This window comes from Escherichia sp. E10V5 (genome assembly GCF_004212315.1).
Lineage (GTDB): Bacteria > Pseudomonadota > Gammaproteobacteria > Enterobacterales > Enterobacteriaceae > Escherichia.
In genome coordinates this window covers 1-57,671 of record NZ_RHJM01000003.1, presented here as the reverse complement: position 1 = coordinate 57,671, position 57,671 = coordinate 1, and the positions used below count along the sequence as shown (strand labels likewise).

Sequence of the window (57,671 nt, the reverse complement as noted above, 5' to 3'; positions counted from 1 at the left end):
CGCAGAAGTCCGCAACTGGGTGCGTAAAGAGATTGGCCCGCTGGCGACGCCAGACGTGCTGCACTGGACCGACTCCCTGCCTAAAACCCGCTCCGGCAAAATTATGCGCCGTATTCTGCGCAAAATTGCGGCGGGCGATACCAGCAACCTGGGCGATACCTCGACGCTTGCCGATCCTGGCGTGGTCGAGAAGCTGCTTGAAGAGAAGCAGGCTATCGCGATGCCATCGTAACCCACAATTGCCGGATGTGAGTCGGTAACGGTTTGTAGGCCTGATAAGACGCGACAGCGCCGCATCAGGCGCTGGTTGCCGGATGCGGCGTAAACGCCTTATCCGGCCTACATTCGGCAAGGGTTACCCGAGCGTTAACCTTCTCCCATAAGGGAGCGGGAATTAAAACAATCCCTACATTACCTCTGGAGAATCTGTGATGAATGGTACGATTTATCAGCGGATAGAAGACAATGCGCATTTCAGGGAGTTAGTCGAAAAACGGCAACGGTTTGCCACCATCCTGTCGATTATTATGCTGGCAGTTTATATCAGCTTTATTTTACTGATCGCCTTCGCGCCCGGCTGGCTGGGCACCCCGCTGAATCCGAACACCAGCGTCACACGCGGTATTCCCGTTGGCGTTGGGGTCATTGTTATCTCCTTTGTTCTCACTGGTATCTACATCTGGCGGGCGAACGGCGAATTCGACCGTCTAAATAATGAAGTCCTGCATGAGGTACAAGCATCATGAAAAGAGTTCTGACGGCGCTTGCCGCCACACTCCCTTTCGCAGCTAACGCCGCGGATGCTATTAGCGGGGCCGTTGAGCGCCAGCCAACAAACTGGCAGGCGATTATTATGTTCCTGATTTTCGTCGTGTTCACGCTCTGCATTACCTACTGGGCGTCAAAACGCGTACGTTCTCGTAATGACTACTACACCGCAGGCGGCAATATCACTGGCTTCCAGAACGGGCTGGCGATTGCCGGGGACTATATGTCTGCCGCCTCATTTTTGGGGATCTCCGCGCTGGTGTTTACTTCCGGCTATGACGGGCTGATCTACTCGCTGGGCTTCCTGGTGGGCTGGCCAATCATTCTGTTCCTGATTGCCGAACGTCTGCGTAACCTGGGCCGCTATACCTTTGCGGATGTGGCTTCTTACCGCCTGAAACAAGGGCCGATTCGTATTCTTTCGGCTTGTGGTTCTCTGGTGGTGGTAGCACTTTACCTTATCGCCCAGATGGTCGGCGCAGGTAAATTGATTGAACTGCTGTTTGGCCTTAACTATCACATTGCGGTGGTGCTGGTTGGCGTGCTGATGATGATGTACGTCCTGTTCGGCGGCATGCTGGCGACCACCTGGGTGCAGATTATCAAAGCCGTTCTGTTGCTGTTCGGTGCCAGCTTTATGGCCTTTATGGTGATGAAACACGTCGGCTTTAGCTTCAACAATCTGTTCAGCGAAGCGATGGCGGTACACCCAAAAGGTGTCGACATCATGAAACCGGGCGGACTGGTGAAAGATCCGATCTCCGCGCTCTCTCTGGGGCTTGGGCTGATGTTTGGTACGGCTGGCTTGCCGCATATTCTGATGCGCTTCTTTACGGTCAGCGATGCACGCGAAGCGCGTAAGAGCGTGTTCTACGCTACCGGATTTATGGGCTACTTCTACATCCTGACCTTTATTATCGGCTTTGGCGCGATCATGCTGGTCGGTGCAAATCCGGAATATAAAGACGCTGCGGGCCATCTGATTGGTGGTAACAACATGGCGGCAGTTCACCTGGCCAATGCGGTGGGCGGCAACCTGTTCCTCGGCTTTATTTCAGCGGTTGCTTTCGCCACTATCCTCGCGGTAGTTGCGGGTCTGACGCTGGCGGGCGCTTCCGCGGTTTCGCATGACCTGTACGCTAACGTCTTCAAAAAAGGCGCAACCGAACGTGAAGAGCTGCGAGTCTCGAAAATCACCGTGCTGATCCTCGGCGTGATTGCCATTATCCTCGGCGTGCTGTTTGAGAATCAGAACATCGCGTTCATGGTGGGCCTGGCGTTTGCCATCGCCGCGAGCTGCAACTTCCCAATCATTCTGCTTTCCATGTACTGGTCGAAGTTGACTACTCGTGGCGCAATGATGGGCGGTTGGTTAGGGCTGATTACTGCGGTAGTACTGATGATCCTCGGCCCAACGATTTGGGTACAGATCCTCGGTCACGAAAAAGCCATCTTCCCGTACGAATACCCGGCGCTGTTCTCCATCTCCGTGGCATTCCTCGGCATCTGGTTCTTCTCGGCAACCGATAATTCAGCGGAAGGGGCGCGCGAGCGTGAACTGTTCCGTGCGCAATTTATCCGTTCCCAGACCGGCTTTGGCGTTGAGCAGGGCCGCGCGCATTAATCTCCACTAGCCTCTGGTCACCTGACCAACGGTAAAAAGGTGCGATGTACTGCACCTTTTTACCGATTACACCGCCAAAGCGTTATTGGTTCTCTTCTATTAACAACGCTTCCAGCAAATCAAGATCGTGTAGCAACTTTTGCAGCGTTTCGTTGCTGATCTCCCGCGTGGCGCGCAGGTGATAAAGTTCCGCACGTTCTGAGCGCAACGCCGCCAGACGGAAGCGACGCTCCAGGTTCTCTTCCTGGACGGAGCTCTCAACGTCGTTTCGGCCATCGGCGCGACGACGCAGGTTACCGATGACGCGCGAGCTGACTTCGGTAAGCAGCTGGTTGTCGATATTCTCTTCAGTGTCCGCCGCCAGTCGCTCTTCCATTTTCTGGATCGCCACAATCGCCACTTCTGCCGTTGCCGCGCGCGCAATGCGTTCCTCTTTCAGCTGCTGAGAATGATCTGCGACTTCAATGTGTTGCAGCAGAACAGGCAGCATCACCACGCCAACAAACAGCGAGAAGAGAATGACGCCAGCCGCCAGGAACACCAGCTCATAACGCGCCGGGAAGACGTTGCCATCCGGCAATAGCAGCGGAATAGAGAGCACACCAGCCAGGGTGATAGCCCCGCGAACCCCGGCAAAAGACGCGATAAGAATTTCTCGTGTGGTCCACGAACCAAACTCCATCGGTTTCTTCTTCAGGAAGCGGTTACTGAACTTTTTCATCGTCCACAGCCAGCCGAAACGGACCAGCATGAGCGCTGCGTAAATCAAGATGATGTCGGTAAACAGCATCCAGATTTCGACGTTCGGGTCGATCTCTGCCGCCATCAGCGACGTCTCCAGAATGCCCGGCAGTTGCAGGCCCAACAGCAAGAACACCATGCCGTTAAAGACAAACTCCAGCATCGCCCAGGTGCTGTTCGCACGCAGACGCATCGCCAGCGGCGCACGGCGCATCACGCCTGAACGGGTAATGGTCATCCCGGCAGCAACTGCCGCAAGGATACCGGAAACGCCAATATGTTCGGCAATCAGATAAGAGGCGAACGGCAGCAGGAACAGCAGGACTATCTGTGTCGCAGGTTCATCGCCGCCCCAGCGGCTCAGGAAGCGCAGCGAGCGACCATATAGCCAGCTCACCACAAACCCAGCGAGAATACCGCCGATCGCGACTTTCATAAATTCGACCGTCGCACCGCCAACAGTGAAGATCATCGTTCCCATCGCGACTGCCACGGCAAACTTCAGCGACACCAGGCCGGAGGCGTCATTCATCAACGCTTCGCCCTGCAAAATGCCCATGATTTTTTTCGGTATTCGCCCTTCGCCAACAATCCCGGAGAGCGCCACGGCATCGGTCGGAGAGAGCACCGCCGCCAGCGCAAAGGCCGGAATTAGCGGAATGCCTGGCACCACCCAGTAAATGAGGAAGCCAATGCCGACTACGGTGACTACCACCAGCGCCAGCGCAAGACCGAAGATCTCCCGACCATGTTCGAGAAATTCACGGGTCGGCGTTTTCCAGCCATCAGCAAAGAGCAGCGGCGGAATAAACAAAACTAAAAAGAGTTCAGGATCAAACTCCACATGCAAACCAAACGTCGGCCACGCCAGTAGCGCACCAATGGCGATTTGCATAAGCGGAAGCGGAATCTGAAAGGGCATGACACGAGTGACCACCCCGGACAGCGAAACCACGAGGGTCATTATCAGTATGGTAAAGAAGATTTCCATGCGTTCCCTGTTTGCGATGTTTTATGGTTTGAGAAAGGCGTTATGCCTGAATTCTCAGTTTTTTCAGAATATCGCAAAAGCTCACACAATGTACGGAGAAAATAAAAACGGGCAGCCATTGCCACCCGTTTTCAGAATCTTATTAAAGATTAGATAGCCCAGCCACCCGCGTAGAAGGTCACCAGTGCCGCGGCGATAACAACCGTACCAATGTTCAGCTTACGCCATTCGCCAGAAACCAGACGGCCAATAACCAGGGTCGCGAAACCGATCATAATGCCGGTCACGATGTTACAGGTCAGTACAATGAATACCGCCGTCACCAGCCCCGCCATCGCATCGACAAAATCAGCAAAGTCGATTTTCGCCACGTTACTCAACATCAGCAGGCCAACATACATCAACGCAGGAGCCGTTGCGTAACCTGGAACAAGGTAAGAAAGCGGAGAGAGGAACAGAATCAGCAGGAACAGCACGCCAACGGTGATTGCCGTCAGACCGGTTTTACCACCCGCTGCCGTACCCGCCGCAGACTCAATGTATACCGCGGCCGGAGCCGCCCCCACCAGGCCTGAGAAAACGCTGCTCAGGGAGTCGGTGGTCAGCGCTTTACCGCCATCAATGATCTGCCCGTCTTTATCCAGCAGGTTCGCCTGACCGGCGACTGCACGGATGGTTCCGGTCGCATCAAAGACCGCCGTCATCACCAGCGCCAGTACGCTCGGCAGTACCACCGGATTCAGCGCGCCCATAATATCCAGGCTACCAATCAGCGAGTTACCATTTTCATCGCTCAGAGACGGCATAGCGAAAACGCCGGAGAAATGAACGTTAGGATCGAAGATCAGGCCCACAATCGAGATACCGATAATGGTCAGCAGAATGCCGCCCGGCACTTTCAGTTTTTCCAGACCGACGATCACCGCCAGACCTACCAGCGACATAATAACCGGGAAGGTGGCGAAATCACCCAGCGCAACCGGCAGACCGTCGAGCGGATTTTTAATGACCAGGCCAACACCATTCGCAGCAATCAGCAGCAGGAACAGGCCGATACCAATCCCCGTACCGTGCGCCACACCGTGCGGCAAGTTGCGCAAAATCCAGCTACGGATACCCGTTGCAGAAATGACTGTAAACAGCACCCCCATCAGGAACACGGCGCCCAGCGCGACCGGAACGCTAATATGCTGCCCCAGCACCAGGCTGAATGCAGTAAACGCGGTCAGGGAGATAGCGCAACCGATAGCCAGCGGCAAATTGGCCCACAGCCCCATCGCGATTGAACCAATTCCGGCAACCAGACAGGTCGCAACAAAAACGGCTGCTGGTGGGAAGCCTGCTTTACCCAGCATGCCCGGAACGACGATGACCGAGTAGACCATCGCCAGAAACGTTGTTAACCCGGCAACCACTTCCTGACGGACAGTGCTTCCACGTTGTGAAATTTTAAACCAGGCGTCGAGTGAACCGCCGGTACGCGCTGATGGCGTAGACATAGAAAACATCCCCTGAGAGTTTATTTTTCGTCAAGATGCGTGGCGGACAATCCCCTGCCAGCGAAACGTTATCTTCCTGCTTCAGGTTTGCGACAATGTGGGGCGTCGCAAAAAAGCAAACGTTTAGCTCCGCGCATACAAAACGGGTGGTAAAAAAAAGCAAACGATTATCCGGCGATCATAGCGGCTTTTTCAACCGAAGTTTGCTGCTTTTTTCCCTTTTCTTGTATTGACGATGAAAAACCAGGCAATTGATGCGCAAACGTTATCGTCGATGCGCAAAATTACGGCATTTGTAGGTAGCTTGTAGCGAAGGGTTGCAGTAAAAAATCGTGCAAGATGGCAAAAACATTGCGTCTAAAAAACGTCTTTTTGCACTGGCGAAGATACGGAGGCGGCATACAATTAAAGTATCAACACCAACCGGAACCTCCACCACGTGCTCGAATGAGGTGTGTTGACGTCGGGGGAAACCCTCCTGTGTACCAGCGGGATAGAGTGAAAGACAAAGACCGGAAACAAACTAAAGCGCCCTTGTGGCGCTTTAGTTTTGCTCGTCTTCCAGCAAACGCGCGCCAGTACCTTCTTCCCCTAAGCGGTCGCCCGGGTTACGCAACGGGCAGTCGCTACGCGAAAGGCAGCCGCAGCCAATACAACCGTCCAGTTCATCTCGCAGAGCCACTAAGGTATGAATGCGCCGATCTAATTCTTCTCGCCATTGCGAAGAAAGCTGCTTCCACTCTTTGGCGCTTAATGTATGCCCTTCAGGCAACACACCAAATGCTTCACTAATAGTCGCCAATGGAATGCCAATACGTTGAGCAATCTTGATAATCGCCACATATCGCAGCACATCACGCTTATATCGTCGCTGATTGCCGCTATTTCGAATACTGGTAATCAGCCCTTTGCTCTCATAGAAATGCAGTGCAGATACCGCTACCCCACTGCGTTTCGCCACTTCGCCTGGGGTGAGCAAGGCTTTAATGCGGGGTAATTTCTTTTCCATAAATCGCTTTACCTCAAGTTAACTTGAGGAATTATACTCCCCAACAGATGAATTAACGAACTGAACACTGAAAAGAGGCAGATTTATGTCCCATCAGAAAATTATTCAGGATCTTATCGCATGGATTGACGAGCATATTGACCAGCCACTGAACATTGATGTCGTCGCAAAAAAATCAGGTTATTCAAAGTGGTACTTACAGCGGATGTTCCGCACGGTAACGCATCAGACACTTGGTGATTACATTCGTCAACGCCGCCTGTTACTGGCTGCCGTTGAGTTGCGCACCACCGAGCGCCCTATTTTTGATATCGCAATGGATCTTGGGTATGTCTCGCAGCAGACCTTTTCCCGCGTTTTCCGTCGGCAGTTTGATCGCACTCCCAGCGATTATCGCCACCGTATCTAGAATTATTTCCCGCACATTAACTCATGTGCGGGTAATTTCCCTGTCCATTCCATAAACATTTGCGGCGGCATCGCCTTTGCAAAATACCAGCCCTGACAATAACGCACGCCGCGTTTGCGCAGCCAATTAACCTGTTCTGACGTTTCTACCCCTTCCGCTATCGTTTTTAGCCCCAGACTGTGCGCCAGTTCAATGATGTGTTCCGCAATCAAATGGCTGGTTTTGTGCGTGGTCAGCGTCTCAACAAACGATTTATCGATTTTCAAAATATCGATATTCAATGAATTAAGGTTGTGTAAGTTGGAGTAGCCAATACCGAAGTCATCAATCGCAACTTCATAACCGGCCTGACGGAAAGCATGAATAATCGGCGTCATTTTGGTGACATCAAGAAACGCATGTTCAGTAACTTCAAATTTAATTTGCTGCGGACGCACCGCGTATTGCTCTATTTTCTGATTGGTTCGCGCAATTAAACGCGATGTATGAAAGTCGGAGGCCGACAGGTTAATAGAAACATAGCGATCGGCATGTGTTGCCAGATACGCCCCCAGATCGCTGAATACATTATCAATAACATAATCAGTGACTAACTCAATCATCCCCTCTTTTTCCGCCAATGGGATAAACTCTGCCGGACTCATCACTTGCCCCTGACCACCTGGCCAACGTAGCAACGCTTCAGCGCCAATACATTTTTCTGTTTTGATATCGATAATTGGCTGGTAATAAAGACAAAGCTGTCTTTTTTCGAGGGCGCGTTGCAATTTGCGTTTGGGTGACTGGTACTCCTGGCTAATCCGCAACCAGAGTAACAGGAGTACCAGACTACAAAAAATACCTGCGGGCAAAGCAAAAATAAGATGATTATAAAAATGAGCGATAAGACGTTTATTTGAAGTGGCAACAATGGCCGCTATTGGGCGTTTTGTCGAATGTACCATTGCATACAAATGACCATTTCGTTGCACCGTTAAATCATTCAGATGAATTAACGGAGTAAACGTTTCAGCCGAGGCCTGGTTGCTTAACGAAAAAAAGGTTTTCGTCACCGTATCATACACGCCCCATTGTAGCGTCGGATCGTCAGATATCACCTCACTCCAGAATAAAGGATTGATGACCGCCACATAATTACCCCGCTGCATATAAGTCATTTTATAACCGGAGAAAAAAGGGGTATCGCGATAATAATAGATAGAAATGTCAGGGTCACGCTTATAATCCGCGGGGGCGATCATATATCCGTCAGCAGGGGCGATAAGTGAAGAACATAAAAAATGGTTATCCTGGGCATATATCAGTTCATTGATATAAAGATAGCCACGAATAATATTCAACATTCGCTTTTGATGATCCGGTGTACAAACTTGCCCCTGATAGCGTTTCGCTTCATCGCTCGCTGAATCTGCCTGTTGAATGACCAGCTCGGATTTATCCAGCGCCAGTTGGGCAAAGACACGAAGCTGATTGTTCACTTCTGATTTTGCCCAAATGAAGGCAATCCATAGTGACAGGATGATGGGGAGGAGTGCTACAAAGATAATGCCCGGCAACGCCAGCAATTTGTGTCGTGCACGATGACTCATTTCTATCAATTCCCTGTCTGGTTATAGCTGGTCATTGCAAGGTGAAAACCCTGGCCACCGACGACGTTAGATAAATCTTACGGTATAAATAGCACTTTTGCCTGATTTGAAATTGATACCTTTATAATCGTTGTTTTATTAAAAATAACACGCTGATATCAAAAAGAATTTACTAAAAAATACGGGTCAGTCAGGAAGATACGATATTTTGTATTTCCGCGACGCCACTGAAAAACCACAAAATAAGCATGCTAATAAAAATAGCGACTCTATCTGGCTAACAAACAACCAATTGTGATATAGTTCACAAAAATAGTGAAACGCACTAATTGTTTCATTTTGGTATTTTGCAAGCCCCATGATAGCCAGAGTGCATCACGCCTCCCGTGAACAACACCGTGCTGTCCAGGGCATCGGTTATTTTCAGAGGAAATGTTCGATGGCTACCCTCACCACTGGCGTGGTTCTTCTTCGCTGGCAGCTTCTTAGCGCCGTACTGATGTTTCTGGCAAGTACGCTCAACATCCGTTTTCGTCGGTCTGATTACGTAGGACTCGCGGTGATCAGTAGTGGCCTGGGCGTTGTTTCCGCCTGCTGGTTCGCGATGGGACTGCTCGGAATCACCATGATGGATATTGCCGCAATCTGGCACAATATTGAGTCGGTAATGGTCGAAGCCACAAATCAGGCACCGCCACAATGGCCGATGATTTTGGTGTGATATGCAGAAGCCTCCATTATGGAGGCTTCTTTTTTTATCCCTGGCAGATGCGCTAATCACCTACCTTAAAACAATATAATCTATTGTTTTAAAACAAAATCAGAATGGGATATCGTCATCGAAATCCATCGGCGGCTCGTTAGACGGCGCTGCCGGAGCGGACTGCTGCGGGCGAGACTGTGCGCCGCCGCTGAACTGATTGCCACCCTGCGGCTGCTGAGGCTGACCCCAACCGCCCTGCGGCTGACCGCCACCGACGTTACCGCCAGCCGGAGCGCCACCGCCCTGACGACCACCCAGCATCTGCATGGTGCCGCCAACGTTCACCACCACTTCCGTGGTGTAGCGATCCTGACCGGATTGATCGGTCCATTTGCGGGTACGCAGCTGACCTTCGATATAAACCTGGGAACCTTTGCGCAGATATTCGCTGGCCACTTCAGCCAGTTTGCCGAACAGCACAACGCGGTGCCATTCAGTCTGCTCTTTCATCTCGCCGGTCGCTTTATCACGCCAGGATTCGGAAGTAGCCAGCGTAATGTTGGCAACTGCGCCACCATTTGGCATATAGCGTACTTCCGGGTCCTGACCCAGATTACCAACGAGAATAACCTTGTTTACGCCTCTGCTGGCCATGTTCATGTCTCCTGAAAAAAAACGTTCTAATAAGTGTAAACGCGCGATTGTAGCATTACCAATAGCGGTTTTACTATGTTGTGACCTCGGTTCCGCTAAACAATTCTGGTCAAACATTGTTACATCGCGCTCTGGGTTTCACATTCCAACACTGTATATTCATTCAGGTCATTCTGTGTCATAATTAACCGTTTGTGATCGCCGGTAGCACCATGCCACCGGGCAAAAAAGCGTTTAATCCGGGAAAGGTGAATGGATAAGATCGAAGTTCGGGGCGCCCGCACCCATAATCTAAAAAACATCAACCTCGTTATCCCCCGCGACAAACTCATTGTCGTGACCGGGCTTTCGGGTTCTGGCAAATCCTCGCTCGCTTTCGACACCTTATATGCCGAAGGGCAGCGTCGTTACGTTGAATCCCTTTCCGCCTATGCGCGGCAGTTTCTGTCACTGATGGAAAAGCCGGACGTCGACCATATTGAGGGGCTTTCACCCGCCATCTCAATTGAACAGAAATCGACGTCTCATAACCCGCGCTCTACGGTGGGGACAATCACCGAAATCCACGACTATTTGCGTCTGCTGTACGCTCGCGTCGGTGAGCCGCGCTGCCCGGACCACGATGTTCCGCTGGCGGCGCAAACTGTCAGCCAGATGGTGGATAACGTGCTGTCGCAGCCGGAAGGTAAACGTCTGATGCTGCTGGCGCCGATTATTAAAGAGCGCAAAGGCGAACACACGAAAACGCTGGAGAATCTGGCAAGTCAAGGCTACATCCGTGCGCGCATAGATGGCGAAGTCTGCGATCTTTCCGATCCACCGAAACTGGAACTGCAAAAGAAACACACCATTGAAGTGGTTATTGATCGTTTCAAAGTGCGCGACGATCTCACCCAACGTCTGGCTGAGTCGTTTGAAACGGCGCTGGAGCTTTCTGGCGGTACAGCGGTCGTCGCTGATATGGACGATCCAAAAGCGGAAGAGCTGCTATTTTCCGCCAACTTCGCCTGTCCGATTTGCGGCTACAGTATGCGTGAACTGGAACCACGTCTGTTTTCGTTTAACAACCCGGCGGGGGCCTGCCCGACCTGTGACGGCCTCGGCGTACAGCAATATTTCGATCCTGACCGCGTGATCCAGAATCCGGAACTGTCGCTGGCTGGCGGTGCGATCCGTGGCTGGGATCGCCGCAACTTCTATTACTTCCAGATGCTGAAATCGCTGGCAGATCACTATAAGTTCGACGTCGAAGCGCCGTGGGGCAGCCTGAGCGCGAACGTGCATAAAGTGGTGCTTTACGGTTCTGGCAAAGAAAACATTGAATTCAAATACATGAACGATCGCGGCGATACCTCCATTCGTCGTCATCCGTTCGAAGGCGTGCTGCACAATATGGAGCGCCGTTATAAAGAGACGGAATCCAGCGCGGTACGCGAAGAGTTAGCCAAGTTTATCAGCAATCGCCCGTGTACCAGCTGCGACGGAACACGTCTGCGTCGGGAAGCACGCCACGTGTATGTCGAGAATACGCCGCTGCCAGCTATCTCCGACATGAGCATTGGTCATGCGATGGAGTTTTTCAACAATCTCAAACTCGCTGGTCAGCGGGCGAAGATTGCAGAAAAAATCCTCAAAGAGATTGGCGATCGTCTGAAATTCCTCGTTAACGTCGGTCTGAACTATCTGACACTTTCCCGCTCGGCAGAAACGCTTTCCGGCGGTGAAGCCCAGCGTATCCGTCTGGCGAGCCAGATTGGCGCGGGGCTGGTTGGCGTTATGTACGTGCTGGATGAGCCATCTATCGGCCTGCACCAGCGCGATAACGAGCGCCTGTTGGGTACGCTTATCCATCTGCGCGATCTCGGTAATACCGTGATTGTGGTGGAGCACGACGAAGACGCTATTCGCGCCGCTGACCACGTTATCGACATTGGCCCGGGCGCGGGTGTACACGGTGGTGAAGTGGTCGCGGAAGGTCCGCTGGAAGCGATTATGGCCGTGCCGGAGTCGTTGACCGGGCAGTACATGAGCGGCAAACGCAAGATTGAAGTGCCGAAAAAACGCGTTCCGGCGGATCCGGAAAAAGTGTTGAAGCTGACAGGCGCGCGTGGCAACAACCTGAAAGACGTGACGCTGACACTGCCAGTCGGTCTGTTTACCTGCATTACAGGTGTTTCAGGTTCCGGTAAATCGACGCTGATTAACGACACGCTGTTCCCGATTGCCCAACGCCAGTTGAACGGCGCGACCATCGCCGAACCGGCACCGTATCGAGATATTCAGGGACTTGAGCATTTCGATAAAGTCATCGATATCGACCAAAGCCCGATTGGTCGTACTCCGCGTTCTAACCCGGCGACCTATACTGGCGTGTTTACGCCTGTGCGCGAACTGTTTGCGGGCGTACCGGAATCTCGTGCGCGCGGCTATACGCCGGGGCGTTTCAGCTTTAACGTCCGTGGCGGACGCTGCGAAGCCTGTCAGGGCGATGGCGTAATCAAAGTGGAGATGCACTTCCTGCCGGATATTTACGTACCGTGCGACCAGTGCAAAGGTAAACGCTATAACCGTGAAACGCTGGAGATTAAGTACAAAGGCAAAACCATCCACGAAGTGTTGGATATGACCATCGAAGAGGCGCGAGAGTTCTTCGATGCCGTACCTGCGCTGGCGCGTAAGCTGCAAACGTTGATGGATGTTGGCCTGACGTATATCCGCCTCGGGCAGTCCGCAACCACGCTTTCCGGCGGTGAAGCCCAGCGTGTGAAGCTGGCGCGTGAGCTGTCAAAACGCGGCACCGGGCAGACGCTGTATATTCTCGACGAGCCGACTACCGGCCTGCACTTCGCCGATATTCAGCAACTGCTCGACGTGCTGCATAAACTGCGCGATCAGGGCAACACCATTGTGGTGATTGAGCACAATCTCGACGTAATCAAAACCGCAGACTGGATTGTCGACCTGGGGCCGGAAGGTGGTAGCGGCGGCGGCGAGATCCTCGTCTCCGGTACGCCAGAAACCGTCGCGGAGTGTGAAGCATCACACACGGCACGCTTCCTCAAGCCGATGCTGTAATCGTTAAGGCCGCTTTCTGAGCGGCCTCAGATTATTGACAAAGTGCGCTTTGTTCTTGCCGGATGCGGTGTGAACGCCTTATCCGACCTACAAAAACATGCAATTTCAATATATTGCATGGGTTACGTAGGCCTGATAAGCGTAGCGCATCTGGCAATTTTGCGTTTGTCATCATTCTCAGGCCGCTTGCTGAACGGTCTTTTCCTTTCAGAATTGCACCAGCAATTTACGTTTTTCTTCCGGCAGCAAATTCACCGCCTGCTGATACGACGCATCGACCAGATAATAGATTTGCGAATCCGGCAACGAGCCGTCGAGATATACGGTGCTCCAGTGCGCTTTGTTCAGATGCCGACTGGGACGAACATCGCTATGCTGCTGTCGCAAAAGCTCGGCCAGCGCAGGGCTGGTTTTCAGCGAAACCGCTGGGCGATTTTCCACTTCTTTCACCATCGCAAACAGCACATCTTCCACTTTGATTTGCGTTGCTTTCCAGTCACTATGCACACTCTGTTCTGCGCCTGGTTTTGCCATGCAATATTGTAGCAACTCCGAAATGGTCATTTTTTACTCCCCTTGTAGTGTCGCGATAATGCGACGCGAACCGCCGTGGATGCGATGTTCCCCAAGCCATATTCCCTGCCAGGTGCCGGTCTGAATACGCCCCTGATGCACTGGCAATACGAGCGATACCCCCAGCATCGAGGATTTGATATGAGAAGGCATATCGTCTGCCCCTTCATAGTCATGCTCATAGTTTCCGTTGTCGGGAACGGTGCGGAGGAAAAAACGCTCCATGTCATAGCGTACTGTGGGGTCGCAATTCTCATTAAGTGTCAGAGAGGCGGAAGTGTGTTGCAGCAACAGGTGCAGTAAACCGACATTAACACGCGGCATATCAGCTAGTTGAGTCAGGATTTCATCCGTTACCAAATGAAACCCACGAGATTTAGCGCTAAGCGTGAGCGTCTTTTGAAACCACATGTGCTGCTCCTTGATAAAACTCTCTTAATCAGTTTGCAGCAAGACAGCGAAAGGATAAAGGTGCGATTAAAAAAACAGCATTCGGGAGAGTCAGGCGCTCTCCCGACTTATCAGTATTCTGAATTGATGATCACCTCTTCATCGAATGCACCCGCTTGTGGCAAGGGTTTGTAGGTGGAGTTGGAGGCTCGCAGAATGCGGATGCCACGGATGCCAACATCACGTGCAGCGGTAATATCGTTATCGGAATCACCATAAAAAATTCGGATATTTTTATCCTGTAGCCACTGCGTTTTTGTATTTTGTCCTGCTTTATCGCCCGCAAAAATCACCGGGTTCATACTGGTTGCAGGAATGTGAAAGTCATCAGCCAGCGTTTTTGACACTGTTTCAGTTTTCGTAGGGCTACGACCTGTCACAAAGAAAATGGTGTCGCCACGGCGGACATGCATATCAATCAGCTGACGCGCGACCTCTTTTGGAATACTAAATTCATCCCAACCGTTGTTCATCTTTTCCCAGAATGCTGGGTTTTTTAGATAATCTTCGCTTTCTGGCGAGAACGTTTTTTTGCCGCGCCAGAATCCAGGGCTGGAAAACAGAACAGTGTCATCAATATCAAACCCAACAGCCATCTGTGGGCGTCCTGCCAGACTGTTTTCAATTTGGGCGACTGAAACCCAATGAATTGGCGCCTGTTCAGCGAGTTTGGCTACGTTAGTACCCGGATTAAGCGGTGAAGGTGATGAGGCCAGGGCAACAGCGGAACTGTTTAGAGCGAACAATAAGCAAACGGCACTCAATGCCTGTGTGATCTTGCGCATATTTTTCCCTAAATAGTCAGTAAGTTAAAACTTTTTATTGTGAGATTTGTTGAAAAAACCATCTGACCATAACGCCAGCAGCGGAGGAAAGGAAGGATTATCTGCGGTTTTGTTAGAGAAAGGGAGCAGGATCACATGAGAGAAGTTCGTGTTTTTTAATAGCTTAATGTCTATCCATGGAGTAGGTATATCCATTTAGTCCGTGGTTAATATCGCTTACCAGAAGTGAGCGGCTTTATATGAGGGGCAGAGTTTTTCTTTCTCTCTATTCTCAATGATAATAATTATATCAACAAGTTAAAATTGAGCAGGCGGCTGTTCAACCACCTGCTAACGACATTACATCACGGCTGCAAACGCCTTCGCCACGCGATGCACATTTTGCGCATTAAGTCCGGCAACACACATGCGGCCGCTGGCAATCAGGTAAACACCAAACTCTTCACGCAGTCGGTCAACCTGAGCAGCGCTTAAACCGGTATAACTGAACATGCCGCGCTGCTTAAGCAGATAATCAAAATTGCGTTCTGGCATCTCTTTACTCAATACCTTCACCAGTTCCTGACGCATCGCCAGAATACGGGTACGCATTTCTTCCACTTCTGCCAGCCAGCTAGCTTTTAACGCCGCATCATTCAGCACCGTAGCCACCACCTGCGCACCAAAATTCGGCGGGCTGGAGTAGTTGCGGCGAACAGTTGCTTTCAACTGCCCCAGTACGCGACCTGCGGCTTCGGCATCTTCACACACCACAGAAAGACCGCCGACACGCTCACCGTAGAGGGAGAAAATTTTCGAGAATGAATTGCTCACCAGAGCAGGTAATCCGGCGCTGGCGATCGCGCGAATGGCATAGGCATCTTCTTCCATACCGGCACCAAATCCTTGATAGGCAATATCGAGGAATGGGATAAGCTCGCGTGCTTTGAGAATTTCAATCACCGCATCCCACTGGTCGTTGGTGAGATCGGCGCCCGTTGGGTTATGACAACAAGGATGCAGCAGCACAATGCTGCGGGCAGGTAATGTTTTCAGCGTCGCCAACAGGTCATTAAAACGCACGCCGTTAGTCGCTTCGTCATACCAGGGGTAAGTATTCACTTCGAATCCAGCCCCAGCGAATATTGCTACGTGGTTTTCCCAGGTAGGATCGCTGACCCAGACGCCTGATTCCGGGAAGTAGCGTTTCAGGAAGTCAGCGCCTACTTTTAATGCCCCCGAACCACCGAGCGTCTGAATGGTCGCCACACGCTGTTGTTGTAACACCGGATGGCCAGAGCCAAACAGCAGCGGCGCAATGGCATGGCGGTAGCTGTTCAGCCCTTCCATCGGTAAATAAAGCGAAGCGCCATGAGGTTGTGCATTCAGACGCGCTTCCGCTTCCGCGACAGCTTTTAGTTGCGGAATAATCCCGTCTTCGTTGTAGTACAGACCGATACTCAAATTCACTTTGTCGCTGCGAGTGTCTTCTTTAAAACGCTCCATAAGCGAAAGAATCGGGTCGCCAGCATAGGCGTCAACTTTTTGAAACACGCGATGGTTCTCCAGGTTTACGGGCAGGTGGTTAAAACACAATAAACCGGAAGATGGCGAAGATCGAGAGGATGTTCAGCGACGAACGGCAATTAACCAGAGGGTAAGACTGATGACAAACGCAAAACCACCAGATGCATGACGTTTATCAGGCCTATGCGAGAATATCAATTTATTGAATTTACAAGATATTACGTGCCGGATAAGGCATTCACGCCGCATCCGGCACAGACAATCAACTATTACAGAACGATTAATCCACGTATTTCATCGCGACCCTTGACGTCAGGCGCGTGATAAGTTCGTAAGCACTCACTTTTGTTATTTCTGCGATACGCTCTACGGGCAAACCTTCACCCCATAAAATGACCTGGTCCCCGGCTTTATCCTGCGCCTGTGGACCTAAATCTACGCAGATCATATCCATCGCCACGCGACCAACAATCGGCACTTCACGACCATTAACCAGCACTGGCGTACCGGACGGCGCGGCGCGCGGGTAGCCATCGCCATAGCCCATCGCCACCACGCCAAGGCGGGTATCGCGCTCGCTAATCCAGGTGCCGCCATAGCCTACCGGTTCACCCGCTTTATGCTCACGCACGGCAATCAGGCTGGAGGTCAGAGACATCACTGGCTGGCAACCGAAATCAGCACCGGTGGAGCCATCTTCCAGCGGTGACACGCCGTAAAGAATGATGCCCGGGCGCACCCAATCAAAATGCGACTGCGGCCATAACAAAATTCCACCCGATGCGGCGATTGAACGCTTGCCGGGTTTGCCTTCGCAAAAGGTATTGAAGATATCGAGTTGTTTCTCAGTCGCGCCGCATTTTGGCTCATCAGCGCGAGCAAAGTGGCTGACAATATTCACCGGCTGACGGACGTTTTTACATTGCGTAAGACGTTGATAAAACGCCTCAGCTTGTTCCGGTAAAACGCCCAGTCGGTGCATACCGGTGTCGAGTTTCATCCAGACGGTAACTGGCTCCTCCAGACTGGCCTCTTCCAGAGCAGCAAGCTGTTCTTCGTTATGCACGGCGGTATGCAGATGTTCAGCGGAGATCGTCGGCAGATCGTCTGCTTCAAAAAAGCCTTCCAGTAACAATATAGGTTGCGTGATGCCCCCTGCTCTAAGCCGCAGGGCTTCTTCGAGACGGGCTACGCCAAAGGCGTCGGCATCAGGAAGCGTTCGCGCGGTTTCAAGAAGACCGTGACCATAAGCGTTCGCTTTCACCACCGCAACCAGTTTACTGGCGGGGGCCAGTTCACGCAGACGTTGCAAGTTGTGTCGCAGAGCGCGGCGGTTAATCACTACAGTTGCCGCTTGCATTTGTATTCCTTGATAAGTGTTTGCTTTAATTACCTAATACATAAAATAATTATTATTCGTCATCGTACTGCGGCCCCGCGTAGTTGTCGAAGCGCGACCATTGACCGTTAAAGGTCAGGCGTACCGTCCCGATTGGGCCGTTACGTTGTTTACCGATAATAATTTCCGCGATGCCTTTCAAATCACTGTTCTCGTGATAAACCTCATCACGATAGATAAACATGATCAAGTCCGCATCCTGCTCGATGGAGCCGGATTCACGCAAGTCGGAGTTGACCGGACGTTTGTCGGCACGTTGTTCCAGAGAACGGTTCAACTGGGACAGGGCCACCACCGGCACATTCAGTTCTTTTGCCAGCGCCTTCAGCGAGCGGGAGATTTCTGCAATTTCCAGCGTACGGTTGTCGGAAAGTGACGGCACACGCATCAGCTGCAGGTAGTCGATCATGATAAGCCCGATGCCGCCGTGCTCACGGGCAATACGACGCGCGCGCGAGCGCACTTCCGTTGGCGTCAGACCGGAGGAGTCATCAATATAGATGTTACGTTTCTCGAGCAAAATGCCCATCGTGCCGGAAATACGCGCCCAGTCTTCATCATCCAGTTGCCCGGTACGGATTTTGGTCTGGTCAACGCGCGACAGCGATGCCAGAGAACGCATCATAATCTGTTCCGATGGCATCTCCAGCGAGAAGATAAGTACCGGTTTATCCTGCAACATCGCCGCATTTTCGACGAGGTTCATCGCAAATGTCGTTTTACCCATCGACGGACGCGCCGCGACGATAATCAAGTCCGACGGCTGCAAACCGGCGGTTTTTTTGTTGAGATCGTCATAGCCGGTGTTTACCCCGGTGACGCCATCGTGCGGCTGCTGGAACAGTTGCTCAATACGCGCCACGGTAGCGTCGAGCACATCGGCGATGTTCTTCGGCCCTTCGTCTTTATTGGCGCGACTTTCGGCAATTTTAAAGACGCGGGATTCAGCCAGGTCCAGCAGGTCTTCGCTGGTGCGCCCTTGCGGATCAAAACCGGCTTCGGCAATCTCGTTAGCAACTGAGATCATCTCACGGACAACAGCACGTTCCCGCACGATGTCAGCATAAGCGCTGATGTTCGCCGCACTTGGCGTATTTTTTGACAGCTCTGCCAGATAAGCGAAACCACCGACGCTATCAAGTTGCCCCTGGCGCTCCAGCGATTCCGCCAGAGTTATCAGGTCTATCGGGCTACCACCTTCCTGCAAACGCGCCATTTCGGTAAAGATATGGCGGTGCGGACGGGTGTAGAAATCGTCTGCCACTACACGCTCGGCCACATCGTCCCAGCGTTCGTTATCCAGCATTAAACCGCCCAACACCGACTGCTCCGCTTCGATCGAGTGCGGAGGCACTTTCAGCCCGGCAACTTGTGGATCGCGTTCGCGAAGCTCAGCCTGCTGTTTGTTGAAGGGTTTATTTCCAGCCATAGTGAATGGAGTTACCTGCTGTTAAAAAGGGATAGAGAGTATAGCGAGAAACAGTTTCTCGCTACAGCATTTAACGCCCCCGTCTTCCGGTAGAAGCGCGAATTTGCAGGGTTGGGCGATAGACGTAATGGCTGAGCGGTGCGTCTGGCTGCGCAATACGCCGTAAAATTTGCTGCGCCGCCTGTTTCCCCAGAGCCAATGGCTCTACCGCAATTGTGGTTAACGGCGGGTTACTGTAAGCACAAGCCGCCACGCCATCATTACCAATCAACGAAATATCTTCCCCGGCAAATAATCCTCTTTCGCCCAGTGCCGACTCCGCGCCAAAAGCCATTAAATCGTTATAACAAATCACCGCTGTGGGTGGCGAAGGCATATCCAACAGTTGTTGCATCAACTGGTAACCGTTGGCCTGAGTCGGTTCAGCGCGAAGCGAAAAAGCATCAGTGCTCCACGGCTGTAAATCATGATGGTTCATCGCCTCCAGGTATCCCTGATAACGCATATGGTGCGTAAGTCCCCCAATAAACACGATGTCTCTGTGCCCTTGTTGAATGAGATATTCCGTAGCTTCCCGGACGCCTGCGTGGCTGTCCACGCCAACGTAATCGACGGGCAATTGTTGCCAGTCCAGAGGGCGCATTGTGATTAATAAGGGTGTGGAACTGTTGGCATAACGCTGTAAATCGGCTTCTGAGGTGCTGTTTACTGGACAGAGGACAATGCCCGCGACGTGGTGTTCCAGCAAGGTATCAAGTACCTGTTTTTGCCGATCGCTACGCTGGGAGGTATTGGACATTACGGTGATAAAACCGTGCTCCGCCAGCGTGATCTCAAGGCCCATTGTAAATTCAGCGAAAAAAGGGTTGGTCAAATCATCAATCACCACGCCGATAGTCAGCGATTTTTGCGAACGCAGATTGGCAGCAAAACGGTTATAGACATAGCCTAATTGCTCAATGGCTTGCTGGACTTTTTGTTGCGTCTCTTTTTTGATAAGCGGACTGTCGTTGAGTACCAGCGACACGGTCGATTTCGAAACGCCAGCCGCACGTGCAACATCGGTTAATGTTACCCGCTTTCTTCCTGTATCCGACTTCGCCATGACTACTCCAAACCCCCATAAGATCAAGGCATTTACTTTATCATAATCTCCTTTTACTCATGCGATCCGTTAACGCCATGGATCGCAGGAGATCGTCGTTTCGATCACAGATTCATACTTCCCTTGTTGTATTTTTTGCACGCCAATCGTACAAATTACGCATAAATTAGATCGTTCCAATTAATTTATAATCACTATTATGTTGTTTTACATTGATATTTTTAATTATTTTTATATCGAAATAAGGAAATTATTATGTGCTCTGTACGCACGATCACTGCATCGGAAGCTGCAGATTTGATTGCTGATGGCGCAGTTGTCACCGTCTCCTCCTCCAGTGGAATGGGGTGTCCTGATGCCGTGCTGGCAGCAATAGGTGAACGCTTTCAACATGCCGGACATCCGCAAAACATCACCAGCATCCACCCTATCGCCGCAGGTGATATGTATGGCGTAAAAGGCATCGATCATCTGGCGCAATCGGGTTTACTGGCAAAAGTGATCGCTGGCTCCTACCCCTCCGGGCCATCATCAATGACGCCTCCGTTAATCTGGCAAATGATCAATGACAACGCGATCCCCGCCTGGAATCTGCCTTCCGGGATCTTATTTGATATGCACCGGGAAGCGGCGGCTCATCGTCCTGGCGTGCTGACACAAACAGGCATGGATACCTATGTGGATCCCCTGTTGCAGGGCGGCGCAATGAATGAAAAAGCGGCGCAACAATCTCTGGTTGAACGTGTTCGATTTGCTAACGACGACTGGCTGTTTTTTCCCAGCATCGTGCCCCAGGTAGCGATCATTCGCGCTACCACTGCCGATGAACGCGGCAACCTGACTTATGAACATGAAGGGGCTTATCTTGGGCCACTGGAACAGGCCACCGCCGTTCGCAATAACGGTGGCATCGTAATTGCGCAGGTAAAACGGCAGGTTGCCGCCGGAAGTCTGAAACCAAAAGAGGTGCGTATTCCGGGTGTACTGGTGGATTACATCGTGATTGAGCCGGAACAAACACAAACCACGCAAACACAATACGAACCTGCCATTTCCGGCGAAATCAGTCGTCCGCTGTCCGCCTTTCGTTATATGGAACATGGCCCGGCGCGGGTTATTGCCCAGCGAGTCGCGCAAGAACTACAAAGTGGAGATGCGGTAAATATTGGCTTTGGTATTTCTGCCAATGTACCGCGTATTTTACTGGAACAAGGTCGCCACGGTGATGTCACCTGGCTGCTGGAACAGGGCGCAATTGGCGGAGTTCCACTACTGGAATTTCAATTCGGCTGCGCCTCTAATGCAGAAGCATTTTTGCCCTCTCCCCAGCAGTTCACCTATTTCCAGGGCGGGGGTTTTGATCTCACTCTGATGTCATTTTTACAAATCGGCGCAGATGGCTCAGTAAACGTCTCGCATCTGCCTGCCCGTCCACATGTCACTGCCGGATGCGGTGGGTTTATTGATATCACTTCACATGCGAAGCGAATTATTTTCTCTGGCTTTTTCAATGCTGGTGCCCAGCTGCAACTGGATGATGGTCAGCTGCGTATCATTAAAGAAGGCAAAGCCAAAAAGCTGGTGCAAGAAGTCGCCCACGTGACGTTCTCCGGCAAACGCGCAATAAGACTCGGGCAGCAAGTGCAGTACATCACTGAACGCTGCGTTCTGGAATTAACACCAGACGGGCTACTGGTCACAGAAATTGCCCCTGGTATTGATCCTGAACGCGACATTCTCGCCCAAAGCGATGCCCCACTCCGTCTGGCAGACGATCTCAAGCTAATGAATCCCCACTATTTTCAACAAGGACGTCACCATGAATAACGGCACTATTGACCTCCAGCGCAACGGTTTCATTGCCACTCTGGTGATTAATCGTCCGGCGAAACTCAACGCATTAACCCCGGAGATGCTTGAACAGCTGCTGACACATTGCCACACGCTGGAAACGGATTCGGAGATCCGCGTGGTTCTGCTGACCAGCGCCAGTGAAAAAGCGTTTTGTGTCGGTGCGGATATTCATCGCTGGACCTCTCTTTCTGCACTTGATATGTGGCGCAACTGGATCCGCCGCGGTCATCAGGCATTTGACGCTCTGGCACAACTGCCACAACCCGTAATCGCCCTGGTGCACGGACTGGCTTATGGCGGTGGTCTGGAACTGGCTGCTACCGCCGATATCCGTATTTGTAGCGCCGAGGCTCGGATGGCGCTACCAGAAACCGGACTGGCGACAGTGCCTGGCTGGTCAGGAACGCAGCGGCTGACGGCACTACTTGGGCGTTCACTGGTGAAAGAACTGGTATTTACCGGCGAACCACTAGATGCACAGCGTGCGCTGTCCTGCGGGCTGGTGAATCGTGTTGTCACCTGGGAAGCGTTACACGACGCCGGGCTGCAACTGGCACAACGTATCGCCCAACGTGCTCCGGTTGCTGTGCAGATCGCCAAGCAAGTTATCGATGCCGGAGAAGGTATTGCCGTTGCCTCGACGCTTGAAGCGCTTGCTGGCGCTTTTTCCGCCACTACTGAAGATGCTCGTGAAGGAAGTCAGGCATTCGCCGAGAAGCGTCTCCCGCACTTTCAGGCGCGCTGAAAGCCTCTTACAAGGAAAGAAAGATAATGAATATGACAACCTCTGTTCCCCAAACGCCTTCTTTATTCCGGCGAATAATGACAAAACTTGCGGCCTTTGCGCCTGGCATCTTTCTTATTGGCTACAGCATTGGGACAGGCAGTATCACCACTATGGCGAAAGCGGGTGCAAACTATGGCGTCTCGCTGATGTGGGCCGTGGCGCTTTCTTGCATTGTTACCTGGTTTTTAATCCGTATTTATGGTCGTTATGCTTCCGTCACAGGTGAACGCGCGTTGACTGCATTTCGTCGCCATATCCATCCTGGCGTTGCTATGTTGTTTCTGATCGGGTTAACCGTTGCCGTCAGTGGTTCCATTATGGGGGTAATGGGCATTCTGGCGGATGTAATGGCAACATGGTCCACGACCTGGTTTAGTGGCGGTATCTCAGCACTCGCCTGGGCTATCGCGATGGTCATTATGATTAACGTGATGCTCTGGACCAACAGCAACGCCGGGTTCGACAAAATCCTCTCCGCGCTGGTTGGCATTATGGGGCTGGCGTTTGTGATTAATTTTTTCATTATGATGCCGCCGGTCGCAGATCTGCTGGCCGGATTTATTCCGTCTGTTCCCGATCCTGTCGCTGGCGATAACAGTACGCCATTTCTGATAATTTCTGGCATGGTGGGTACCACCGTAGCGCCAGCAATGTTTCTTATGCGCACGACTCTGGTAAAAAGTAATGGTTGGGGTGTGGACAATCTGCCTCATCAAAATCGTGATGCCATTGTCAGTGCAGGAATGATGTTCATCATCAGTGCGGCGGTGATGGCTGCGGCTGCGGGTACGTTGTATCAAACTGGCACAGGTTTAAATAACGCCTCGCAAATGGTCATTATTCTCGAACCTATTGCTGGCTCGGCTGCCGTGGGACTATTTGTTATTGGTATTGTTGCTGCCGGGCTTTCCAGTCAGTTCCCGAATTTACTGTTAACGCCCTGGCTGCTGGCTGACTGGCGTGATACCAGCAACGAAGTTAGCCCAGGTTACCGTATCCTGATGACGGTTATGTCTCTGCTTTGTCTGGTTGTGCCGCTGTTCCACGCACGCCCGGTATTGGTGATGATTGCCAGCCAGGCCTTTAACGCCATTATTCTGCCGCTGACTGTTTTATGTATGTTCTGGCTGGCGAACAAGCCTTCGTTAATGGGCGAATATCGTTGCTCACGCTGGGAAAACGTCATGTTTATTGCCATAAGCGCATTTACGCTAATCATGGGCTATATGGCAATGAGCGGCTTAATCGAAAGTCTGATGAAATAGGTGGGACGCAATGATTGACGAAACGCTAACGGCGCTCACTGATATCAAAATGCCCCATTACGCACCGCTGGCTCAAGCCAGCGGTAGTATCGACCTTAACGGCGCCATTTTACCTGAGTACTGCTGCAACACGCTGGTGCTAGGCAGTGGTGCTGCCGGATGGCGAGCTGCCGTCGAGCTGAAACGGCAAAATATCGATGTCATGGTCGCTTCCAGCAAAGTTTTCTGGGGCACTTCCGCCTGTTCTGGTTCTGATAAACAAACTCTCCACACCGCCAATACCCGTGCAAATGGTGACCATTTTCTGGCATTAAGTGACACTTTGGCGGCGGGCGGTTCGATGGATCATGACACTGCCTATGTTGAAGCCGTCGGCTCAGTGAACACCTGTGAAGTACTGAAATATCTGGGTCTGGATCTGCCAGAAGATCTCTTTGGCGCAACGTTGCGTTATCAAACCGATCACGATGAGTTCGGTCGCGCCACCAGTTGCGGCCCACGAACTTCTCGCCTGATGGTTAAAGTTCTGGCTCTGGAGGCAATGCGCCTTAATATTCCTCTGCGCGATCACACAACGGCGATTCGTATCCTGACCCGCGGTGAAGGAGAAAACAGACGAGTCGTAGGGGTGATCGCTATCGATAAAGCCTGTCGGGATAATCCCTGGCGAATGGTAGTAATTCGCTGCCAACATCTGGTTTTAGCCACGGGCGGGCCAGGTGAACTTTATCGTGACAGTGTCTATCCGGTGAACTGTTTTAGTGCGTTGGGCATGGCGTTGGAAGCAGGTATAAGCCTGGTGAATCTTACGGAGAGTCAGTTTGGTATCGGTACACCGCGCAGCCAATTTCCGTGGAATCTTTCCGGTACTTACATGCAAGCGATGCCGCGCATCTACTCGCAGGACCACTCCGGACGTCAGTATAATTTTCTGGCAGCTTATTACCCCACGACTCGTATGCTGGCCTCCGCGATATTTCGCAAAGGTTACCAGTGGCCGTTTCACGCGGAACGAATGCTGGAATATGGCTCCAGCCTGCTGGATGTCGCGGTGTATGAGGAGACACAAAAAGGGCGCGATGTTTTCCTCGATTTTCTGCGGGAACCCGAACCCGCAGCGGACGGAACGCCATTCAACCTGCGGGAACTGGATGATGATGTCATCGACTATCTGCAACAAAATCACGCCCTGCTGGCGCAACCGCTGGCGCGATTAACACAGATGAATCCTCTGGCTATTCGTTTGTATCAGATGCATGGTCATGATCTCACAGCCTCACCGCTAAAATTTACGCTAAACAATCAACATCTTAATGGCGGAATTGATGTTGATATTTGGGGGCGTACATCGCTAACTGGTTGTTATGCTGCCGGAGAAAATGCCGGAACACATGGTGTGACGCGTCCTGGTGGGTCGGCGCTCAATGCCGGGCAAGTTTTCGCCCGCCGCTGTGCATTGCATATTGCTCATCAGAAAAGTCAGGACCTCCCTCTCGAGAGGCAACAAATTCTCAGCACGATTAATGAGGCGCAACAGTTCCTGAATCAGGGGCTGCTGCGCGACGACGTGCGAGAAACGATACAAAATACCATGAGCCACCATGCTGCAATTTTGTGTCATACGCAGGGGATCAACGCTGCCGCGCAAACCATAGCAACACTTTGTGAAGATATTCGCCGGGAAGGCATTCAAAGCGATGAAAACAGCCTCGCCCAATCTTTCCAGTGGCGGCAAAGTGCGCAACTGGCGCTGGCTGTACTGCGCTCTTTACAATGCTATATCGAAAATGGTGGCGGGAGCCGTGGCGCCAGGGCTGTCTATGATGGCGAAGCCGGTATCGCACCGCAAACGCCAGGTGGGCCACTCCTGACCTGGCGTTTTCGACCAGAAAATCAGGATGCCCGGCAATACATGATTTGTGTTTGTCTGGAAGCTAATGATTGCCATGCCTGGATTCGCTTGTGCCGTGAGCGGGGCGTATTAACGCTAACCAACTTTGAGCGCCAGTGGCAAAACTGGATTGCGGCGACGCTGTTTCAATACTGACCAGAGATATTCCGGGTTGTGACCACAGCCCGGAAAAAATCCCCGCGCGGCCCGGCGACTACTGTTAGGCTTAAAACAGATATGTCGCTCAGTAAAGGAGTTTAAATGGCAACACGCATCGAATTTCACAAGCACGGTGGCCCGGAAGTTCTGCAAGCCGTGGAGTTCACGCCTGTCGATCCGGCAGAGAATGAAATCCAGGTCGAAAATAAAGCCATTGGCATTAATTTTATCGACACGTATATCCGCAGCGGCCTTTATCCGCCGCCATCGCTGCCCAGTGGATTAGGCACAGAAGCGGCTGGCATCGTGAGCAAAGTCGGTAGCGGCGTGAAGCATATTAAAGCAGGCGATCGCGTGGTTTATGCACAGTCAACGTTAGGGGCTTACAGCTCTGTGCATAACGTCAATGCCGATAAAGCCGCAATTCTTCCCGCGGCGATCTCTTTTGAGCAAGCCGCCGCATCATTCCTGAAAGGCTTAACGGTTTATTATCTGCTACGCAAAACGTATGAAATCAAACCTGACGAACAGTTCCTGTTCCATGCGGCTGCTGGCGGCGTTGGCTTAATTGCCTGTCAGTGGGCAAAAGCCTTAGGGGCAAAACTTATTGGCACCGTGGGAACGGCGCAAAAAGCGCAAAGCGCCTTAAAAGCCGGGGCATGGCAGGTCATTAACTATCGCGAAGAGAATCTGGTCGAGCGGTTAAAAGAGATTACCGACGGCAAGAAAGTGCGCGTAGTGTACGATTCCGTGGGCAGAGATACCTGGGAACGCTCGCTGGATTGCCTGCAACGTCGCGGTTTAATGGTCAGTTTTGGCAACTCATCAGGCGCGGTGACGGGTGTGAACTTAGGCATTCTCAATCAGAAAGGCTCGCTGTATGTGACACGCCCTTCCCTGCAAGGCTATATCACCACGCGGGAAGAGTTAACTGAAGCCAGTAATGAACTGTTTTCTTTGATTGCCAGCGGCGTAATTAAAGTGGATGTCGCAGAACATCAGAAGTACCCGCTGAAGGATGCGCGGCGTGCGCATGAGATTCTGGAAAGCCGGGCGACGCAGGGTTCCAGCTTACTGATTCCATAAAGAAATTGGGCTTCCACCTGGGAAGCCCTTTCTTTTATAGTTCGGCTGTATGTAGGGTACAGCTCGATGAATTTGTTTGACGCGCAATAGTGACAGATTTGATTATCAATTCCTATTTTGTTCTAAGGATAAAACCCGAGGTTGTGATCATCCGCACAATCCCTTAGTAACGCCAGCGGTCATAACGCTGATATTTCGGCACTTTTGGTGCTTTAATCGCCTTGATCACCCACACTACCGCAATCGCCAACAGCAGCCACGGCAGCAACTTAATCATCAATGCCAGCATCCCACCGAGGAACATAATGGCCGTCGCCACAACCAGCGCAGCGATAATGCCCAGCAATGAAACGCCGGTGACCATCAACATGACAAAAAAGCCAATCACAAAAAGTAGTTCCAGCATGATGTTCTCCCAAAAATGAAATCTCTTGCTGGCTTTACAAGAATCATGCCAGAAATAACATATTGATTTATCAACAAAATGCCCCGCATCGAAGCGCAGGGCGTGGTGAATTTGACTACTTTGTGGTGAAAAATTAACGCTTATCCGCTACCAGTTTGAGCGCATGTTCCAGCACGTTAATGTCAGCGCCCGCTTTATGGGCATTTTCACTTAAATACCGCCGCCACTGCCGCGCACCAGGAATCCCCTGGAACAGCCCCAGCATATGCCGGGTGATATGACCGAGATACGTCCCCTGGCTGAGTTCACGCTCAATGTACGGATACATAGCTCGTACCACCGCCACCGGATCGGCATCGGTATCCGAGGAACCAAATATCTCTCGATCCACCGCCGCCAGAATGCCTGGGTTTTGATACGCTTCACGCCCGACCATCACGCCATCCATATGTTGCAGGTGTGCTTTAGCCTCTTCCAGTGACTTGATGCCGCCGTTAATCGACATAGTCAGATGCGGGAAATCACGCTTCAGTTGATAGACACGCGGGTAATCGAGCGGCGGGATCTCACGGTTTTCTTTCGGACTTAAACCAGAAAGCCAGGCTTTGCGCGCATGGATAATAAACATCTCGCATTCGCCTTTGCCGGAAACAGTGTCGATAAAATCACAGAGAAATTCATAGCTGTCCTGGTCGTCAATGCCAATACGCGTTTTCACCGTCACTGGAATCGACACTACGTCGCGCATCGCTTTTACGCAGTCAGCCACCAGTTGCGCATTCCCCATCAGGCACGCGCCAAACATGCCGTTCTGTACCCGGTCTGACGGGCAGCCGACATTCAGGTTGATCTCATCATATCCGCGCGCTTCTGCCAGCTTTGCACACTGCGTCAGCGCCGCCGGATCGCTACCTCCCAACTGCAACGCCACCGGATGCTCTTCTTCACTGTATGCCAGGTAATCACCTTTACCGTGAATAATCGCCCCTGTGGTCACCATTTCGGTATAGAGCAGCGTATTACGGGAGAGCAGACGCAGGAAATAACGGCAGTGTCTGTCCGTCCAGTCGAGCATAGGAGCAATAGAGAAACGGTATGCGGGATAAGCGGTTTGTGATTCTGCTGACATGGCGATTTTTTAAGCATCTGGTGAATTGGGGGCGCTACTATAGCATAACGAATATGCGATCAGGCAATGTGGCAGCTTCGATGCCCGGTTGTCAGTGTTTAAGTGAGAATTATGGTAAAGTAAGGACATTCTTAACCCCACTTTCGAGGTGCACAATGGAAAAGACCACAACGCAGGAGTTATTGGCGCAGGCTGAAAAACTCTGCGCGCAGCGTAATGTGCGCCTGACTCCGCAACGTCTCGAAGTGCTGCGCCTGATGAGCCTGCAAGAAGGGGCTATCAGCGCCTACGATCTACTTGATTTGCTGCGCGAAGCCGAGCCACAAGCCAAGCCGCCGACGGTTTATCGCGCGCTCGATTTTCTGCTTGAACAAGGTTTTGTGCATAAGGTGGAATCCACTAACAGTTATGTGCTCTGTCATCTGTTCGATCAGCCCACCCATACGTCAGCCATGTTTATTTGCGATCGCTGCGGCGCAGTGAAAGAAGAGTGTGCAGAAGGCGTGGAAGACATCATGCATACGCTGGCGGCAAAAATGGGGTTTGCCCTGCGGCATAATGTGATTGAAGCACATGGTCTCTGTGCGGCATGTGTGGAAGTTGAAGCGTGTCGTCATCCTGAACAGTGCCAGCATGATCACTCTGTGCAGGTTAAAAAGAAACCGCGTTAAGAGGGCGTACATCCTTGTACACGTCGGGCAGGAGGGATTAATTACCAGCGGTAATCATGGCGTTTTTCCCAGCTATCAACCTCTTTTTCTGCCTGATCTTTCTGGTAACCGTAACGTTCCTGGATTTTACCCACTAACTGGTCACGCTTACCTTCAATGACCGTCATGTCATCATCGGTCAGTTTGCCCCATTGCTCTTTCACTTTACCTTTGAACTATTTCCAGTTACCGCCGACTTCGTCTTTATTCATATTCAAATCCTCATCGTTAGGTGGTGAATGAGAGTACGCTCACTTTTCTTCTGAACGTGGGATTAAGTGTAGTCAGGAATTTGGCTTAGGATTATTTATTCAGAATTTTTAACCGTCACGTTGCTGAAAACCAGGTTCCATTACGCCAGTGACGACGCCAGATAACCACCAGTGAAAGCCCGCGCAACGCCAGAAAGACGGTTAATGCCAGCCACAAACCATGATTACCCAGCCACGGCAGCGTAAAGAGCGTCAGCGCAAAACCTGCGGCGGCCACCGCCATACTGTTACGCATTTCGGCTGCGCGCGTTGCGCCTATAAACATGCCGTCCAGCAGATAACACCAGACGCCAACCAACGGCAAAATCACCTGCCAGATAAGATAGCGGTCGGCCAGCTGCTGAATCTGGGTTAACGACGTCAGCATCGCAATGATGTGCTCCCCTGCCAGCAAATAAACCACCGAAAACAACAATGCCACGATCCCCGACTGGCGGCACGCTGCGCGCCAGACATCCAGTAACTGGCTACCGTCGCGCGCACCATACGCCTGACCGGAGTGGGCTTCAACCGCGTAGGCAAAACCATCCAGCGCATAGGCTGTAAAGGTGAGTAACGTCATCAGGACTGCGTTGACGGCGATAATATCGCTCCCCAGTCGCGCGCCAAGCACGGTGATCGCGCCGAAACAGAGTTGCAACAACAGCGAGCGCAGCATGATATCGCGGTTAAGCGCCAGCAAGCGACGGAAGTTTCCTCGCCAGGCAGTTTTCAGCATTTCGCCGGAGATGCCACGTAGTTTGAGGATTTTACGCACCATTAGCAGACCAATCAGCAATGTTGCATATTCCGCAATAACCGTCGCCAGCGCCGCGCCCTGCACGTTCATATGCAGCCCCATCACCAGCCAGACATCCAGCACAATGTTGAGGATATTGCCAACCACTAACAAAATCACTGGCGCGCGGGCATATTGCACGCCGAGCAACCAGCCGAGCAGCACCAGATTCGCCAGCGACGCCGGTGCGCTTAACCAGCGGATTGCAAGAAAGCGCCGCGCCTGTTCCAGAACCGCTTCGCTACCACCAACAATATGCAGCGCCAGCTCGATAATCGGCGTACGCAGTAAGGCAATCAACGCTCCGGCCCCCAGTGCCAGCAGCAACGGCTGCACCAGTGCACGCGCCAATGCCTGAGGATTTTTGGCACCATAAGCCTGTGCAGTAAGCCCGGTAGTGCTCATACGCAAAAACAGCAACAGCATAAAGAGAAAACTGGTCGCCGTTGCGCCAACCGCCACGCCGCCCAGATAAACCGGACTATCAAGATGACCAATGACCGCCGTATCAACCAGTCCCAGCAAGGGAACGGTGATATTGGAGAAAATCATGGGTAAAGCCAGATGCCAGAGTGCCTTATCAGATGAAGTGAGGAATGCCATGCAGACAAGCCTGATGAAGAGAGATTAAAAACAAACCGCGATGCCAGGCGGCATCGCGGTATCAGAGATAGATTACAGCCAGTCGCCGTTGCGAATAACACCAACCGCCAGCCCTTCAATGCTGAAGCTCTGCTGACGAAGGTCAACGACAATGGGTTTAAACTCGCTATTTTCTGGCAGAAGTTCGACTTTATTACCCTGTTTTTTCAGACGCTTAACGGTAACTTCGTCATCTATACGCGCGACAACGACCTGACCATTACGCACATCCTGGGTTTTATGCACTGCCAGCAAGTCGCCGTCCATAATGCCGATATCTTTCATCGACATCCCACTGACGCGCAGCAGGAAATCGGCATTCGGTTTGAACAGGGAAGGATCGACCTGATAATGACCTTCAATATGCTGCTGCGCCAGAAGCGGTTCACCGGCAGCCACACGACCCACCAGCGGCAACCCTTCTTCCTCTTCCTGCAACAGACGAATCCCGCGCGATGCGCCGGAAACAATTTCAATAACGCCTTTGCGTGCCAGCGCCTTCAGATGTTCTTCTGCCGCATTTGGGGAACGGAACCCCAAACGCTGCGCGATTTCCGCACGCGTCGGCGGCATACCTGTCTGGCTGATGTGATCACGGATGAGATCAAACACCTCTTGTTGCCTGGCCGTTAACGCTTTCATTCCGCCCCCTGGGTGTATATACAGTTATGCTGTGAGTATATACAGCAAAAGGTGATTTTGGAACCATAAACTACACAATAAACCAGAGATTTATCGAATTCTGGAAGGGTTATCCAAAATGCGACCATAACAGAATGCACCAGGTAATCACGGCGACGATAATAGCGATCAGCACCGCGGCAGAGCCCATATCTTTCGCCCGCCCGGAAAGCTCATGGTATTCAGAGCCAATACGGTCAACCACCGCTTCGATGGCACTATTGAGAATTTCCACAATCATCACCAGCATGACAGAACTAATAAGCAATACTCGGGTTATTGCATCCACATCCAGCCAGCAGGCGATGACCACCGCCAACAATACCGCCACGCCTTCCTGACGGAATGCCGCTTCGTTGATCCATGCGGCACGTAAACCTTTCCAGGAATAGCCAGCAGCTTTGATAATTCGGGTGAATCCAGTGGTATTATTGGCCATCGAAAGAACCTTTTTACATTATGAGCGTCAATATCAGTGTACCGTTGAATCCGAAGATTACGGTTAGCGTAACGTCGCGCGAAACATGAGCGGATACCACAGAATTTCCCATGACTTTCTGCTATCCTTCCCGCGCATTTGCATTATTAACCAGAGGCTTTACATCGTTTATGTCCGGCTGGCCACGAATTTACTACAAATTACTGAATTTACCATTAAGCATCCTGGTAAAAAGCAAGTCTATTCCGGCAGATCCTGCCCCGGAACTGGGACTGGATACCTCTCGTCCAATTATGTACGTTTTACCGTACAACTCAAAAGCGGATTTGCTGACGTTGCGCGCCCAGTGCCTGGCGCACGACCTGCCTGACCCATTAGAGCCGCTGGAAATAGACGGCACGTTACTACCGCGCTATGTGTTTATTCATGGCGGGCCGCGTGTTTTCACCTATTACACACCGAAAGAAGAGTCTATTAAGCTGTTCCACGACTATCTCGATCTGCACCGCAGCAACCCAAATCTGGATGTGCAGATGGTGCCGGTATCGGTGATGTTTGGTCGTGCGCCGGGGCGCGAAAAAGGTGAAGTTAACCCGCCACTGCGCATGCTCAACGGCGTACAGAAATTTTTCGCCGTGCTATGGCTCGGTCGCGACAGTTTTGTGCGCTTCTCTCCGTCAGTTTCGCTGCGCCGTATGGCGGATGAACACGGCACGGATAAAACCATCGCCCAAAAACTGGCACGCGTGGCGCGTATGCACTTTGCCCGCCAGCGTCTGGCTGCCGTAGGGCCGCGCCTGCCAGCTCGTCAGGATCTGTTTAACAAACTGCTCGCCTCCCGCGCCATTGCCAAAGCGGTAGAAGACGAAGCGCGCAGCAAAAAAATCTCCCATGAAAAAGCGCAGCAGAATGCTATTGCACTGATGGAAGAGATTGCTGCGAACTTCTCTTACGAGATGATCCGCCTGACTGACCGTATTCTGGGCTTCACCTGGAACCGACTTTATCAGGGCATCAACGTCCATAACGCCGAGCGCGTTCGCCAGTTGGCCCACGACGGTCATGAGCTGGTGTATGTTCCTTGCCACCGCAGCCACATGGACTACCTGCTGCTTTCTTACGTGCTGTATCACCAGGGGCTGGTGCCGCCGCATATCGCCGCCGGGATCAACCTGAATTTCTGGCCTGCCGGGCCGATTTTCCGCCGTCTGGGTGCATTCTTTATTCGCCGCACGTTTAAAGGCAATAAACTCTATTCCACGGTTTTCCGTGAGTATCTCGGCGAACTGTTCAGCCGTGGTTATTCCGTCGAGTACTTTGTGGAAGGCGGTCGTTCGCGTACAGGCCGTTTGCTGGACCCGAAAACCGGTACGCTGTCGATGACCATTCAGGCGATGCTGCGTGGCGGCACACGTCCGATTACGCTGATTCCGATCTACATCGGTTATGAGCACGTCATGGAAGTGGGTACTTACGCCAAAGAACTGCGCGGGGCAACGAAAGAGAAAGAGAGCCTGCTGCAGATGCTGCGCGGTTTAAGCAAGCTGCGTAATCTCGGTCAGGGCTATGTCAACTTCGGTGAACCAATGCCGTTGATGACCTACCTTAACCAGCACGTGCCAGACTGGCGTGAATCTATCGATCCCATCGAAGCGGTGCGTCCGGCCTGGTTAACGCCGACGGTCAATAACATTGCAGCCGATCTGATGGTACGCATTAACAACGCGGGCGCCGCAAACGCCATGAACCTGTGCTGTACTGCGCTGCTGGCGTCACGTCAGCGCTCACTCACCCGCGAGCAGTTAACCGAGCAACTCAACTGCTATCTGGATTTGATGCGCAACGTGCCTTACTCCACGGACTCTACCGTTCCTTCAGCCAGTGCCAGCGAGCTTATCGATCACGCGCTGCAGATGAACAAGTTTGAAGTTGAGAAGGATACGATCGGCGACATCATCATTCTGCCGCGCGAGCAAGCAGTGCTGATGACCTACTATCGCAACAACATCGCGCATATGTTGGTGCTGCCTTCGCTGATGGCGGCAATTGTCACCCAGCATCGCCACATCTCTCGCGACGTTTTGATGGAGCACGTCAATGTGCTGTATCCGATGCTGAAAGCGGAGCTGTTCCTGCGCTGGGAGCGCGACGAGTTGCCGGGCGTTATTGATGCGCTGGCGAATGAAATGCAACGTCAGGGGCTGATTACGCTGCAAGATGATGAATTGCATATCAACCCAGCGCATTCCCGCACGCTTCAGTTGCTGGCCGCAGGCGCGCGCGAAACGCTGCAACGTTATGCCATCACTTTCTGGCTGCTGAGCGCCAACCCGTCGATCAACCGCGGTACGCTGGAGAAAGAGAGCCGCACCGTGGCGCAACGTCTCTCCGTGCTGCACGGCATCAACGCGCCAGAGTTCTTCGACAAAGCAGTATTCAGTTCTCTGGTACTGACGCTGCGTGATGAAGGGTATATCAGCGACAGCGGCGACGCCGAACCGGCAGAGACGATGAAGGTCTATCAGTTGCTGGCGGAGTTGATTACGTCAGATGTACGTTTGACGATTGAGAGTGCGACGCAAAGCGAAGGGTAATCGGTGAGAGTTGCCGGATGCGGCGCAAACGCCTTATCCGGCCGACCATAATCTGCAAATTCAATAAATTGCGATTTATTGTGTAGGTCTGATAAGCACAGCGCATCAGGCAGCCCAGAAGAAAGCCGGATGATCATCCGGCTTTTTTACATCATCAGAAATGCCAGTAACTCATTGCCAGCCCTAAAAACAGCACCAGGCCAACATAGTTATTATTCATAAATGCTTTAAAGCAGGCTTCACGCTCGCGGTTGGCAATCAGTTTTTGTTGATAAACAAACAGCGCGCCAGCCACCAGAATTGACCAGTAATATCCCCAGCCTAAGCCATTTAACTCACCGATGATTGCCATCAGCGCCAGTACGCCAATCTGCAAAATACCGATAATCAACTTATCGTATTGGCCGAACAGAATTGCGGTGGATTTAATGCCAATCTTCACGTCATCGTCACGGTCGACCATCGCATATTGCGTGTCGTAAGCCACCGCCCACAGAATATTGGCAAGGAACATCAGCCAGCAGCTTAACGGCACCGATTCACTCACAGCGGCAAAAGCCATTGGAATCGACCAACCAAACGCCGCACCCAGCACCACTTGCGGTAAATGGGTATACCGCTTCATAAACGGGTAAACCCACGCCAGCGCCAGTCCGGCAATCGACAACAGAATGGTCATCGTGTTCAGTGTCAATACCAGTAAGAACGAAAGCAGCACCAGCACCACAAATAGCGTTCGCGCCTCTTTCTCCGTAACCGCACCGCTGGGAAGTGGTCGGTTTGCCGTGCGCTTAACATGGCCGTCAAACTTACGGTCAGCATAGTCATTCACCACGCAACCGGCGGCGCGCATCAGCCAGACGCCTGCGACAAACACCGCCAGGATCCAGAGTTGGGGAACACCTGGGGTCGCCACCCACAGCGCCCACAACGTTGGCCAGAGCAGCAGTAACGCGCCAATTGGCTTATCCGTACGCATTAAGCGGTGAAACGCCAGCAGCTTATTTTGCGTCAGACTCCACTCCATATTTTTTTCCTCTTAGTACAACGGTGACGCCGGTAAAAACAGCTCAGTCAGCAGCAGTGGCTTACCGCTTAATCGCAGGCGGGAACGTCGCCCCCACAATCCGGCATCACGGCCTATCTCAATAAAGTCCCGGGTTAATGTCGATGATGTGAACAGATAGCGGCCTAACGGCGTTTTACCTAATTTTTGTAACGCCAGCTCGGGGCCACTTAACGTTGACACAGGAACGACGGTACGTCCGGCGAGCCAGGGTTCACCATCAGCACATAACAATATTTCTCGTAACCAGTAACGGGGCTCTTTCGGCAGCAGCGGTAATTCTTCGGGGATTTCATTCTGCTCGACAAACCCTTCGCGGATCATCGTTACGCTCACCGTTTTTCCCTGCTGTTCAAAACGTTTAGTCATGGAATCTTCCAGCAACAACCAGTCGAGCAGTTGCGGTTCCAGCGCAGGAATCTCTGCAAAATAGCGCAGCGCACGCAGTTGCGTTAACGCGGGGTGTGACATGCCGAACTCTCCGTTACATAACGTAAAGGCATTGTATCGCAGAAAAGCGATAACGGGAGATGTAAAGCATATTAAGTGATCTAATACGCAACAAAAACGCAACAATCACTGGGAGGGAGAAAAAAAGGTGCGCCCGAAGACGCACCAGTTGTTGCAAAATCAGCACTGTGGGGCGTACTTACCCCTTGCCTTTTACACTGCTGATAAAGGTGGAACGGGCAGATGTCGATCCCAGGCGTTCAGCTTCATCAAGCAGTTTTAACGCCTTATCAACATCACCTTTCGCGACAGCGTTTTTGATCGCGGTATTAAAATAACTTTCCGTGTCGTTGAGCATCGGTTCGCTTTTCTTCACCGGTGCCGGAGCGGGTGCAGCCACGGCGGGTGCCGTCGTGTTACCTACCGTAACCGGAGCTGGAGCGGAAGAACCAAATAACGGCCCCACCAACACGCTGGAGCTGGAGTTGGTTTTCACTTTCAGTTTCAGCAGACCATCAGTGGTATGACGGGCAACCGGATCTGGAATATCTGGCACCGAGTTACCGACACCTTTGGCATAGGCTTTTGCCGGGTCGAGCAGTTGCGTCGTCTGCTGGAGATCTTTTTCCGTGGTAAAGACCAGAACATACAGTTTTTGCTGCCCCAGTGCTGGTGTCAGGCGCATCACTCCTTCCAGACGATCGGCGCTCATGACGCCAGGTTCCTGGTAAGTGAAATAACTGCTGGGGAAGAAGGCAGATGGCGTCATGTTTTGATCAAGAATCAGCACGTTCGGCGCAAATACACTGGTTTGTTTGTTCACTTCGCTGGTCAGCGTAAGGGTCAGTTCGCCAATGTTTGCCGGAACGCTGTATGCCGCAACCGGGCCACTGATACCAGGAACGTTCAACCGTTGGCCGCCAGTCGCTAACTGGGTAGTCTGAGTTTTGGATTGATCGACGGGTGTCCAGGTTAATTGTTGCAGCGCAGCAGATGGAATGGCAGGCGCGTCACTGGTGTTTTGCGGTACGTAGTTGACGTCGGCGAGGCTAATTCCAGGCGCGCTCGCCAGCAACCCTGCTGATAAACAGAGGGCGATGAGACTTTTATTCATTTTCATTGTTTTCACCTCAAAATCTGGAGTTCAGCGGTAGCCAGGCAATAGCGCGCTAAACCGATAATCAGTGGGGCTTGCGCCCCTTATAGATAATGGCAACGTGTTTTTATGCCGGATGCGGCGTAAACGCCTTATCCGGCCTACATTCGGCAGCTGTTGTAGGCCTGATAAGACGCGACAGCGTCGCATCAGGCGTTGGTTGCCGGATGCGGCGCAAGCACCTTATCCGGCATGCACATTGCTATTACCACCAGATTTCCATCTGGGCGCCGAAGGTCCACTCGTCGCTATCACCGCGACCGAAGCTACCACCTTCGAAGCTCGCCGGAACGGCTTTACCGTAGTTCGGGTTGGAAGAGGAACTACCGTTGTAGTCATAGCCCCATTTCTCATCCCACTTGGCGTAGGTTGCGAAGACACGAATAGCCGGGCGTGACCAGATGCTGTCGCCAGCCTGCCATTGTTGTGCGAGGGTAATTTTGTACTGATTGTTCTTGTCGCCAGTGCGCTGGGATTCGACGTTGTCGTAGCCGATCTCCATCAAAGTGCTCATGATTGGCGTCCACTTGTACATCGGGCGAATACCGACGGTCCACCACTTGGTGCCGTTATCGTTATCCCAGTTGATGTCCTGATACATACCCACGTACATCATGTCCCAGTTGTCGCCCATCGAGATCGCACCGTGATCAAGAATACGCAGCATGTGACCGTTGTTGTTGATGTTGTAGGCAAAGTGTTCGTTATCAAACGCGACGCCAGAGCCCTGCGACAGACCTTTACCCTGCGAGGTCATCGAGTCAGTTGCGTACTGAACAACAAACTTGTTGAAGCCCTTCAGGATGCTCTGAGTATGTTCAGCAGTGAATAACCAACCGTCTTTCGATGCGCCATCAACCAGACGATAGTTATCACGCAGGTTAGCGCGACCGTAGTCGACACCCAGTTCTAACGTACCGCCAGGGTTGATTTCCATCTGCGCTAAACGCACGTCGAAGACATCGTTCGCAGTTTCGTTGGTGTAGTCATAGATATTGTTGCTGGCGAACGAGGAAGAACCACCTGCTTCAGAAGAGCGGGTTGCAGCCAAAGAGAGCTTACCGAAGCCAACATCGATGTTTTCCAGACCGGCACCAGGACCAGAAATATCCCAGTAGTAGAAGTCGATCATATGAACGTCATGACGTTGATAGAAACGCTTACCCGCCCAGATGGTGGAACCAGGCAGCCATTCAATCAGGTTTTTACCCTGCACGTTCGCTTCACGGAAGGCCGGATCAGTGGCTTCCCAGTCATTCTGTTGCGCGACGGAATAGGCCACGTTAGTGTCGAAATAGAAGCTCTTATCGCCCTCTTTCCACACTTCCTGACCCAATTTTAATTCAGCATAAGTTTCACATTCGTTGCCAAGACGGTATTTACTTTGAGCACCAGTGGTCTGGAAACACTGTTGTTCACCGCCACTCCCTGTCCAGCCGATACCGGAACGAGCGTAACCGTGGAAATCCACAGCCATTGCCTGAGCAGACATTACGCCCGCTGCGACGGCAACCGCCAGAGGAAGTTTGCGCAGAGTAATCATCATTCTATCTCCTGAGTCATTGCTTTTCTTTTTTCACATCACCTGTCACAGGTTTTGTGTCTTTTGTAGGGTGCTTAAACGCCCGGCTCCTGATGCAGTCGACGACATGCAGTGCCATCCTCACGGAACAGATGGCAACGCTCTGGCGGCAGGCCGATAGCGAATGTGGCACCTTCTTCTACCAACACCACGTCAGACTGGCGGTACACCAGGTTTTGACGAATGGAAGGGATCTGGATATGAATTTGGGTTTCGTTGCCGAGTTGCTCGACGACCTGAACTTCACCTTCAAGGATGACGTCGGCGATATCACTTGGCAGTAGATGTTCCGGGCGAATGCCCAGTGACATGTTGGCTCCGACCTGAACGTTGTGGCTTTCAACAGGAAGCCAGACTTGCTGGAGGTTTGGCATCGGCAGCTCAACCTGGACTTGATCGATTGCAACGGCGGTCACTTTTACCGGCAGGAAGTTCATTTTCGGCGAACCAATAAAACCTGCGACAAAGCGGTCTGCCGGATAGTGATACAGTTCGAGGGGTTTCCCGACCTGCGCCACGCGCCCGGCATCCAGCACCACGATTTTATCGGCCAGCGTCATCGCTTCGACCTGATCGTGGGTGACGTAAATCATCGTGCGGCCCAGACGTTTATGCAGGCGGGAGATTTCGATACGCATCTGCACACGCAGCGCAGCGTCAAGGTTGGATAGCGGTTCATCAAGTAAAAACACGCTTGGCTCTGCCACCAGAGTACGACCAATCGCCACTCGCTGACGCTGCCCGCCAGAGAGTGCCTTCGGTTTGCGATCAAGCAAGTGCGCCAGTTGCAGTACTTCCGCCACCTGGTTAACGCGCTGGTTAATCACCTCTTTCTTCGCGCCCGCCAGTTTCAGGCCAAAGGACATGTTTTCTGCCACTGACAGATGGGGATAGAGCGCATAGGACTGGAACACCATGCCGACGCCGCGTTCTGCTGGCGGGGTATCGTTCATTCGTTTCTCACCGATGAACAGGTCGCCGCTGGTGATCGTCTCAAGACCGGCAATCATACGCAGTAACGTTGATTTACCGCAGCCAGATGGCCCGACAAACACCACGAACTCACCTTCGTGGATCTCGAGGTTGATATCTTTCGATACCACCACATCCCCCCAGGCCTTCGTTACATTTTGCAGCTGTACGCTCGCCATGCCCTTCTCCCTTCGTTACAACCTGTCATCGACAGCAACATTCATGATGCGGTGACTATGCTTGATCGACAGATAGCTTAAATCCTCCACCCCCAGGCTTTTTTATGGGGGAGGAGGCGGGAGGATGAGAAGGTGGTGTCTGCGTACTAATCCGAAGGAAAGTAAGGAAATTCGTGATGTTGCTTGCAAAAAACATGGCGATTTTGTGTGCGCCCTCCCGCAATACTGCCGTTTCTGCGACATGGATCACACAAAACGAAGGTGGGGCGTAGGGGCAAGGAGGATGGAAAGAGGTTGCCGTATAAAGAAACTAGAGTCCGTTTAGGCGTTTTCACAAGCACTTCACCAACAAGGACCAGAGATTATGAAAATAAAAACAGGTGCACGCATCCTCGCATTATCTGTTTTAACGACGATGATGTTTTCCGCCTCGGCTCTCGCCAAAATCGAAGAAGGTAAGCTGGTAATCTGGATCAACGGCGATAAAGGCTACAACGGCCTTGCTGAAGTCGGTAAGAAATTCGAGAAAGATACCGGAATTAAAGTCACCGTTGAGCATCCGGATAAGCTGGAAGAGAAATTCCCCCAGGTTGCGGCAACTGGCGATGGTCCGGACATCATCTTCTGGGCGCACGACCGCTTTGGCGGCTATGCCCAGTCTGGTCTGTTAGCTGAAATCTCTCCGGACAAAGCGCTCCAGGACAAGATTTATCCATTCACCTGGGATGCCGTGCGTTTTAACGGCAAACTCATTGCTTACCCGGTTGCAGTTGAAGCGTTATCGCTGATTTATAACAAAGATCTGCTGCCGAACCCGCCAAAAACCTGGGAAGAGATCCCGGCGCTGGATAAAGAACTGAAAGCGAAAGGTAAGAGCGCGCTGATGTTCAACCTGCAAGAACCGTACTTTACCTGGCCGCTGATTGCTGCCGACGGTGGTTATGCGTTCAAGTATGAAAACGACAAATACAACGTGAAAGACGTTGGCGTGGATAACGCTGGCGCGAAAGCGGGTCTGACCTTCCTGGTTGATCTGATTAAAAACAAACACATGAATGCGGATACTGACTACTCCATTGCAGAGGCAGCCTTTAACAAAGGTGAAACTGCGATGACCATTAATGGTCCGTGGGCATGGTCTAACATCGACACCAGCAAAGTGAACTACGGTGTGACGATGCTGCCAACCTTCAAGGGACAACCTTCCAAACCGTTCGTTGGCGTGCTGAGCGCAGGCATTAACGCGGCCAGTCCGAACAAAGAGCTGGCGAAAGAGTTCCTCGAAAACTACCTGCTGACCGACGAAGGTCTGGAAGCGGTGAATAAAGACAAACCGCTGGGTGCCGTGGCGCTGAAGTCTTACCAGGATCAGCTGGCGAAAGATCAACGCATCGCCGCCACCATGGATAACGCCAAGAACGGTGAAATCATGCCGAACATCCCGCAGATGTCCGCCTTCTGGTATGCCGTGCGTACCGCAGTAATCAACGCAGCCAGTGGTCGTCAGACCGTTGATGCCGCGCTAAAAGATGCACAGGGTCGTATCACTAAGTAATGCCTGAAATGCCGGATGCGGCGTAAACGCCTTATCCGGCCTACGAAAACTAAACGTATGTAGGCCTGATAAGACGCACCAGCGTCGCATCAGGCAGTTGTTGCCGGATGCGGCGTAAACGCCTTATCTGTCCTGGAATGAGGAAGAACCCCATGGATGTCATTAAAAAGAAACATTGGTGGCAAAGCGACGCGCTGAAATGGTCAGTGTTAGGTCTGCTCGGCCTGCTGGTGGGTTACCTTGTTGTTTTAATGTACGCACAAGGGGAATACCTGTTCGCCATTACCACGCTAATTTTGAGCTCAGCGGGGCTCTATATTTTCGCCAATCGTAAAGCCTACGCCTGGCGCTATGTCTACCCGGGAATGGCCGGGATGGGGCTATTCGTTCTTTTCCCTCTGGTCTGCACCATCGCCATCGCCTTCACCAACTACAGCAGCACCAACCAGCTTACCTTTGAACGCGCTCAGGAAGTTCTGTTGGACCGCGCCTGGCAGGCAGGGAAAACCTATAACTTTGGTCTTTATCCCGCGGGTGATGAGTGGCAACTGGCGCTCACCGACGGCGAAACCGGCAAAAATTATCTCTCCGACGCCTTTAAATTTAGCGGCGAGCAAAAACTGCAACTGAAAGAAAGCGCCACGCAGCCTGAAGGCGAGCGTGCGAATCTGCGCGTGATTACCCAGAATCGTCAAGCCCTGAGCAACATTACCGCCATTCTGCCGGATGGCAACAAAGTGATGATGAGCTCCCTGCGCCAGTTCTCCGGCACTCAGCCGCTGTACACATTAGGCGATGACGGTACGCTGACCAATAACCAGAGTGGCGTAAAATATCGTCCAAACGACCAGATTGGTTTTTACCAGTCCATCACTGCTGACGGCAACTGGGGTGACGAAAAACTCAGCCCGGGTTATACCGTGACTACTGGCTGGAAAAACTTTACCCGCGTCTTCACCGACGAAGGGATCCAAAAACCGTTCCTTGCAATTTTCGTCTGGACCGTAGTGTTCTCACTTATCACCGTCTTTTTAACGGTGGCGGTCGGCATGGTGCTGGCGTGTCTGGTGCAGTGGGAAGCGTTGCGCGGCAAAGCTGTCTATCGCGTCCTGCTGATTCTGCCCTACGCGGTGCCATCGTTTATTTCAATTTTGATTTTCAAAGGATTGTTCAACCAGAGCTTTGGTGAAATCAACATGATGTTGAGCGCGCTGTTTGGTGTGAAGCCCGCCTGGTTCAGCGATCCAACCACCGCCAGAACGATGCTGATTATCGTCAACACCTGGCTGGGTTATCCGTACATGATGATCCTCTGCATGGGCTTGCTGAAAGCGATTCCGGACGATCTGTATGAGGCCTCAGCGATGGATGGCGCAGGTCCGTTCCAGAACTTCTTCAAAATTACGCTACCGCTGCTGATCAAGCCGCTCACACCACTAATGATCGCCAGCTTTGCCTTTAACTTTAACAACTTCGTGCTGATTCAACTGTTAACCAACGGCGGCCCGGATCGTCTTGGCACGACCACGCCAGCCGGTTATACCGACCTGCTCGTTAACTACACCTACCGTATCGCCTTTGAAGGCGGCGGGGGTCAGGACTTCGGTCTGGCGGCGGCGATTGCCACGCTGATCTTCCTGCTGGTCGGTGCGCTGGCGATTGTGAACCTGAAAGCCACGCGAATGAAGTTTGATTAAGGGAGATAACAAAATGGCAATGGTCCAACCGAAATCGCAAAAAGCACGTTTGTTTATTACTCACCTGCTACTACTACTTTTTATCGCGGCAATTATGTTCCCGCTGCTGATGGTCGTCGCCATCTCGCTGCGCCAGGGGAACTTCGCGACCGGTAGCCTGATCCCGGAGCAAATCTCGTGGGATCACTGGAAACTGGCGTTAGGTTTTAGCGTTGAACAGGCTGATGGCCGCATTACGCCACCGCCATTCCCGGTACTGCTGTGGCTGTGGAACTCGGTGAAGGTCGCCGGTATTTCCGCGATTGGTATTGTGGCGCTCTCCACCACCTGCGCTTATGCCTTCGCCCGTATGCGCTTCCCTGGCAAAGCGACGCTGCTGAAAGGGATGCTGATTTTCCAGATGTTCCCGGCAGTACTCTCACTGGTGGCGTTGTATGCGTTGTTTGATCGTCTGGGTGAATACATTCCGTTCATCGGCCTGAATACTCACGGCGGCGTGATCTTCGCGTACCTGGGGGGGATTGCGCTGCACGTCTGGACGATTAAAGGCTATTTCGAAACCATCGATAGCTCGCTGGAAGAAGCAGCAGCGCTGGATGGTGCGACACCGTGGCAGGCCTTCCGCCTCGTCCTGTTGCCATTATCTGTACCGATTCTGGCGGTGGTGTTCATCCTGTCGTTTATCGCTGCCATTACCGAAGTTCCGGTCGCGTCGTTGTTACTGCGTGACGTGAACAGTTACACCCTGGCCGTGGGTATGCAGCAATACCTCAACCCGCAAAACTACCTGTGGGGCGACTTTGCTGCCGCTGCCGTGATGTCTGCATTACCCATCACCATCGTCTTCTTGCTGGCTCAGCGCTGGCTGGTTAACGGCCTGACGGCAGGTGGTGTGAAAGGTTAAAGATGTTGTTCTGCCAATGTTATGCCGCTAGACCCTCAACTTACGTTATCCTAACTTGTGACTGTTATTCGGCGCTCTTCGGAGCGCCTCTTTTTTACTCCCGCTTCAGCCGTTTCGAATTACATAACCACAGGGTGATCACCAGCAACAAGATCGCTGCCGAGTAGATCAACACATCCAGTGGCGATTTATGATCGACGATGATCAAGCGCACAATGGCGGTGATCCCGATATAGACAAAGTAACGCAGCGGGAAGTGAAAACCGGACTGAAAGTACTTCACAATCAGCGCGATAAATTCGAAATAGAGAAAATAAACCACCAGCCCTTCCACCAGCTCATATTTGCTGGTTTGTTCTGGCGCGAACAGCACATCAGCCAGATGCACCGTTTCTTTGCCGAGGAAGACAACCAAAATCAGGCCGAGACACAACAGACCCAGATTGAGAACGGTCTGCAAAATGGTGGAGATAAACTCCACGCGCGGACGAGAGAGTGACGTCATAGCTGTACCTCCTTCACAGTGGCGAGCTTCCTGTATAACGTAAAAATGTGACGGAGATCTATATTTTTTGTGTATGTTTTGTTCAACCTGGATTTGGGGGCGCGCATCCGGCAAGGCAAACCGCACCAAAGCCGGTAATGCAAAAATCACCCATTCAGGTGATTCTCAGCCACCAATAATGCGCGAAAAATCGACAATGTTCCTCTGGAACAAATGAAACGTAACCTGATAAAGGTGGTAAAAATGAAGCCTTATTTTGCTGCTTTGATGTTATCAGTCTCTGTTCTTCCTGCTTATGCCGGTCCGCTCGGTACTGCTGATAAAGCCGACCTACCGCAAAGCAATGTCTCCAGCCCCATGATGGCCCAGTCGCTCAGGCAACCAGACCTGCAACCCATATCGACGGACAGGAAGACAGAATGTTTTCGCCTTTACACACCAGATCGCAAACCGGGGGTGAACTGCGTTCCTGATGGCTCAACAGGCCATTAAGAATGAGGGTGCCAGTGATTGCGAAAACTGGCACCTTTCCCATGACTTAGCGGAAATTCACGCTACGGTCGCTGGTCATATCATACAACTGGAACTTACGCCCAAGTTGCTGACCCCCGTCACGCGTCAGCGGCGTCCAGCCAATTGCCGCACGGCTACGTGTCGGGCCAGACGAGAAGAGATCCAGCGGTACAGAGACATACACACCTTTGGTGAAGTCCCCTTCGCCGTACTCCTCTTTCGAAACATTAGTGATCGTGGCATAGCCACCCACCACCACGCCGCTATCAAAGCGTTTGGCGATCTCCAGCGTGCCGCCTTTATCCCCTGCCAGATACTGCCCGACACTCGCTTTCACCAACACGTCCTGGGCGAAAGATGGCGTCCAGTACGCGGTCAGATGTCCGGTTTTCACACTGTAATCGGTGAATTTCATCATATCTTTTGCGCTACGCCAGTCGCGCTGTTTAACGTAGTTGGCATCCAGACCAAACGCCCAGTTGCTGTCCAGGGGGCGATACAACACCTCTGCCCCCGCACCGCCAAACATGGTTTCGAGATAGCCGCCGTAGACCTGACCGTAGAAGCCGTTGCCCAGATGCTGGAAGTAGTTGGCTTGCAGGTTATTCACATAGACATCGTTCTGCACATACTCGCGCACATGGGTACGAACACGCGGTAAGTGTGAGTCCTGCGGTGGATTGGTGTAGTTAAACTTGTCGTAATTGTTGGCAAGGTTAGCAAACAGGCTACCGGTGGTGAGCAGATGGTCCGTCAGCCACAAATCCGCCGTTCCCATCACGCCCAGCTGATACATGTAAAAGTTTTCCGGGCCACCGACCGACTGGTTCAGCACCGGATCGATATGGAAATCAAAGCGCGATTTGTCGATATACCAGCCCTGCTCGGTGGACTTCGGAACCACTGGCTCGACGCGTTTTTGCGCCAGCTTCGTTTCGTGGCCCAGCGGCTCTCCGGCGAGATGATTTTTCAAGCTGGCGACATCGGTTTCCGTCGTCACCTGCGGCATGTTAAGGCGATTTTCCGTAACGCGGATCGTCTTGATCCCCTCCGGCAGATCGTTCATCACGATCCGATTAGCACGAATGATCCCTTCGCGCGAATCACGATACTTCACCTGCTCGCCAGTAACATACAGTGTATCGCCTTTCGCCTGGATCTGCGGATCGGCCAGTCCGGCGTTGTATTTCAACAGCGTTAACTGATTCGCCACCACCGAATGCTGCAAAATGGCATCCTGTGGCTGCGGTTGATATTGCGGGCGGGCGTTATCGTTGTAAGACGGGCGCAGATCGTTAAAGTTGGTGCGCAGCGTGACGCCAAACATAAAAGTGTTGCCACGTTCATAGCTAAGGTTAACGTCGGCCCAATCGGTAACGCGATAAATCGCACCGACGTTAAACTTACTTTTTTGCTCCAGCTTCCCGGCAAAATCCTGCTGATAATTATTGCCTTCATACTCCAGTTTCAGGCGCAGCGGTTGCCAGGGCGTCTGGTATTCCACACCGCCAAACAGTGAGGCCGGGCCGTGGAACATCTGGCTGCCGTCGATAGATCCCGCCTGTTTGTAGCTGTTATCGCGATAGCAATATTTATCACTGGCTGAACAGAGCGGATTTTTCACGTTACCGCTGGTGCCCAGATATCCCCAGCCCAGACCGAGCGTAAAATCGAACGGCCCCCAGGCTTTGCTGGCGACAAGATATTCTGCATCGAACAGCCCCGTACCGCCGATATCCCGCGCGCCAACCGCCACTTGCGGCATCCAGTAACTCTCTTCCCACAAACGCAGTTTGAGATCGAAGGCTTTATCTTTATACGTTTGATCACCAGAGAACGCTTCGACGCTGCTGTACTGCCGGGTGCGCACATCGGTATAACGCAGCGTTGTTTCCAGCCACGGGAAGAGTTGCACTGACGCTGAGTAATAACGGTACTGATCGTTATCGCGATAGTTCAGGCTCAACTCCCCTTCCCGCGCCATGCGGGCGGTGGGCGTTTGTAACAGTCCTACGCCACCGAAATCCGATTGCGACGGGCCAATGGGCGCAGGATACGTTTCGCCGTAGCAAGCCGTGCTCATGCCCAGCGCCAGTAAGCTAAGCAGATGTCTTTTTTTCATTATTGGGGTATCCGCTGCGTCAGAGTCTGAAGAATGTCGGCGTTAAGGGCATCAGATGTCTCACTCCAGACGGAGTCCGCGAGGCCAACATAAATAATGCTGCCGGGCATCGGCTCTACGTGACGCTTGTTCCAGTAAGCCACCGGCGCTTTTTGCGTGCGTCCGTCCGGGTAAACCACCCACGTGTAGCTGCGATCCGCACCGCTGAGCAGGCTCTGGTCAGAGAGATAGCTCGCCACGTCGCGACCTGGAGTGAATGACTGCTTGCCAGGACGACTGATAAGCCCGAACAACGTGACCGTGGACGGCGGCGTTCCGACCCACAGCGTGTAGTTGCCCTGCAACGGCGGGTTACCGCGTTCGGCAACGCGGACGATGTCGGGATCAAGATTGATTTTTTGCCTGCCCGTCACCTTCAACGACTGAATTTGCTGGCGTAAGGCGTTAATGGCGGCGGCATCGTCGGCGCTGGAATCTGCAGTCAGTTCTGCCAGCCGTGTCAGCAACGCCTGCTGCTGACGCAATGCTGCCGCCGTTGCCAGCTCTTCGCTAATCACCGCACCGGGCCACCAGCTGTTTGCCAGTCGAGGTTGGCCTACCAGATCGATTAAATGCTCTGCACCCGTCAGCGTTTTGGCCTCACTGCTGCCATTGCTGAATACCTTGACGGTTCCCGCCGCGAAGACCGATGACGCTCCCACACTCAAAAGCAACGCGACAATAGTTTTTTTAATCATTGTTTTGCCGCCTTGATGAGAGTGGTTTTCACCGGGAAATAATCCGCGCCGAGATACTGTTCCGACTGGCGAATTTGCCCTTCGCTGTCGATCCAGTAGCGGTTATGCCAGCGCGCCCGGTCGGTGGAGACCTCTTCGTCCAGCACGCGAACCGGGGTTTCATCGCTGCCGACTTTCACGGTATCGGTGCCATCCCATTTGAAGACTGAGCGTGCGGTGGCGTAGCGTACCTGCTGGTACTCGGTCCAGCCCATCGTGCGCGTCCAGGTTGCGCCATCAACGATTTGTGCGGGTTTGATCAGCGGGTCAGTGGCAAGGTTATTCACTTCAATCAGGTTGTCGCCGCCAAGCAAAGTTTTCACCAGACGCCCATGTTGTGTAACGAGAGTGGCCTGATCCTGAGTAACCCATTTTTGTTGTCCGTCTTCAGCGAAGGCCAAAACGACAAATAATTGTGGACCGCCATTTAGCCGCATGTACTGGCTGGCGTAGGGCATATTTTGAATATCATCGTCCGTCAGCTGTACGCCTGGCGTACCGAACAGACTGTCCCACAGTGAATTGCCCAGCTCTTTAGTCGTGGCTGAACAGGCCTGTAATAACAGGCAGATAAGAATGAGTGCAGGTCGCTTCACGACTCTTCTCCAGAGGGGCAGAATAACCACACCGGAGTGTGGTTATGGTTAATCCCCGTCATACTGAATTATTTTGGGGATACATACGTTATTACTGGGTACTGGTGGTCGTGGTTGTGGTGGTCCCGGTATTAGAACCATCACCCCCACCGGTTGCCGCGAGCGCGACACCCACCGCCGAGCTTACGGTGCTGACGCTGGTCGCGGAGGAACTACCCGCTGAAACCGACGTTGCTGCCGACCCTGCCGCTTCGCCCACCTGTACAGGTGCAGCCCACGCAGAAGTCGCCGCAAGCGCAGATATGGCAAAAATGCCATACAGAACTTTTTTCATAACAATTTCCCTTCATTGAATGAATGGAGATTTACCCAAAAACATTTCGGGCGGGATCGAGTATACACAACTAAAGCATGCGAATTACGGCGCGGGGAATTAGTGAAGGTGTTTTAGGACAATTGGAATGAATATCAAATATAAGCTTTAACTTATATATAAATAAGATTAAAAATCATTAAGTTAAAATAAAACAAAAAGTGATTGATCTGCGTATTTTCCGAAATCATTACAGACTAAAAATCTATTTTAGGATTAACCTCACGGTATGATTTTCGTTAAATCTCCGACAAGGGGATTTATCTGATAAAACAATGCCGACTTATAGTCGGCATTGTTATTAAGGTTATTTAATCAATCGTGCTATGTATTAATTGCCGAATACGATGTACATATCGGCATCGACCTGTAGGCCTGATAAGACGCGACCGCGTCGCATCAGGCACTGGTTGCCGGATGCGGCGTGAACGCCTTATCCGGCCTACATATCGACGATGATTAACCGCGCCACGCTTTATAGCGGTTAATCAGACCATTGGTCGAGCTATCGTGGCTGCTGATTTCTTTATCATCTTTCAGCTCTGGCAGAATACGGTTCGCCAGCTGTTTACCCAGTTCAACGCCCCACTGGTCGAAGGTGAAGATGTTCAGGATCACGCCCTGAGTAAAGATTTTGTGCTCATACAGCGCAATCAACGCACCCAGGCTGAACGGAGTGATTTCACGCAGCAGGATGGAGTTGGTCGGGCGGTTACCTTCGAACACTTTGAACGGCACCACGTAGTCAAGCGTTGCCGGATCTTTACCCTGATCGCGATATTCCTGCTCAACCACTTCACGGGATTTACCAAACGCCAGAGCCTCGGTCTGAGCGAAGAAGTTAGACAGCAGTTTCTGGTGATGATCAGAGAGTGGGTTATGGGTGATAGCCGGAGCGATGAAATCGCACGGTACCATTTTGGTTCCCTGGTGGATCAGCTGGTAGAACGCATGCTGACCGTTAGTGCCTGGTTCACCCCAGATAATCGGGCCAGTCTGGTAATCCACCACGTTACCGTTACGGTCAACATACTTACCGTTGGATTCCATATTGCCCTGCTGGAAGTACGCCGCGAAACGGTGCATATACTGGTCGTACGGCAGAATCGCTTCAGTTTCCGCGCCAAAGAAATTGTTGTACCAGATGCCAATCAGCGCCAGCAGTACAGGCAGGTTTTTCTCGGCAGGCGTAGTGGAGAAATGCTTGTCCATCGCGTGTGCGCCAGAAAGCAGTTCAACGAAGTTATCAAAGCCGATGGAGAGAACAATCGACAGGCCAATCGCTGACCACAAAGAGTAACGGCCGCCGACCCAGTCCCAGAACTCGAACATGTTGGCGGTATCAATACCAAACTCGCCAACGGCTTTGGCATTGGTGGAGAGCGCCGCAAAGTGTTTCGCAACGTGTTTTTCATCACCTGCCGCTTTCAGGAACCAGTCACGCGCGCTATGGGCGTTGGTCATAGTTTCCTGAGTGGTGAAGGTTTTAGATGCTACCAGGAACAGCGTGGTTTCCGGGTTTACTTTTTTCAGCACTTCCGCGATGTGAGTACCATCAACGTTAGAAACAAAGTGCATGTTCAGGTGGTTTTTGTAAGGGCGCAGTGCTTCGGTCACCATGTACGGGCCGAGGTCAGAACCGCCGATCCCAATGTTCACCACGTCGGTGATGGCTTTGCCGGTATAGCCTTTCCACTCACCAGAAATAATCGCTTCTGAGAAGGTTTTCATCTTCTCCAGCACCGCGTTGACTTCCGGCATAACATCTTTGCCATCAACCAGAATCGGGGTATTGCTACGGTTACGCAGCGCCACGTGCAGTACGGCACGGTTTTCGGTGCGGTTGATCTTCTCGCCAGAGAACATCGACTTAATCGCGCCCGCCAGATCGCACTCTTTCGCCAGATCCTGTAATTTCGCCAGCGTCTCTTCAGTGATGCGGTTTTTGGAGTAATCCACCAGCATCTGATCGTCGAAGGTTGCGGAGAACTTAGAAAAACGATCGCCGTCTTTAGCAAAAAGATCGGCGATCGTAACGTCTTTCATTTCATCGAAGTGTTTCTGTAGTGCCTGCCAGGCCGCGGTCTGCGTTGGATTGATGTTTTTCATTAGCAATACTCTTCTGATATTGAGAATTGTGACTGTGGAAGATTGTAGCGCCAGTCACAGAAAAATGTGATGGTTTTAGTGCCGTTAGCTCAGCTAACCACTGAAGAGGATAAAAAGTGTAGACGTTATAAGCACAATTTCTGACCACGCCCGCTGCATGAATAATCCGCATAATCCCAGCGTTGACACACTCCCCTACACCTTTTATTTATAAATACGGTCTGCGCCTGCACCGGTTTCTGTTTTGCCTTTGTGCCAAGGTCGCTTCTTTCATTCCCTGACACGAGGTTGTTATGCCCGATATTGTTGTCTCCAAATTTGGTGGTACTAGCGTGGCTGATTTCGACGCCATGAACCGCAGCGCCGACATTGTGCTTTCTGATGTGAATGTGCGTTTAGTTGTGCTTTCTGCTTCTGCGGGCATTACCAATCTGTTGGTTGCACTGGCTGAAGGTCTGGAACCGGTTGAGCGTTTCGAAAAACTCGATGCCATTCGCAATATTCAGTTCGCCATTCTGGAGCGCCTGCGTTACCCGAACGTCATCCGTGAAGAGATTGAACGTTTGCTGGAGAACATTACCGTCCTGGCCGAAGCTGCTGCACTGGCAACCTCTCCAGCACTAACTGATGAACTGGTCAGCCACGGCGAACTGATGTCTACCCTGCTGTTTGTGGAGATTCTGCGTGAACGCAATGTTCAGGCCCAGTGGTTTGATGTGCGTAAAGTGATGCGCACAAACGATCGCTTTGGCCGCGCGGAGCCAGATATTGCTGCGCTGGCAGAACTGTCTGCGCTGCAACTAACCCCACGTCTCAGCGAAGGTTTAGTCATCACCCAGGGCTTTATTGGCAGTGAAAGTAAAGGGCGCACCACAACGCTTGGTCGCGGCGGTAGTGACTACACGGCGGCACTATTGGCAGAAGCGTTAAACGCTGCTCGCGTCGATATCTGGACAGATGTGCCGGGGATTTATACTACCGACCCACGCATCGTGCCTGATGCCAAACGAATTGATGAAATCGCCTTTGAAGAAGCAGCTGAAATGGCAACCTTTGGTGCCAAAGTACTTCATCCGGCAACCTTACTGCCTGCAGTTCGCAGCGATATCCCGGTGTTTGTCGGTTCAAGCAAAGATCCGCGTGCTGGCGGTACTTTGGTGTGTAATAAAACCGAGAATCCGCCGTTGTTTCGTGCGCTGGCTCTGCGTCGCAAACAAACGCTATTAACCCTGCATAGCCTGAATATGCTGCATTCTCGCGGCTTCCTCGCGGAGGTTTTCGGCATTCTCGCACGGCATAATATTTCGGTGGATTTAATTACTACGTCAGAAGTGAGCGTGGCGTTAACCCTCGACACTACCGGTTCAACGTCAACTGGCGATACGTTGCTGACACAATCGCTGCTGATGGAGCTTTCAGCCCTGTGCCGGGTAGAAGTGGAAGAAGGCCTGGCGCTGGTGGCTCTGATTGGTAACGATCTGTCAAAAGCCTGTGGTGTTGGCAAAGAGGTGTTTGGCGTACTTGAACCGTTCAACATTCGCATGATTTGCTACGGCGCTTCCAGCCATAACCTGTGCTTCCTGGTGCCAGGCGAAGATGCAGAACAGGTGGTGCAGAAACTGCATAGTAATTTGTTTGAGTAAAAACAGTGCGGCCCGGATGATACTTGCCGGGCCGAATTTATTCTCCCATCACTGTCGTCATCAACAACCTATCCAGCTCCCTGGCATCACCATCCCTACTATCCGGTAACACAGGCGGAATTTCCCCACGCGCCAGTTCCGCATGGATAAACGCATGTAGCAATGGACGGCGTGGGCCATATTCCGCTTCACCTGCACGCTGTTTACGTTCCAGCAACTCATCTATTTCTGCGCGTAAGGCCGCATCCAACTCACTTCCCGCCAGCAATTCGGAAAAACGCATTGGCGGTACGCCTTTTCCCGCTTCGACCCAGCGCACGGCCAGCAGCGGACGCAGCACATAAAAGTATTTTTTCAGCCGCACTTCGTCGCCTTGTAAATAACCGCGAAAATTTTTCCGCGCCATCGAATAGTAATGCCAGCGCGCACGCAACGGAGAAAACCACGTTGGGACCATTGCCTTAAGCGCCGTTATCGTTTCTTCATCTTGTTGATAGACCACCGGTGAATCCAGCCATTCAATTAGCGTCGGGTTCGCACCTTTCAGCAATCCCAGCGCTTTGCGCCATTCCCAACCGGAAACATCAAGTTCGTCGTCGATAGGCAGTTCGATAACATCGCGTGGTGACTCTACCCGCAGATACCATTCCAGCGGATGAACATACAAAAAACGCACATCGTAATCGCTGTCGGGCGAAGCAAATCCCCAGCCGCGACTCCCCGATTCGCAGGCGTACAGCACTTTCACGCCATAGCGACGTTCAATTTCCTTTAACTGCTGCGATACCCGTTCGCGCATCGCAGCACTGACTCCATTTAATGGCATTTGACTCATCCTTTGATATTAACTACCCCGAACAAGACCACTGAAAACAGAGATGTTATCAATGAGATAGCGTTATTGCGAGAAACAGGCCAGAAGTAAAATTACAACTTTAACGTATTGAATAACAAAGAATTAATTAAATTTTATAAGTTAGCGGTCATTTATTTTCGTTAAATTTTTATCTGTATTTATCGCCAATTATCTAAGCAGATAAAAATAAAGAGAAGGCAAATGAATCTTATCAGTTCTGCTTGCAAATAAATTCCCGTACACTGAACTATCCGATTAACTGAGGGCACCATCATGGCACTCCCCCGTATTACTCAAAAAGAGATGACTGAGCGTGAACAGCGCGAACTGAAGACGCTGCTGGATCGCGCGCGTATTGCACATGGTCGCGTGCTGACCAACGCCGAAACCAACAGCATTAAGAAAGAGTACATCGATAAATTAATGGTTGAGCGTGAGGCTGAAGCGAAAAAAGCCCGCCAGTTGAAGAAAAAGCAGGCTTATAAACCGGATCCTGAAGCGTCATTCAGTTGGTCGGCAAATACGTCGACGCGCGGCAAACGCTGATTAACGACCTTTTTTCTTCCGCCCCGGCGAGGCGAAACGCTTGCCGTTTGATGCCGGGCGGCCACCTTTCTCCGCCGTTTTTTCTACCTTCACTACCGGGCGTTTGATGCCTGCCGTTTTCGGTTTGGCCTTCGCTTTGGGCTTCGCCTCGGAAGAGGAATTTTCAATGAGCTTAAAGAGATCGATAAGCTCGTCGTCGGTTAAATCGCGCCATTCTCCCAGCGGAATGCCGCTTAAGCTGACGTTCATAATGCGCGTACGTTCCAGCTTTTTCACTTCGTAGCCAAAGTGCTCGCACATGCGACGGATCTGACGGTTCAGCCCCTGCACCAGGGTAATGCGGAAGACAAACGGCGCTTCTTTTTTGACTTTGCATTTTTTAGTCACCGTCCCGAGGATTGGCACTCCCGCACTCATGCCGCGAATAAACTCCTCGGTAATCGGTTTATCGACCGTCACCAGATATTCTTTCTCATGATCGTTACCCGCGCGGAGGATCTTATTCACCAGATCGCCGTGGTTGGTGAGGAAAATCAGCCCCTGGGAATCTTTATCCAGGCGACCAATCGGGAACACGCGTTTGCTGTGGTTAACGAAATCGACAATGTTATCGCGCTCGCCATCTTCGGTGGTGCTGACAATACCGACGGGCTTGTTCAGGGCGATAAGAACCAAATCTTCGGCTTCCCGAGGCTCAATCAACTGACCGTTTACTTTTACAACGTCGCCGGGTTTCACCTGATCGCCAATGGTGGCACGCTTGCCATTAAGGAACACATTGCCTTGCTCGATGTAGCGATCCGCTTCGCGGCGTGAGCAAATTCCGCTTTCGCTGATGTATTTATTTAAACGGACTGATGAGTCGGGCAGCATAAATTCTCCTGTAAAACGCGGAATATACCGTACCTCTTAGCGGGGAAAAACAGGGTTATGCGGCAACGTCGAAATTAAATGTGATCTGCCGCGCCTTTTATCACAAAAGTGTCACCAGAAGCCTGATGCAAATTTGCCTGGCGAAAACCAGGATAATCAACCTATTACGAATCTCTGCACACCTGTGCTGATGACTGCTACGCAGAGAAACAAATGTGCAAGATAAAGCGCCATTTCAGTCCAAACAAAGAGTGAAAAATCGCTTTTAAAGGTCACCATGATGGAGTTATATCAGATCAAGCGGTTAAAAAGCATATTTGCACAAATGTGCAAAATCAGGAGGCGGCGATGGAAAACAGTGACGATATCCGTTTGATTGTGAAGATTGCCCAACTCTATTACGAACAGGACATGACGCAGGCGCAAATCGCCCGCGAACTGGGTATTTATCGGACCACCATCAGCCGCTTACTTAAACGGGGCCGCGAACAGGGAATTGTCACCATCGCCATCAACTATGACTACAACGAAAACCTCTGGCTGGAGCAGCAACTGAAGCAAAAGTTTGGTCTGAAAGAAGCTGTGGTGGTATCAGGGCGCGATGAAGAGGAAGACGCTCAGTTGGCGGTAATGGGGTTACACGGCGCGCAATTGTTAGATCGTTTGCTGGAACCTGGTGATATTGTTGGTTTTTCCTGGGGCCGCGCGGTGAGCGCACTGGTTGAAAACTTGACGCAGGCGGGGCAATCGCGGCAGTTAATTTGCGTGCCGATTATTGGCGGCCCGTCCGGTAAACTCGAAAGCCGCTATCACGTAAACACATTAACCTACAGCGCGGCGGCAAAGCTGAAAGGGGAATCGCATCTCGCAGATTTTCCAGCTCTGCTGGATAACCCCTTAATTCGTAATGGGATCATGCAGTCTCAGCACTTTAAAACCATCTCAGCCTACTGGGATAATCTGGATGTCGCCCTGGTGGGGATTGGCTCACCGGCTATTCGCGATGGCGCCAACTGGCATGCATTTTATGGCGGCGAAGAGAGTGACGACCTGAATGCCCGTCAGGTTGCCGGTGATATTTGCTCGCGCTTTTTTGATATTCACGGCGCAATGGTTGAAACGAATATGAGCGAAAAAACGCTCTCTATCGAAATGAATAAATTAAAGCAGGCGCGGTATTCCATTGGTATTGCTATAGGTGAAGAGAAATATAGCGGAATTATTGGCGCACTGCGTGGAAAATATATTAATTGTCTGGTAACGAATAGCAGCACAGCGGAACTATTACTGAAATAAAAATCTTCCCGATGTTTACCGTAATAAAAAATTACGGCGGGCCTCTATTACCTAAAATCAGGAGTCTGTTATGCAAACGTGGTTAAATTTGCAGCATAAAATCATTATTGTCACCGGTGGCGCATCCGGTATTGTTCTGGCGATTGTGGATGAATTATTAGCACAAGGCGCGAATGTACAGATGGTCGATATTCACGGTGGCGATGGTCAATATGAAAGTCATAAAGGTTATCAGTTCTGGCCGACCGATATTTCCAGCGCCAAAGAGGTAAATCATACGGTAGCGGAAATTATTCAGCGTTTTGGTCGCATCGACGGTCTGGTCAATAACGCCGGGGTCAACTTCCCGCGTCTGCTGGTCGATGAGAAAGCACCTGCCGGGCAGTATGAACTCAACGAAGCTACATTCGAAAAAATGGTCAATATCAACCAGAAAGGCGTTTTTCTGATGTCGCAGGCGGTGTCGCGGCAGATGGTCAAACAACACGATGGCGTGATTGTGAATGTCTCCTCGGAAAGCGGGCTGGAAGGCTCAGAAGGCCAAAGCTGCTACGCCGCGACCAAAGCCGCGCTCAATAGCTTCACGCGCTCCTGGTCGAAAGAGCTGGGTAAACACGGTATCCGTGTGGTCGGTATCGCGCCGGGGATTCTGGAAAAAACCGGGCTGCGCACGCCGGAATATGAAGAGGCGCTGGCGTGGACGCGCAATATCACCGTCGAACAGCTGCGTGAAGGCTATACCAAAAACGCCATTCCTATTGGGCGCGCCGGAAGATTAGCGGAAGTGGCTGATTTTGTTTGTTATCTGCTGTCTGAACGCGCCAGCTATATCACCGGAGTAACCACTAACATTGCCGGCGGCAAAACGCGCGGCTAAGGACAATGCCGTTCACTTAAGCG

General features: G+C 51.9%; 52 protein-coding genes (1 of these 52 running past the window's edge). 21 read left to right on the top strand and 31 right to left on the bottom strand.

What is annotated here, in order from left to right:
- The 3 genes from acs to actP form a co-directional block, all read left to right on the top strand.
- Window positions 1–232: the 3' end of an acetate--CoA ligase gene (gene acs / locus D9738_RS02320; protein WP_130205834.1), read on the top strand. 1,727 nt of this gene lie to the left of the window's left edge; the window shows 232 of its 1,959 coding nt (coding positions 1,728–1,959); its start codon lies off the left edge, out of view; it ends in the stop codon at window positions 230–232.
- Window positions 233–431: 199 nt separating this feature from the next.
- Window positions 432–746 (top strand): DUF485 domain-containing protein, encoded by a 315-nt coding sequence (locus D9738_RS02315; protein WP_001337746.1) that lies wholly within the window; start codon window positions 432–434, stop codon window positions 744–746.
- On the top strand, window positions 743–2,392 hold the full coding sequence (gene actP / locus D9738_RS02310) for a cation/acetate symporter ActP (protein ID WP_130259474.1): 1,650 nt from the start codon (window positions 743–745) through the stop codon (window positions 2,390–2,392). The genes D9738_RS02315 and actP overlap by 4 nt, the downstream gene beginning before the upstream one ends.
- Before the next feature lie 82 nt (window positions 2,393–2,474).
- Here the strand turns inward: actP and D9738_RS02305 are convergent, their stop codons facing one another.
- The 3 genes from D9738_RS02305 to soxR all read right to left on the bottom strand — a co-directional run bounded on the left by D9738_RS02305 (window position 2,475) and on the right by soxR (window position 6,632).
- Window positions 2,475–4,124 (bottom strand): Na+/H+ antiporter, encoded by a 1,650-nt coding sequence (locus D9738_RS02305; protein WP_130205832.1) that lies wholly within the window; start codon window positions 4,122–4,124, stop codon window positions 2,475–2,477.
- 149 nt (window positions 4,125–4,273) lie between these two features.
- Window positions 4,274–5,623 (bottom strand): guanine/hypoxanthine transporter GhxP, encoded by a 1,350-nt coding sequence (gene ghxP, locus D9738_RS02300; protein WP_130205830.1) that lies wholly within the window; start codon window positions 5,621–5,623, stop codon window positions 4,274–4,276.
- 544 nt (window positions 5,624–6,167) lie between these two features.
- The gene (gene soxR / locus D9738_RS02295; protein WP_000412432.1) at window positions 6,168–6,632 is read right to left on the bottom strand and encodes a redox-sensitive transcriptional activator SoxR; all 465 of its coding nucleotides are present in this window, start codon (window positions 6,630–6,632) and stop codon (window positions 6,168–6,170) included.
- 85 nt (window positions 6,633–6,717) lie between these two features.
- Here soxR and soxS point away from each other — a divergent pair, with 85 nt between their 5' ends.
- Window positions 6,718–7,041 (top strand): superoxide response transcriptional regulator SoxS, encoded by a 324-nt coding sequence (gene soxS / locus D9738_RS02290; protein ID WP_000019357.1) that lies wholly within the window; start codon window positions 6,718–6,720, stop codon window positions 7,039–7,041.
- A gap of 2 nt (window positions 7,042–7,043) precedes the next feature.
- Here soxS and D9738_RS02285 read toward each other — a convergent pair whose 3' ends face one another.
- Complete coding sequence (locus tag D9738_RS02285) at window positions 7,044–8,630, bottom strand: EAL domain-containing protein (RefSeq protein ID WP_130259473.1); 1,587 nt, start codon at window positions 8,628–8,630, stop codon at window positions 7,044–7,046.
- Window positions 8,631–9,069: 439 nt separating this feature from the next.
- Here D9738_RS02285 and D9738_RS02280 point away from each other — a divergent pair, with 439 nt between their 5' ends.
- Window positions 9,070–9,351, top strand: coding sequence for a YjcB family protein (locus tag D9738_RS02280; RefSeq protein WP_064525602.1), 282 nt, complete (start codon window positions 9,070–9,072; stop codon window positions 9,349–9,351).
- A gap of 99 nt (window positions 9,352–9,450) precedes the next feature.
- Here D9738_RS02280 and ssb1 read toward each other — a convergent pair whose 3' ends face one another.
- Window positions 9,451–9,987: a single-stranded DNA-binding protein SSB1 gene (ssb1, locus tag D9738_RS02275; protein ID WP_000168309.1), complete on the bottom strand. Its 537-nt coding sequence runs from the start codon at window positions 9,985–9,987 to the stop codon at window positions 9,451–9,453.
- A 252-nt stretch (window positions 9,988–10,239) separates the two neighbouring features.
- On the opposite strand from ssb1, the gene uvrA reads away from it, so the two are divergent.
- Entirely contained in the window at window positions 10,240–13,062 is a 2,823-nt protein-coding gene (gene uvrA, locus D9738_RS02265; RefSeq protein ID WP_130205822.1) for an excinuclease ABC subunit UvrA, read from the top strand.
- 207 nt (window positions 13,063–13,269) lie between these two features.
- Here uvrA and D9738_RS02260 read toward each other — a convergent pair whose 3' ends face one another.
- The 7 genes from D9738_RS02260 to D9738_RS02225 form a co-directional block, all read right to left on the bottom strand.
- Window positions 13,270–13,626 carry an MmcQ/YjbR family DNA-binding protein gene (locus D9738_RS02260; protein WP_130205820.1) on the bottom strand — a complete coding sequence of 119 codons (357 nt, stop codon included), beginning with the start codon at window positions 13,624–13,626 and terminating at the stop codon, window positions 13,270–13,272.
- Window positions 13,627–13,629: 3 nt separating this feature from the next.
- Entirely contained in the window at window positions 13,630–14,046 is a 417-nt protein-coding gene (locus D9738_RS02255) for a secondary thiamine-phosphate synthase enzyme YjbQ (RefSeq protein ID WP_130205818.1), read from the bottom strand.
- 110 nt (window positions 14,047–14,156) lie between these two features.
- Complete coding sequence (gene aphA / locus D9738_RS02250; RefSeq protein ID WP_130205816.1) at window positions 14,157–14,870, bottom strand: acid phosphatase AphA; 714 nt, start codon at window positions 14,868–14,870, stop codon at window positions 14,157–14,159.
- Window positions 14,871–15,209: 339 nt separating this feature from the next.
- Entirely contained in the window at window positions 15,210–16,403 is a 1,194-nt protein-coding gene (gene tyrB, locus D9738_RS02240) for an aromatic amino acid transaminase (protein ID WP_130259472.1), read from the bottom strand.
- 253 nt (window positions 16,404–16,656) lie between these two features.
- Window positions 16,657–17,736, bottom strand: a complete 1,080-nt coding sequence (gene alr / locus D9738_RS02235) for an alanine racemase (RefSeq protein WP_130218569.1) — start codon at window positions 17,734–17,736, stop codon at window positions 16,657–16,659.
- Between the two features lie 52 nt (window positions 17,737–17,788).
- Window positions 17,789–19,204: a replicative DNA helicase gene (gene dnaB / locus D9738_RS02230; protein WP_130205810.1), complete on the bottom strand. Its 1,416-nt coding sequence runs from the start codon at window positions 19,202–19,204 to the stop codon at window positions 17,789–17,791.
- Between the two features lie 70 nt (window positions 19,205–19,274).
- Window positions 19,275–20,309: a LacI family DNA-binding transcriptional regulator gene (locus D9738_RS02225; RefSeq protein WP_130205808.1), complete on the bottom strand. Its 1,035-nt coding sequence runs from the start codon at window positions 20,307–20,309 to the stop codon at window positions 19,275–19,277.
- A 255-nt stretch (window positions 20,310–20,564) separates the two neighbouring features.
- On the opposite strand from D9738_RS02225, the gene D9738_RS02220 reads away from it, so the two are divergent.
- The 5 genes from D9738_RS02220 to D9738_RS02200 all read left to right on the top strand — a co-directional run bounded on the left by D9738_RS02220 (window position 20,565) and on the right by D9738_RS02200 (window position 27,351).
- Window positions 20,565–22,136 carry a CoA-transferase gene (locus tag D9738_RS02220; RefSeq protein ID WP_130259471.1) on the top strand — a complete coding sequence of 524 codons (1,572 nt, stop codon included), beginning with the start codon at window positions 20,565–20,567 and terminating at the stop codon, window positions 22,134–22,136.
- Complete coding sequence (locus D9738_RS02215; protein ID WP_130259470.1) at window positions 22,129–22,908, top strand: enoyl-CoA hydratase-related protein; 780 nt, start codon at window positions 22,129–22,131, stop codon at window positions 22,906–22,908. The genes D9738_RS02220 and D9738_RS02215 overlap by 8 nt, the downstream gene beginning before the upstream one ends.
- A 77-nt stretch (window positions 22,909–22,985) precedes the next feature.
- Entirely contained in the window at window positions 22,986–24,215 is a 1,230-nt protein-coding gene (locus tag D9738_RS02210; RefSeq protein ID WP_165383314.1) for an Nramp family divalent metal transporter, read from the top strand.
- Window positions 24,216–24,225: 10 nt separating this feature from the next.
- Window positions 24,226–26,262 (top strand): FAD-binding protein, encoded by a 2,037-nt coding sequence (locus D9738_RS02205; protein WP_130259468.1) that lies wholly within the window; start codon window positions 24,226–24,228, stop codon window positions 26,260–26,262.
- A gap of 105 nt (window positions 26,263–26,367) precedes the next feature.
- Window positions 26,368–27,351: a quinone oxidoreductase gene (locus D9738_RS02200; protein WP_130259467.1), complete on the top strand. Its 984-nt coding sequence runs from the start codon at window positions 26,368–26,370 to the stop codon at window positions 27,349–27,351.
- A gap of 163 nt (window positions 27,352–27,514) precedes the next feature.
- On the opposite strand, the gene pspG is transcribed toward D9738_RS02200, so the two are convergent.
- Window positions 27,515–27,757, bottom strand: a complete 243-nt coding sequence (gene pspG / locus D9738_RS02195; protein ID WP_000891404.1) for an envelope stress response protein PspG — start codon at window positions 27,755–27,757, stop codon at window positions 27,515–27,517.
- A 133-nt stretch (window positions 27,758–27,890) separates the two neighbouring features.
- Entirely contained in the window at window positions 27,891–28,886 is a 996-nt protein-coding gene (gene dusA, locus D9738_RS02190) for a tRNA dihydrouridine(20/20a) synthase DusA (protein ID WP_130259466.1), read from the bottom strand.
- Between the two features lie 155 nt (window positions 28,887–29,041).
- On the opposite strand from dusA, the gene zur reads away from it, so the two are divergent.
- Window positions 29,042–29,557, top strand: a complete 516-nt coding sequence (zur, locus tag D9738_RS02185) for a zinc uptake transcriptional repressor Zur (RefSeq protein ID WP_130205794.1) — start codon at window positions 29,042–29,044, stop codon at window positions 29,555–29,557.
- A gap of 41 nt (window positions 29,558–29,598) precedes the next feature.
- Here zur and D9738_RS02180 read toward each other — a convergent pair whose 3' ends face one another.
- From D9738_RS02180 to dgkA, 4 genes are all read right to left on the bottom strand, one after another.
- A complete protein-coding gene (locus D9738_RS02180) occupies window positions 29,599–29,760 on the bottom strand; it encodes a CsbD family protein (protein WP_240780573.1) in 162 nt (53 codons plus the stop codon).
- Between the two features lie 163 nt (window positions 29,761–29,923).
- Window positions 29,924–31,249 (bottom strand): MATE family efflux transporter DinF, encoded by a 1,326-nt coding sequence (dinF, locus tag D9738_RS02175; protein WP_130259465.1) that lies wholly within the window; start codon window positions 31,247–31,249, stop codon window positions 29,924–29,926.
- A gap of 72 nt (window positions 31,250–31,321) precedes the next feature.
- Window positions 31,322–31,930, bottom strand: a complete 609-nt coding sequence (lexA, locus tag D9738_RS02170) for a transcriptional repressor LexA (RefSeq protein WP_064525560.1) — start codon at window positions 31,928–31,930, stop codon at window positions 31,322–31,324.
- Window positions 31,931–32,039: 109 nt separating this feature from the next.
- Window positions 32,040–32,408 (bottom strand): diacylglycerol kinase, encoded by a 369-nt coding sequence (gene dgkA / locus D9738_RS02165; protein ID WP_000002907.1) that lies wholly within the window; start codon window positions 32,406–32,408, stop codon window positions 32,040–32,042.
- Between the two features lie 170 nt (window positions 32,409–32,578).
- Here dgkA and plsB point away from each other — a divergent pair, with 170 nt between their 5' ends.
- Window positions 32,579–35,002 (top strand): glycerol-3-phosphate 1-O-acyltransferase PlsB, encoded by a 2,424-nt coding sequence (plsB, locus tag D9738_RS02160; RefSeq protein WP_130206092.1) that lies wholly within the window; start codon window positions 32,579–32,581, stop codon window positions 35,000–35,002.
- A gap of 154 nt (window positions 35,003–35,156) precedes the next feature.
- Here plsB and ubiA read toward each other — a convergent pair whose 3' ends face one another.
- The 5 genes from ubiA to malK all read right to left on the bottom strand — a co-directional run bounded on the left by ubiA (window position 35,157) and on the right by malK (window position 40,407).
- Window positions 35,157–36,029: a 4-hydroxybenzoate octaprenyltransferase gene (gene ubiA, locus D9738_RS02155; RefSeq protein ID WP_130205787.1), complete on the bottom strand. Its 873-nt coding sequence runs from the start codon at window positions 36,027–36,029 to the stop codon at window positions 35,157–35,159.
- A 12-nt stretch (window positions 36,030–36,041) separates the two neighbouring features.
- Window positions 36,042–36,539 carry a chorismate lyase gene (gene ubiC, locus D9738_RS02150; RefSeq protein ID WP_064525550.1) on the bottom strand — a complete coding sequence of 166 codons (498 nt, stop codon included), beginning with the start codon at window positions 36,537–36,539 and terminating at the stop codon, window positions 36,042–36,044.
- Window positions 36,540–36,717: 178 nt separating this feature from the next.
- Entirely contained in the window at window positions 36,718–37,638 is a 921-nt protein-coding gene (gene malM, locus D9738_RS02145) for a maltose operon protein MalM (RefSeq protein ID WP_130205785.1), read from the bottom strand.
- A 241-nt stretch (window positions 37,639–37,879) separates the two neighbouring features.
- Window positions 37,880–39,220, bottom strand: a complete 1,341-nt coding sequence (lamB, locus tag D9738_RS02140) for a maltoporin LamB (protein WP_130205783.1) — start codon at window positions 39,218–39,220, stop codon at window positions 37,880–37,882.
- A 71-nt stretch (window positions 39,221–39,291) separates the two neighbouring features.
- On the bottom strand, window positions 39,292–40,407 hold the full coding sequence (malK, locus tag D9738_RS02135) for a maltose/maltodextrin ABC transporter ATP-binding protein MalK (protein ID WP_130205781.1): 1,116 nt from the start codon (window positions 40,405–40,407) through the stop codon (window positions 39,292–39,294).
- 364 nt (window positions 40,408–40,771) lie between these two features.
- On the opposite strand from malK, the gene malE reads away from it, so the two are divergent.
- The 3 genes from malE (at window position 40,772) to malG (ending at window position 44,563) form a co-directional block, all read left to right on the top strand.
- Window positions 40,772–41,962: a maltose/maltodextrin ABC transporter substrate-binding protein MalE gene (gene malE / locus D9738_RS02130; RefSeq protein WP_130205779.1), complete on the top strand. Its 1,191-nt coding sequence runs from the start codon at window positions 40,772–40,774 to the stop codon at window positions 41,960–41,962.
- Window positions 41,963–42,114: 152 nt separating this feature from the next.
- Entirely contained in the window at window positions 42,115–43,659 is a 1,545-nt protein-coding gene (malF, locus tag D9738_RS02125) for a maltose ABC transporter permease MalF (RefSeq protein ID WP_130259464.1), read from the top strand.
- 13 nt (window positions 43,660–43,672) lie between these two features.
- On the top strand, window positions 43,673–44,563 hold the full coding sequence (gene malG / locus D9738_RS02120; RefSeq protein WP_001252058.1) for a maltose ABC transporter permease MalG: 891 nt from the start codon (window positions 43,673–43,675) through the stop codon (window positions 44,561–44,563).
- A 94-nt stretch (window positions 44,564–44,657) separates the two neighbouring features.
- On the opposite strand, the gene psiE is transcribed toward malG, so the two are convergent.
- On the bottom strand, window positions 44,658–45,068 hold the full coding sequence (psiE, locus tag D9738_RS02115; RefSeq protein ID WP_000202902.1) for a phosphate-starvation-inducible protein PsiE: 411 nt from the start codon (window positions 45,066–45,068) through the stop codon (window positions 44,658–44,660).
- A 213-nt stretch (window positions 45,069–45,281) separates the two neighbouring features.
- On the opposite strand from psiE, the gene D9738_RS02110 reads away from it, so the two are divergent.
- Window positions 45,282–45,560: a periplasmic protein gene (locus D9738_RS02110; protein WP_001295279.1), complete on the top strand. Its 279-nt coding sequence runs from the start codon at window positions 45,282–45,284 to the stop codon at window positions 45,558–45,560.
- A 46-nt stretch (window positions 45,561–45,606) separates the two neighbouring features.
- Here D9738_RS02110 and D9738_RS02105 read toward each other — a convergent pair whose 3' ends face one another.
- From D9738_RS02105 to pgi, 5 genes are all read right to left on the bottom strand, one after another.
- Window positions 45,607–47,703 carry a YjbH domain-containing protein gene (locus tag D9738_RS02105; protein ID WP_130259463.1) on the bottom strand — a complete coding sequence of 699 codons (2,097 nt, stop codon included), beginning with the start codon at window positions 47,701–47,703 and terminating at the stop codon, window positions 45,607–45,609.
- A complete protein-coding gene (locus tag D9738_RS02100) occupies window positions 47,703–48,440 on the bottom strand; it encodes a capsule biosynthesis GfcC family protein (RefSeq protein ID WP_130259462.1) in 738 nt (245 codons plus the stop codon). The genes D9738_RS02105 and D9738_RS02100 overlap by 1 nt, the downstream gene beginning before the upstream one ends.
- Window positions 48,437–49,075 carry a YjbF family lipoprotein gene (locus D9738_RS02095; protein WP_130259461.1) on the bottom strand — a complete coding sequence of 213 codons (639 nt, stop codon included), beginning with the start codon at window positions 49,073–49,075 and terminating at the stop codon, window positions 48,437–48,439. Before D9738_RS02095 ends, D9738_RS02100 begins: the two co-directional genes overlap by 4 nt.
- A gap of 91 nt (window positions 49,076–49,166) precedes the next feature.
- Window positions 49,167–49,409, bottom strand: a complete 243-nt coding sequence (gene yjbE, locus D9738_RS02090; protein ID WP_000757333.1) for an exopolysaccharide production protein YjbE — start codon at window positions 49,407–49,409, stop codon at window positions 49,167–49,169.
- A 498-nt stretch (window positions 49,410–49,907) separates the two neighbouring features.
- A complete protein-coding gene (gene pgi / locus D9738_RS02085) occupies window positions 49,908–51,557 on the bottom strand; it encodes a glucose-6-phosphate isomerase (protein WP_000789986.1) in 1,650 nt (549 codons plus the stop codon).
- A gap of 293 nt (window positions 51,558–51,850) precedes the next feature.
- On the opposite strand from pgi, the gene lysC reads away from it, so the two are divergent.
- Entirely contained in the window at window positions 51,851–53,200 is a 1,350-nt protein-coding gene (gene lysC, locus D9738_RS02080) for a lysine-sensitive aspartokinase 3 (protein ID WP_130205769.1), read from the top strand.
- A gap of 37 nt (window positions 53,201–53,237) precedes the next feature.
- Here the strand turns inward: lysC and D9738_RS02075 are convergent, their stop codons facing one another.
- Window positions 53,238–54,026: a nucleotidyltransferase domain-containing protein gene (locus D9738_RS02075; protein ID WP_130205767.1), complete on the bottom strand. Its 789-nt coding sequence runs from the start codon at window positions 54,024–54,026 to the stop codon at window positions 53,238–53,240.
- A gap of 303 nt (window positions 54,027–54,329) precedes the next feature.
- Here D9738_RS02075 and D9738_RS02070 point away from each other — a divergent pair, with 303 nt between their 5' ends.
- On the top strand, window positions 54,330–54,602 hold the full coding sequence (locus tag D9738_RS02070) for a DUF3811 domain-containing protein (RefSeq protein ID WP_001207629.1): 273 nt from the start codon (window positions 54,330–54,332) through the stop codon (window positions 54,600–54,602).
- Here the strand turns inward: D9738_RS02070 and rluF are convergent, their stop codons facing one another.
- Window positions 54,603–55,475 (bottom strand): 23S rRNA pseudouridine(2604) synthase RluF, encoded by an 873-nt coding sequence (gene rluF, locus D9738_RS02065; RefSeq protein ID WP_130218604.1) that lies wholly within the window; start codon window positions 55,473–55,475, stop codon window positions 54,603–54,605.
- Window positions 55,476–55,823: 348 nt separating this feature from the next.
- Here rluF and D9738_RS02060 point away from each other — a divergent pair, with 348 nt between their 5' ends.
- A complete protein-coding gene (locus D9738_RS02060) occupies window positions 55,824–56,771 on the top strand; it encodes a sugar-binding transcriptional regulator (protein ID WP_130259460.1) in 948 nt (315 codons plus the stop codon).
- A gap of 70 nt (window positions 56,772–56,841) precedes the next feature.
- On the top strand, window positions 56,842–57,648 hold the full coding sequence (locus D9738_RS02055) for an SDR family oxidoreductase (RefSeq protein ID WP_130259459.1): 807 nt from the start codon (window positions 56,842–56,844) through the stop codon (window positions 57,646–57,648).
- The last annotated feature ends 23 nt before the right edge of the window (window positions 57,649–57,671 follow it).

What these genes read in the sequence shown, in the direction of transcription:
- malK (WP_130205781.1), bottom strand. Translation starts at nt 40,407, where the DNA reads ATGGCGAGCGTACAGCTGCAAAATGTAACGAAGGCCTGGGGGGATGTG.
- lysC (WP_130205769.1), top strand. Translation starts at nt 51,851, where the DNA reads ATGCCCGATATTGTTGTCTCCAAATTTGGTGGTACTAGCGTGGCTGAT.
- zur (WP_130205794.1), top strand. Translation starts at nt 29,042, where the DNA reads ATGGAAAAGACCACAACGCAGGAGTTATTGGCGCAGGCTGAAAAACTC.
- alr (WP_130218569.1), bottom strand. Translation starts at nt 17,736, where the DNA reads ATGCAAGCGGCAACTGTAGTGATTAACCGCCGCGCTCTGCGACACAAC.
- yjbE (WP_000757333.1), bottom strand. Translation starts at nt 49,409, where the DNA reads ATGAAAAAAGTTCTGTATGGCATTTTTGCCATATCTGCGCTTGCGGCG.
- D9738_RS02100 (WP_130259462.1), bottom strand. Translation starts at nt 48,440, where the DNA reads ATGATTAAAAAAACTATTGTCGCGTTGCTTTTGAGTGTGGGAGCGTCA.
- malF (WP_130259464.1), top strand. Translation starts at nt 42,115, where the DNA reads ATGGATGTCATTAAAAAGAAACATTGGTGGCAAAGCGACGCGCTGAAA.
- dnaB (WP_130205810.1), bottom strand. Translation starts at nt 19,204, where the DNA reads ATGGCTGGAAATAAACCCTTCAACAAACAGCAGGCTGAGCTTCGCGAA.
- ubiC (WP_064525550.1), bottom strand. Translation starts at nt 36,539, where the DNA reads ATGTCACACCCCGCGTTAACGCAACTGCGTGCGCTGCGCTATTTTGCA.
- malG (WP_001252058.1), top strand. Translation starts at nt 43,673, where the DNA reads ATGGCAATGGTCCAACCGAAATCGCAAAAAGCACGTTTGTTTATTACT.
- actP (WP_130259474.1), top strand. Translation starts at nt 743, where the DNA reads ATGAAAAGAGTTCTGACGGCGCTTGCCGCCACACTCCCTTTCGCAGCT.
- D9738_RS02220 (WP_130259471.1), top strand. Translation starts at nt 20,565, where the DNA reads ATGTGCTCTGTACGCACGATCACTGCATCGGAAGCTGCAGATTTGATT.
- plsB (WP_130206092.1), top strand. Translation starts at nt 32,579, where the DNA reads ATGTCCGGCTGGCCACGAATTTACTACAAATTACTGAATTTACCATTA.
- D9738_RS02070 (WP_001207629.1), top strand. Translation starts at nt 54,330, where the DNA reads ATGGCACTCCCCCGTATTACTCAAAAAGAGATGACTGAGCGTGAACAG.
- D9738_RS02285 (WP_130259473.1), bottom strand. Translation starts at nt 8,630, where the DNA reads ATGAGTCATCGTGCACGACACAAATTGCTGGCGTTGCCGGGCATTATC.
- D9738_RS02260 (WP_130205820.1), bottom strand. Translation starts at nt 13,626, where the DNA reads ATGACCATTTCGGAGTTGCTACAATATTGCATGGCAAAACCAGGCGCA.
- D9738_RS02060 (WP_130259460.1), top strand. Translation starts at nt 55,824, where the DNA reads ATGGAAAACAGTGACGATATCCGTTTGATTGTGAAGATTGCCCAACTC.
- uvrA (WP_130205822.1), top strand. Translation starts at nt 10,240, where the DNA reads ATGGATAAGATCGAAGTTCGGGGCGCCCGCACCCATAATCTAAAAAAC.
- D9738_RS02210 (WP_165383314.1), top strand. Translation starts at nt 22,986, where the DNA reads ATGACAAAACTTGCGGCCTTTGCGCCTGGCATCTTTCTTATTGGCTAC.
- soxS (WP_000019357.1), top strand. Translation starts at nt 6,718, where the DNA reads ATGTCCCATCAGAAAATTATTCAGGATCTTATCGCATGGATTGACGAG.
- ssb1 (WP_000168309.1), bottom strand. Translation starts at nt 9,987, where the DNA reads ATGGCCAGCAGAGGCGTAAACAAGGTTATTCTCGTTGGTAATCTGGGT.
- dusA (WP_130259466.1), bottom strand. Translation starts at nt 28,886, where the DNA reads ATGTCAGCAGAATCACAAACCGCTTATCCCGCATACCGTTTCTCTATT.
- ghxP (WP_130205830.1), bottom strand. Translation starts at nt 5,623, where the DNA reads ATGTCTACGCCATCAGCGCGTACCGGCGGTTCACTCGACGCCTGGTTT.
- D9738_RS02105 (WP_130259463.1), bottom strand. Translation starts at nt 47,703, where the DNA reads ATGAAAAAAAGACATCTGCTTAGCTTACTGGCGCTGGGCATGAGCACG.
- D9738_RS02315 (WP_001337746.1), top strand. Translation starts at nt 432, where the DNA reads ATGAATGGTACGATTTATCAGCGGATAGAAGACAATGCGCATTTCAGG.
- D9738_RS02305 (WP_130205832.1), bottom strand. Translation starts at nt 4,124, where the DNA reads ATGGAAATCTTCTTTACCATACTGATAATGACCCTCGTGGTTTCGCTG.
- soxR (WP_000412432.1), bottom strand. Translation starts at nt 6,632, where the DNA reads ATGGAAAAGAAATTACCCCGCATTAAAGCCTTGCTCACCCCAGGCGAA.
- malM (WP_130205785.1), bottom strand. Translation starts at nt 37,638, where the DNA reads ATGAAAATGAATAAAAGTCTCATCGCCCTCTGTTTATCAGCAGGGTTG.
- D9738_RS02075 (WP_130205767.1), bottom strand. Translation starts at nt 54,026, where the DNA reads ATGCCATTAAATGGAGTCAGTGCTGCGATGCGCGAACGGGTATCGCAG.
- D9738_RS02225 (WP_130205808.1), bottom strand. Translation starts at nt 20,309, where the DNA reads ATGGCGAAGTCGGATACAGGAAGAAAGCGGGTAACATTAACCGATGTT.
- D9738_RS02205 (WP_130259468.1), top strand. Translation starts at nt 24,226, where the DNA reads ATGATTGACGAAACGCTAACGGCGCTCACTGATATCAAAATGCCCCAT.
- ubiA (WP_130205787.1), bottom strand. Translation starts at nt 36,029, where the DNA reads ATGGAGTGGAGTCTGACGCAAAATAAGCTGCTGGCGTTTCACCGCTTA.
- D9738_RS02255 (WP_130205818.1), bottom strand. Translation starts at nt 14,046, where the DNA reads ATGTGGTTTCAAAAGACGCTCACGCTTAGCGCTAAATCTCGTGGGTTT.
- pgi (WP_000789986.1), bottom strand. Translation starts at nt 51,557, where the DNA reads ATGAAAAACATCAATCCAACGCAGACCGCGGCCTGGCAGGCACTACAG.
- D9738_RS02200 (WP_130259467.1), top strand. Translation starts at nt 26,368, where the DNA reads ATGGCAACACGCATCGAATTTCACAAGCACGGTGGCCCGGAAGTTCTG.
- D9738_RS02055 (WP_130259459.1), top strand. Translation starts at nt 56,842, where the DNA reads ATGCAAACGTGGTTAAATTTGCAGCATAAAATCATTATTGTCACCGGT.
- dgkA (WP_000002907.1), bottom strand. Translation starts at nt 32,408, where the DNA reads ATGGCCAATAATACCACTGGATTCACCCGAATTATCAAAGCTGCTGGC.
- D9738_RS02110 (WP_001295279.1), top strand. Translation starts at nt 45,282, where the DNA reads ATGAAACGTAACCTGATAAAGGTGGTAAAAATGAAGCCTTATTTTGCT.
- D9738_RS02280 (WP_064525602.1), top strand. Translation starts at nt 9,070, where the DNA reads ATGGCTACCCTCACCACTGGCGTGGTTCTTCTTCGCTGGCAGCTTCTT.
- D9738_RS02215 (WP_130259470.1), top strand. Translation starts at nt 22,129, where the DNA reads ATGAATAACGGCACTATTGACCTCCAGCGCAACGGTTTCATTGCCACT.
- pspG (WP_000891404.1), bottom strand. Translation starts at nt 27,757, where the DNA reads ATGCTGGAACTACTTTTTGTGATTGGCTTTTTTGTCATGTTGATGGTC.
- malE (WP_130205779.1), top strand. Translation starts at nt 40,772, where the DNA reads ATGAAAATAAAAACAGGTGCACGCATCCTCGCATTATCTGTTTTAACG.
- rluF (WP_130218604.1), bottom strand. Translation starts at nt 55,475, where the DNA reads ATGCTGCCCGACTCATCAGTCCGTTTAAATAAATACATCAGCGAAAGC.
- dinF (WP_130259465.1), bottom strand. Translation starts at nt 31,249, where the DNA reads ATGGCATTCCTCACTTCATCTGATAAGGCACTCTGGCATCTGGCTTTA.
- lamB (WP_130205783.1), bottom strand. Translation starts at nt 39,220, where the DNA reads ATGATGATTACTCTGCGCAAACTTCCTCTGGCGGTTGCCGTCGCAGCG.
- lexA (WP_064525560.1), bottom strand. Translation starts at nt 31,930, where the DNA reads ATGAAAGCGTTAACGGCCAGGCAACAAGAGGTGTTTGATCTCATCCGT.
- psiE (WP_000202902.1), bottom strand. Translation starts at nt 45,068, where the DNA reads ATGACGTCACTCTCTCGTCCGCGCGTGGAGTTTATCTCCACCATTTTG.
- aphA (WP_130205816.1), bottom strand. Translation starts at nt 14,870, where the DNA reads ATGCGCAAGATCACACAGGCATTGAGTGCCGTTTGCTTATTGTTCGCT.